Consider the following 43,816-nt stretch of genomic DNA (forward strand, 5'->3'; position numbering starts at 1 on the left):
AAAGCAGGCCCGATCCAAGTGCGGCCTTGATTTGCTCAGGGGTCATAACGTTGGTTTCCTCTTTGGTTGATGACTCCAAATAGCCGGCTCATCACACTAATGTCAATAGTTATCATACAAGTCATCATACAAGTTGACGGCTAACGTGCCAGCCAACCGCCATCAACATTCAAAACCGCACCATGGACGTAGTTTGCAGCCGCCGACGACAGGAACACCGTCGCGCCGGCAATGTCTTCGGCGCGGCCCCAGCGGCCTGCCGGAATCCGTTCGAGTATTGCCTTGTTGCGGTCGGGGTCTGCCCTCAAGGCCTCGGTGTTGTTCGTCTTGATGTAGCCGGGCGCAACCGCATTGACGTTGATGCCTTTTGACGCCCATTCGTTGGCGAGGAGCTTCGTGACGCCCACAACGCCATGCTTGGCGGCGGTGTAGGACGGCACGCGAATTCCGCCCTGGAAGGATAGCAGCGAAGCGATGTTGACCACCTTGCCGGGCATGCCCTTCGCAAGCAGCTCCCTGGCAAAAGCCTGCGCCGTGAAGAACAGTGCCTTGAGGTTCACATCCATAACCGCATCCCAATCGGCTTCGGTAAAGTCGACTGCGTCCGCGCGACGGATGATGCCGGCGTTGTTGACGAGAATGTCGAATCCCGCACCGGCAAAGATTCCGGCCGCTGCCATCGGATTGGCGAAATCAAGCGCAAGGGCAGTCGCCTTTCCCCCGGCCCTGTCGATGAGTGCCAGGGTCTCGTCGGGCGCCCTGCGCGCGGCACAGACGACCTCAGCGCCCGCCTGAGCCAGGCCAACCGCAATCGCTTGACCAAGACCGGTGTTCGCCCCCGTGACGAGAGCCTTATGTCCTTCAAGAGAAAAGAGATTTTTCATCGCAGATCCGCCGGTTGAATGAAATCCATGTCCGTGTAATCGACATTATCGCCGGCCATCGCCCAGATGAAGGTATAAGAGCCGATGCCCGCGCCCGAGTGGATCGACCATGGCGGCGAGATCGCGCCTTCCTCGTTGGCGATAAACAGATGCCTCGTCTGCTGTGGCTCACCCATCAGATGGAGCACGCGAGATTTTTCGTCCATACCGAAATAGAGATAGGCCTCCATGCGGCGATCATGCACGTGGGAGGGGATCGTGTTCCAAACGGAGCCGTCTTCGAGCGTTGTGTAGCCGAGCACGAGCTGGCAGCTCTCCATCACGAGCGGGTGGATGAACTGATTGATGGTCCGCTTGTTGGAGGTTTCCGTCGCGCCAAGCTTGACCTCCTTGCTTTCGCCGAGCGTCACAAGCCGAGCCGGCAGGGTGCGGTGCGCCGGGCAGGAGACGATGTAGAACCGCCCGTTCCCGGCAAACGTCACCGCACCGGAACCGGCTCCGAGATAGAGCACGTCGCCGCGGTTGAGTGCGTATATCTCATCACCGGCCGTCACCGTACCGGCCTCACCGATGTTCACGATGCCCATTTCGCGCCGGTCGAGGAAGGACGGCGTCTTCGTTTCCTCGACCCGATCGAGCGTCAACGTGGTGCCGTCTGGAACGGCACCTCCCATAACGAAGCGATCGTAATGCGTGTAGATCAGCCGGATCTCACCGGGACGGAACATATCCTGCGCCAGGAAATGCTTACGCAGGCCCTCCGTGTCGAGCGCTCGCGCGTAGTCCGGATTAACGGCCTGCCTGGTTTCGACGGTCAGCATTCGGTCCTCCATTGGGGTATTGCAGACAAGAGATAATACATGTTAGTCCGTATTGTATGATAACTTGTTCAAGGTCAAGACCCGAATGAAACGCCTCCTGATCACGGGCGCGGCTGGAGCGCTTGGTCGCGCCTTGCGAACGCGACTGGCGTCGCTTGCCGAAACGATCCGCCTTGCCGACATCGCACCAGCGCAGGACCCCGGCCCCAACGAGGAATGGATGCACTGCGATCTCGCAGAACCGGGGGCGGTCGATGCGATGGTCGCGGGCTGCGACGGTATCGTGCACCTCGGCGGGATCTCCGTCGAACGCCCGTTCGACGAGATAGTCACCGGCAATATCGTCGGCCTCTACAATCTCTACGAGGCCGCTCGCGCCCATGGCTTGCCCCGCATCGTCTTTGCAAGCTCAAACCACACGGTCGGCTACTATCCGCAGACGGATCGACTTGGGCCCGATGCCCCTTATCGGCCCGACGGGCTCTATGGTGTCTCCAAATGCCTCGGTGAATCCCTCGCCCGCCTGTACTTCGACAAGTTCGGACAGGAGACGGCACTCGTGCGCATTGGCTCCTGTACAGCTGAGCCGATGGACCACCGGATGCTGTCGACCTGGTTTTCCCATGGCGATTTCGTATCGCTGATCGAAGCCGCCTTCCGCGCACCAGTGCTTGGCTGCCCGGTCATTTGGGGCGCGTCGGCAAACGACGCCTGCTGGTGGGACAATTCGCATCTGGCTTGGCTCGGCTGGAGGGCGAAAGACAACGCCGAGGCCTGGCGCAAGCAAATCGAAACGAGCGTGGCGAAGCCCACCCCCGATAGTTCAATGGCGCGCTTTCAAGGCGGTGCCTTCACCGACAATCCCATCTTCAAGGAGTGACAATGACCTTCACCCCTCACGGCAAACACCTGGTTGCGGGCGAGTGGATCGCGACCGAGCAGACCTTCAGAAGCGAACCGGCCCATGGCGCCGCGTTAGAGTTTTCCGTCGGCACGCCGGATCTGGTCGACAGGGCTGCGAAAGCGGCCGAGGACGCCTTCTGGTCCTATGGCTATTCCAGCCGGAAAGAGCGCGCCGCCTTTCTCGAAGCCATTGCCGATGAGATCGAAAGCCGCGGGGCGGCGATTACCGAGATCGGCAGCTCAGAAACCGGTCTGCCGGCCGCCCGGCTGGAAGGAGAACGTGCACGCACCACCGGCCAGCTCCGGCTATTTGCAGCCCATGTCCGACAGGGCGACTATCTCGATAGGCGCCACGATGAGGCGCTTCCAGAAAGAAGGCCCCTGCCGCGCCCCGACATCCAACTGGTTCAGCGACCAGTCGGTCCCGTTGCGGTGTTCGGTGCCTCCAATTTTCCCTTGGCCTTCTCGACGATGGGCGGCGATACCGCGTCGGCCCTTGCCGCCGGATGCCCGGTCGTCGTGAAGGGCCATTCCGCCCATCCAGGGACGAGCGAGGTGGTTGCAGAGGCTGCCGATGCAGCGATCAGGACGCAAGGGCTTCACCCCGGCGTATTCTCCCTCATCCAGGGCGGCCGCCGGGACGTCGGCACCGGCCTGGTTACACATCCCCTGATCAAGGCCGTCGGCTTCACCGGCTCCCTTGCGGGTGGCCGCGCGCTTTTCGACCTGTGTGCCCAGCGCCCGGAACCGATCCCCTTCTTTGGCGAACTGGGTTCGGTCAACCCGATGTTCATCCTGCCCGAGGCCGGCACGGCCCGCTGTGAGGAAATCGCCAGGGGCTGGGCAAGCTCGCTGGCAATGGGCGCCGGACAATTCTGCACCAATCCGGGCATTGCCGTGATCGCAGCAGGGGAGGCGCCAGCGTTTGCGGAAAGCGCGCGTGCGGCGCTTTCACAGATCGGCGCGCAAGTGATGTTGACGGACGGAATTGCCAAAGCCTATCGCGATGGGCGCAATCGCATTGCCTCAGGCAATGGTGTTCGCGACGTCTTCACGTCCAGCTGCGATCGGCGCAACGCCACGCCCAATCTCTTCCTCGTTTCGGCACGGGACTGGCTCGCCAATCACACGCTTTCAGAAGAAGTATTCGGCCCGCTCGGCCTCATCGTCACGGTCGAAAGCATTGAAGAACTGATCGCCGTCGCCAGGCGTTTCGATGGCCAGTTGACCGCAACCCTTCATCTCAACGACGGGGACACCGATCTTGCGCGCCAACTTATGCCGATCCTGGAACGCAAGGCCGGCCGTCTTCTTGTCAACGGCTTTCCGACAGGCGTCGAAGTCTGCGACGCCATGGTTCATGGCGGGCCTTATCCGGCCTCTACGAATTTCGGCGCCACCTCGGTCGGGACAATGTCGATCCGCAGGTTCCTAAGGCCGGTATCCTATCAGAATGTACCAGACGGGCTTTTGCCTGCCGATTTGCGACCGGATTGAGGAGCAATTGCCTCGTCCGCCAACTTTGGCGTATCCAGAGATGAAGCGAGAAGCCGCCCTTCCCTCCGTCGAGATGCGGCGGCTCCTCGATGATCACGAGGCGATACTCGACGCGATCCAAAGCGGAGATGAGGAACAGGCTCGCGCGGCCATGCGCGATCACCTGAAGAACAGCCAGACGCGATATCGCTCCATGCTGCGCACCTTGCGCTAGCACTGGTTGAGAGGGTCGCACTTGCATTCGAACAGATAACGACTAACATGCCAGACAGGTTTAGGCATGTTGGGACGAAAATGGAAGCCGTAAACACTATCGAGCGTGGCACGTCGCTTGCGGCAAAAATCAGCGCCGCGCTGCGTCGCGATCTGGCGGAAGGCGTGTTTCGCCCTGGCGACCGGCTTCCGAGCGAAAGCGCTCTGACGCGCGAATATTCCGTCAGCCGTACAGTCGTGCGTGAAGCGATTGCCATCCTTCGCGCCGACGGGCTGGTCGAAGCGCGCAAGGGCGCCGGCATATTTGCCCTTGAGACACAGCCGGAAAAAAACCAGCCCTTCAAGGATTTGAAGACCGAGCGGATTTCCTCGGTCATCGAGCTTCTCGAACTTCGCACGGTTTTCGAGGTGGAATCGGCAGGACTGGCGGCCGCGCGCCGTTCACCCGCCCAGATCGAGACCATCCTGGAGGCCCATCATCGGGTAGGCGAGTGCCTTGCAACTGGCAACCCGACGCGCGATGCGGATTTTGAGCTTCACCTGGCGATTGCGGAAGCCACGCAAAACCGGCGCTTTCCGGAATTTCTCCAACTGATCCGGACTGGAATCATTCCACGCGGAGAGTTGCAGGGATCCGCGCCGGGGTCGCGCCCGAAGGACTATAACCTCCACCTTCAGGAGGAGCACGGCCAGATCGTTGAGGCAATCATCGAAGGCAATGCTGAAGCGGCGCGCGAACGCATGCGCGCCCACTTGCGAGGAAGCCTTGATCGGTACAACGCGCTTTTGCGTTCCCGCACCATGACCCCCGAAGCAATTTAACAAACGCGAATAGTTGTCATACAGGATAAGACATGTATGGTGATGTTGTCATACATCGCCAATGAGGTCCGCATGTCTCTTCCTATTTTCCCCACTGTTTCGACCGACGCCGGCGTTACCCGCCAGGTCCTTTCGCAATCGCCCGAGCTGATGGTTGTCTCCTTCCGGTTCGAAAACGGTGCGAAAGGCAAGCTCCACCGCCACCCGCACGTGCAATCCACCTATGTGGCGCGCGGTAAATTTCGCTTCTTTCGCAACGGCCAGGCTTACGAACTGAAAGCTGGCGACAGCCTCGTAATCCCCGGAAACACGGAACATGGCTGCGAATGCCTGGAGGCAGGAGAGCTTATCGACTGCTTCACGCCCCGCAGAGATGACTTCCTCTCCGTCAGCTCTGCTTGACACTCGATATAACCTGTGACAGGTTCAATGAAAGTTGTCATACAGGATTGGAGCCTGTAACGCCTCACCGAAGGCGACTGACAAACGGAGGAACCATGTCAATTCGTCGCCTACGATTCCACGGCGTGGCCGGGCAGGTCGGGACCATTGCGGTCACGTTGCTCGGCCTTCTGCTCCTGACGTTCTTCATCGGCCGCCTCATGCCTGCCGATCCGGTCCGCGCCATCGTTGGGGAGGACGCGACCCGTGAGACCTACGAGCAGGTCTATCGTTCGCTCGGGCTTGATCGACCACTTTGGGAACAATTCGCCTACTATCTTGGAGATGTTTTCACCGGCAACTTCGGAACCTCCATCCGCACCGGCCAGCCGGTCATCCAGGATATCCTGCATGTGATGCCGGCAACGATCGAGCTTGCGACCTTCGCAATCCTCATCGGGGCTGGCCTCGGTGTTCCGCTCGGGGTGCTTGCTGCCGTTAACAAGGATCGCTGGCCCGACCATGTCGTGCGCGTCTTCAGCCTGTTCGGGCACTCCATGCCGATCTTCTGGACCGGCATGATCGCGCTGATCGTCTTTTATGCTTATCTCGGCCTCGTCGGCGGCAGCGGACGCATGGACCAGTTCTACATTGGCCTTGTCGAGGAGCGGACCGGATTTCTGCTGATCGATAGCCTGATCGCCGGCGAAATGGATGTGTTTTGGTCAGCCGTCAACCACATTATCCTGCCGGCCTCGCTGCTTGGCTACTCCTCGTCCGCCTATATCACGCGCATGACCCGCAGCTTCATGCTGGATCAGCTCGGTCAGGAATATGTCACGACCGCACGTGTCAAAGGCCTATCTCGCAGTCAGACGATCTGGCAGCACGCCTTCATCAATATTCGGGTGCAGCTGGTCACCATCATCGCGCTTGCCTATGGCTCGCTGCTCGAAGGCGCCGTGCTGATCGAGACGGTCTTCGCGTGGCCGGGCTTTGGCCAATATCTCACCAATAACCTCATCACCGGCGACATGAACGCCGTCATGACCTGCGTCCTGATCGTCGGGATCATCTTTATCGCCCTCAATCTTCTGTCCGACGTTCTTTACCGCATCTTCGACCCGAGGACACGCTGATGACCACCCAAGCTGAAACTGCGTTCCGCTTGCCGGCTCCGCTTGCCGCACTCAACAACATCGTGCGCTTCCTTTTGAAAAGTCCGACCTCGACCTTCGGTCTTGCGGTCCTGGTCCTGCTCGTCCTTGTCGCGACCTTCGCGCCGCTGATTGCCACCCATGATCCCTATGCCCAGAACCTCGCAAACACCCTGCAGGCGCCCGGAAATGGGCATCTGTTCGGCACGGATGAGCTTGGTCGCGACATCTTCAGTCGCCTGGTCTGGGGCTCGCGTATCACGCTCACGATCATCTTCCTCGTCTCGATTGTCGTTGGCCCAATCGGGCTCGTCATCGGCACGACTGCGGGCTATCTCGGTGGGAAGGTCGATACCGTGATGATGCGCATCACGGACATCTTCCTGTCTTTCCCGAGCCTCATTCTCTCGCTCGCTTTCGTTGCGGCGCTCGGCCCGAGCCTGAACAACGCCATCATTGCGATTGCGCTGACGTCGTGGCCGCCGATCGCACGCCTCGCGCGCGCAGAGGCAATGACCTTTCGCAAGGCGGACTACATCTCCGCAGCCAGGCTCCAGGGTGCATCGGCCACACGCATCATCGTCAAGTCGATCATGCCCATGTGCCTGCCATCGGTGCTCATTCGCCTCACCCTGAACATGGCGACGGTTATCCTGACGGCTGCCGGTCTCGGTTTCCTGGGGCTCGGCGCTCAGCCGCCGCTGCCGGAATGGGGCGCGATGATCGCGACAGGTCGCAAGTACATGCTGGACAGCTGGTGGCTCGTCACTTTCCCGGGTGTCGCCATTCTTTCGGTCAGTCTCGCTTTCAACCTTCTCGGCGACGGGCTGCGCGATGCGCTCGATCCGAAGCAGATGAACCGGAGGTAGACCGATGAGCAAAGATATTCTCCAGGTCGAAAACCTCCGCATCCGCTACGGCGGCGCAGCGACCGATGCCGTGCGCAGCGTGTCCTTCACCCTCGGCCGCGAACGCCTTGGCATCGTCGGCGAATCCGGCTCCGGCAAATCGACGGTCGGACGCGCCCTGCTGCGACTTCTGCCGGGTGCCACGATCACCGCCGACACGTTACGCTTTGCCGAGCTCGATCTGACGGCGCTTTCGGAAAAAGAACTGCTCAAAGTGCGCGGCCGGCGTATGTCCATGATCCTTCAGGATCCGAAATTCTCTTTGAACCCAATTCGCCGAGTTGGTGACCAGGTGGCGGAAACCTATCTGCGGCACTTCAGGTGCAGCAAAACGGAAACCCGTCAGAAGGCGCTCGCCATGCTGGCGGCAGTCAAGATCCGCGATCCGGAACGCGTTTATGATCAGTATCCGCACGAGATATCGGGCGGCATGGGGCAACGCGTCATGATCGCGATGATGCTACTTGCCGATCCGGAGCTCGTCATCGCCGACGAACCGACCTCGGCACTCGACGTCACGGTGCGCCTTCAGGTGTTGAACATTCTCGATGGGCTGGTGCGGGATCGCGGCATTGGGCTCATCATGATCAGTCACGATTTGAACCTGGTACGCAATTTCTGCGATCGCGTGCTCATCATGTATGCCGGCCGTATCGTTGAAACGCTGGCCGCGCGGGATCTCGACAAGGCCCAACATCCCTACACGCGCGGCTTGCTGGCAGCCCAGCCCCGGATCGGCGGCCCACGGGCACCGCTCAGCGTGCTTGATCGCCGTCCCGAATGGCTGGAGGAGAAAGCCTGATGTCCGTCTCTGTCGAAGCTCGCGACGTCTCCATCACCTTTGGTAGCGGTCCCACCGCAGTCAAGGTGTTGCCACGCGTCACCTTCTCCGTGGCACCAGGCGAATGTTTCGGCCTCGTCGGCGAAAGCGGATCGGGCAAGTCCACGGTGCTGCGTTGCATCTCGATGCTGACCGACATCTGGACCGGCGACGTGCTGATCGGCGGCAGGTCGGTGCGTGACATGCCGTTGATCGAGCGTTGCCGCACCCTGCAGATGGTCTTTCAGGATCCCTACGGTTCGCTGCATCCACGACAATCGGTTCGCACGGTGCTGAACGAGCCTCTTGTCATCCACAAGCTCGGTGATCGAGAGGGGCGCATGCGCAAGGCAATCACGGACGTCGGCTTGCCGGTTTCCTTCCTCGATCGCTTTCCCCACCAGCTCTCGGGCGGCCAGCGTCAACGCGTTGCGATCGCGCGAGCGCTGATCCTCGAGCCGTCCTTGCTGCTCCTCGACGAGCCGACGTCGGCGCTCGATGTTTCTGTGCAGGCGGAAATCCTCAACCTGCTTCAGCGTCTGCGTGAGGAGCGCGGCTTCACCTACATCATGGTGACGCACGATCTGGCGGTGGTGGATCACATGTGCGACCGCTTTGCGGTCATGCTGCACGGAGAGATTACCGAAATTTTGCCACGCGAGGCGATCCCCGCCAACCAGGCAACCCACGCCTACGCACGTGAGCTGATCGGCGCCTCGCTGGAGTACGAAGGCTCGCACTGAGCAAGCCGCATCTCCTCCCAAAAAAACCTCCTTCTCCCCAACTCGCCCGGCTCAACGCCGGGCTTTTGTTTGCCCGACCGAACCTGGCCTGATGTGACAATTGCCCGTGATTTCAGCTTTTCCAATGACCCGGGTGTCCGCCTCGCGCTCTTGCAAGCGCAGCCCAAGCCCCCTGAACCTGCTGCGGCGCGATTGAATCCGCTGCCCTTCACTCCCTTCACCAGCCGTGCTGGCAATCAAGGTCTTCGCATCGCGAGGGCGATTGGTGGGCATCCACGCAAGCCGGCGAAGGAGAGGAATACTTAGGCTAACAGCGAGAGGAAGCGACCTCAGGCAGCCAAGGGGCCGTTGCCGATTGCGGGGGCCACGTGCGTTGGCGTCTGGTTCACGGCGCTTTTCGCAGTCGCCAAAGAAAGAAGGCGCATGGATCACATGCGCCTTCTTCACTTCATTTTCTCGAGTGTCTGGAAGCGACTACCGCTCCTTGGTCACGCCCTCGAAGCGCGAGAGCCAGGGGCTGACGATCATCCCCTTCACATCGCTTCGGTACGCTGCCGTGTCGATCACTTCCGAGAAGGGCTGGATCGACATGACGATCTCGTCCATGTACTGCTGCACGCCCTCGTAGAGCTTGGCCTGCTTGGCCGGGTCGCGCTCGACCAGGGCCTCCTCGATCATCTTGTTCAGCTTCTCGTCATGGAAGCTGGTGCGCCAGCTCTGATAATTGGTGAGCTTGGCGTCGTCCGAATTGTCGGGATTGTAGGCGATAGAGCGCAAGTTGTTGTCGGGATGCGGCTGCTGGCCGCCGCCGCCACGGCCGAGGAGCAGCTCGAAGTTCCGCTCGCGCATCGCGCCGTAGATCTGATCGCCCGAACCGCTGATGAGCTCCGCCTGAATGCCGGCCTGGGCAAGCGTGTTCTGGATGGCTGTCGCCGCCTTCATGAACGGATCTTCGGACAGGACCCGCAGCGTCGTCTTGAAACCGTCCGGATAGCCTGCCTCGGCAAGCAGTGCCTTTGCCTTGGCCACATCCAGCTTGTACCCCTCGTCCGGCAGCGCACCGAGAACGCCCGTCGACAACGGCCGCTGATGCAGCTTGCCGTAGTAGGGCATCACGGCCTTGTCGAGACCGTCATAGTCGATCAGATAACGCAGTGCTTCACGCACCTTCTTGTTGGCAAAGCGCTCGTCCTTCATCGAGACGCTGAGATAGTAAAAACCCGAGCCCGGTGTCGATGCGATCGCAATTGCCTCGTCGGCTTCGAGCGACTTCAGGTCCGGCGCCTGCAGGGAATAGGCAACATCGATGTCGCCTTTTTCCAGAAGCAGCCGCTGCGACTGGGATTCCGGCAGATGGCGCATCAGCACCCGCTTCATTGCGGCCTTTTCACCCCAGTAGTCGTCGTTGCGCGTGAGGATGATGTACTCGTTCGACTTCCACTGTGTGAGCGTGAAGGGACCGGAACCGGCGGAATTCAGGGTCAGCCAGGCGGCGCCAAGATCGCCGTCCTTGTCGTTCTCGAGAACCGTCTTGCTGTCGAAGATGGAGCCGGGCCCGTTCTGGGCAAGGATCATCAGCAGCAGGTTCGGGTCGTCGGGTTTCGGAAGATTGATAACGAAGGTGTGGTCGTCTTCGGCGACAAAGGCCTTGTCGGCCTCTTCGAGCGTAAAGCCTCGTGTCTTCAGGAAAGACGACTGCGCGAGATTACGCGCAAGCAGGCGCTTCAGGCTCCAGGCAACATCCTGAGCCGTGACGGGGTTGCCCGACGCAAATTTCGCATCGCTGCGCAGGTGAAAGCGGATTGAATTGCGATCGTCGGAAACCTCCCAGCGCTCGGCAAGGCGTGGTTGGACACTGCGGTCCTTCGGCGAAAGAATGACCAGCGTGTCGTAGATGTTGTTGAGGACCTGAACGGTCTCGCGGCCAGTGATGGCAGCGGGATCAAGCGTCAGGATGTTGCTCATCGTCGTTGCGACGACGAGTTGATCTTCCGGCGTTTCGGCGTAGACGCCGTGTGGCGTTGAAGCGATGAGAAGCGCGCCGAACGCGACCGTTGCTAGAAAGCGTTTCATGTTTCCTCCTATTGCGGCCGCCCATCAGGGAGTTCGGCCTTCCGGTTACACGTTCTGCCCCGCCCGTTCCTCCACAGGCACAGGGACAGATCACCCAAGAATTTCGGCAACGGGTGCTGCAAGCGCCCGGCCGATCGCCGCCGTGGCAGCGGCTTCGAGATGGACCCCATCGGCCTGCGAGGCGCGCGCGACGGAGCCGGCATCAAAGAAGGCGTGTCCAAGTTCATCTGCGAGCTTGCGGTAGAGCGGAGAAAGTCGCTCGGATTCAGCAACGCTGCGTCCAGCCGCTGGCACCCCGCCCGGACCGGCGCAACAGGGTGGAGGGGCAACGATCAGCATTTTCGGCTTCGCACCACTTGGCTTGTAAGGAAAAGTGTCGATGATCTGCGCCAGCCGGCGCACGCCGGAAACCGCTCCTTCCGCCCGTCCGCCATGCACGGGCTTGATGTCATTGGTACCGAGCATCACGATGACGAGATCGAGCGGCATGTGGCTTGCGAGCGCCACTTGCAGCGCTTTGGCACCATTGCGGCATGCCGGTCCACCGTGGTCGTCGTAGCAGGTCGTGCGGCCGCCGAGCCCTTCGGGAATGACCTTTGCCGTACCGTTGAGTTCACGCGAGAGCACCTCGGGCCAACGACCTTCAGGCGCATGGCGCAGACCGGTCTGCGGATCCGCTCCCCACGTCAGACTGTCTCCAAAAGCGAGAATGGTCTTCATGAAAGATGCCTTGCTTCTTACCGCACCCGGTTGTTTTCAATGAACTCGAAGTTGATGTCCTCGCCCAGCCCCGGCCGATCCGGGACATGCACATACCCCTGGCGATCCATCGGATCGGACAGCGATTTCAGGTAGTCGTGTCCGTCGTCGTATTCGAGGAACGGGTGAAGCAGCCCGCGTTCGTACCAGCGGCAATTCTTCGTCGCCGCGACGACATGCAGGTTCATCGCCGTGTTGCCGTGTACCTCGCACTCCATGCCGAAGGCCTCGGCGAGATGCATCGTTTTTAGTGCGGGCGTGATGCCGCCAACGTCATTCACCCCGGTTCGCAAGATGTCGCAGGCGCCCGCCTTGATCCATTCGGCACGGTGCCAATGTTTGCCGCCGGCGCTTTCCGGACCAACGACGGGGATATCGAGATTATCGGCCAGCCACTTGTAGGAAGACAGCGACTGCTCATCCATCGGCTCTTCGATCCAATCGAAGCCGAGCTTTTCCAGTCCCCGCCCCAACTCGAGCGCATCGGTGCGCGAGTACCAATGAAAGGCGTCTATCATCAGGCGGATGTTCGGCCCGACGGCTTCGCGCACGGCCGCACAGGCCTTGATGTCCATTTTCACGTCCGGCGCCCAGCTGACAGGCGGCATCCAGGTGTGCAACTTGATGCCTTTATAGCCGCGCTTGACGAGGGCTTCGGCAAAGCGACCGTAGTCTTCAGGTGTTGCGAGCCCGCCTTCCAGTTCATCGCCGCACATGATGGAACCGTAGGCTAACACCTTGTCGCGATAACCGCCGACCAACTTGTATACAGGTTGCTTCAAAGTCCGCCCGGCAAGGTCCCAAAGGGCGCAGTCGACCACCGCGAGCGTGCGATCCGTCAACTGCGCGGCCGATCCCCGTTGCCAATGGGCAAGGTCCTGCCAAAGCCGCTCGCGATCTCGGTGGTCCTGACCAATCAGGACCTTCTTGACGAATTTTTCGATCACATGCGACCGCACGATTTCTGGCGCCGTGAAGGAATGCCCTTCATGGCCGTCCTCGGTGCGAACAGTCAGCATCGCTTGCTCTACCTGGTGCGGCGGGCCGGGATGCGCGTGACCGGCGCTGTCCGAATGGCGGCGCGTGGTCGTGCGGAAAACCCGCACTTCGACGTCGGTGATGATCATTGGTCCTCCGGCATGTGAAAGGCGCGGCCTGGCCACACCAACTTGTCTAACGTTAGATTAGACAGATATCAGTCAACCTGTCAAACATGTATGACATCTTTTTAGAATATGCCTGATAAGAATATAGCCACCCTGCGTTCACAGATGCCGAGAATGAGTTTGTGTGGGCATCGAGAAGTTGAATGAAAAGAAGCTCGGTGCGCTCCACGCCCGTTGCGAAGAGGCCGCTCGACGACCGCAGTTCGGCGCCGCAACATTGTCCTCATCTTCTGGCGGACGCGCAGGTCGCTGCTATTGAACGGCTTCGTGACAGCGGCAGGCCGGGCCAGTCATCGCGCAGGAGCTCGGCATGGCCCGCTCAACGGTCGGGCTGGTCTTGCAGCGGCTCGGGCTTAATCGTCTGGCCTTGCTCCAGCCCAAGCTGCCGGTGGTCCGTTACGAACGGCATAGGCCAGGTGAGATGACCCATATGGACATCAAGAAGCTAGGTAAGATCAACGGTATCGGTCATCGGTTCCTGCGGGGGAGGCCCGGTATGCACACCAACAAAGGCCACGGCTGGGAGTTCCTGCACGTCGCCGTCGATGACGCCTCCCGTCTGGCCTATACCGAGACCCTGCCGTCCGACGGCCAGGCAGATACGACCGACTTTCTCAATCGAGCCTTGAGCTGGTTCGGCCGGCTTGACGTGAAAACCACGCGAGTGATGACCGACAATGGCTCGGCCTATCGCTCAAAGCTGTTTGCCACAGCCACCTAGGCTGCTCGAGCGGCAGAAAACGCTCGCTCCAAATCCGCCTTGAGGTCGTCTACATCTTCCAATCCGACTTGCAGGCGCAGGACTGGCCCTTCTGTCGGCACGGGCGTCACCTTGCGTTCGTCAAGATTGACATGAAGCGCGAGCGAGGCAAATCCGCCCCAGGAATAGCCCAGGCCGAATATGGATAACGCGTCCAAAAAGGCCTGCGCTTTCGTCTTGAACTGATCCTCACGCTCGACACGAAGGACAAACGAGAAGACACCGGTGGCCCCCTTGAAATCGCGCTTCCAGATGTCATGCCCCGGGAAAGTCGGCAGCGCGGGGTGCAGCACGCGTTCGACGTCGTCGCGACCTTCAAGCCACGTGGCGATCTCAAGCGCGCTTTTCTGATGGCGCTCAAGCCGGATTCCAAGTGTCCGCAGGCCGCGAAGTACCTGGTAGGCATCATCAGGTGCAGCGCAAAGGCCCAGCAACCCGTTCACTTCCTTCAACCGCGGCCAACGCTCAACGTTCGCTGAAACTGTTCCGAACAGGATATCCGCGTGGCCGGCCGGATATTTGGTGGACGCCTGGATGGAAATATCAGCGCCGAAGTCCAGTGGCCTGAAATAGAGCGGCGTCGCCCAGGTGTTGTCCATCATCACGATTGCACCATGACTGTGGGCAACCGCGACGATCGCGGGAATATCCTGGATCTCGAACGTGTTGGAACCGGGTGCCTCGGTGTGCACGAGCCGCGTATTCGGCTTGAAGAGGGTCTCGATTTCGGCCCCGAGCGAGGGAGCATAATAGTCCACTTCGATGCCAAGGCGCGCCAACATGACGTCGCAGAACTGGCGGACATTGCCATAGACGGAATCGACGATAAGCGCGTGGTCACGGGGAGCGAGATAGGCAAGCAATGGCACTGTGACCGCCGCAAGTCCGGAGGGCACAAGGATCGTGCCGGCTGCGCCCTCCAGTTCATTGATTGCGTCGCAAAGTGCATCCGTGGTCGGCGTCCCGCGCGTCCCGTAGGTATATTTCTGCCCGTGCGTTTCCATCGTCCGCGCGTCGGGAAAGAGCACTGTCGATCCGTGAACGACAGGGGGATTGATAAAGCCGCGCTGGCTGTCGGGATCATATCCCGCCTTGATCAGCTGTGTTTGCGGACCCGGTTCGACGGTGAGGTTTGCTTTGTCATTCATGGTCGCATTCTCATTTGAGGACAGAGGATCGCTTACGAACTATGGCCGATCACCGGCCAGATGGCGCTCCAGGAACGGCAAATTGTCCTGTCCCCAATAGAGTTCACCGTCATAGCGATAGGTCGGGAAACCAAAAACGCCGCTTGCTAAGGCATGTTCGCGATCTTTCCCCCATTTCGCCTTGACGTCGTCATCCGTTTCGCGCCGAACCAGCGCCGCGCCGTCGAGCCCCGTTTCGTGCGCAATCGCGCCACGGACATTTGGATTGCCGATATCCTTGGCCTCGGCCCAAAACGCATGCTGCAAGGCGCTCGTGAGGCCGGTCCAGTCCTTGCCATCGAGAAAAGCGGCGATCACGATCAGTGATGCTGGCGTCGGATCACCGAGCGCCGGCCGGTTTTCCAGAAGCAGTGATTTCCCTCGCACACCGGCCCAGCGTTTGAGGTCTCGTGCGCCATAGGCACGGCGTGCATCCGGCCGATTTCGCGAGAAGATGCCCCCGTTTTCTTCGACAACAGTGGTCAAATAGGGCCTGATCTCAGCACCATGACGGGTCGCAAGGTCGACCAGGCCATCGAAACCAATATGGGACCACGGCGAGCCGATCGAGAAGAAGTAATCGATTGTCTTTGTCACGTTGATTGTCCTGCTTGCAAGGCTTGATGCGCTCGGTGCCATTGTTCTCTAGGCCGCCCTTTGGTCGGCAGGCGACCACCCGAGCTCGGGAGCGATATGTGTTACAAAGTCACGGACAATCTGGCGGTAATCCTCATCCTCGAATTCGTACGGAAGCTCGAGCCTCAGTTCGTGGACATGCGGCAAAATCGGGTCTGCATGCAACCGTTCCAGGATCTCGTGCGAGGTGCCGACGAGGTCGCGGGCATAGAGCGTTCGTCGTTCCCCCTGCGGCGCCAGGGTTCGCTCTGTACGTCCGATCGCGTAGTCGAGATAGCGCTTGCGCGTCCTTGCATCCGCACTATCAACGGGAACGATGACCCGGCCAAGCGCCACGCGCCTGCCGTCGCCGCCCGAGGACCGATAGAGCGCAAGCTGGCGGGCCTGCGCCACGAAAAACGCGTCCGTCTCCTCGCCGGTCGTGACGTTGCCGATCAACAGATTGAAGCCGTGGCTTCCGGCCCAGGCGGCCGAACGCAGCGACCCGCCGCCATACCACAGCCGATCGGCGAGCCCCTTGGCATGCGGCTGCAGCCGCGGGCGTTTCGCGCCAAAGGGCGTCTTGATCAGCGTGTCGTCGTCGCCCAGCGCGCCGCCACGCAGGTTTTCCTGAAAACGCAGTACCCGCTGGTGCGAAAAGTCGTAGGCCGACCAGTCGCCGTCAAAGGCGAGAGGCCCGATAAGATCGAGATGCGGCGGCTTGCCGGCGCTCAGGCCGACATTCAGGCGACCGCGCGACAGCACGTCGACAGTCGAAAGGTCTTCCGCCAGTCGATAGGGGTTTTCGTAACCGATCGGAATGACCGCTGTACCGAGCTCGATGCGACTTGTCCTCTGGGTGGCGGCCGCGAGGAAGGCGGCGGCCGAGGAGATGCCGGGCTCCAGATGCCGCTGGCGCACCCAGGCGCTGGCAAACCCGAGCGCCTCGCCATATTCCAGGAGTGCCAAGGTCTTTTCGAGTCCATCCAACGGATCGTCCGCGGGGTAGTTGCCGGGGCTGAGGAAGCCGATATGGCTGATCGATATCTTGTTCCGCGTCACGCCATTGCTCCTTAGAACTTCGGAAGGCCGGGCGGATTGGTCTCCGACTTCGGCAATGCCTCTTCCTGCAGATGCCAGCGCGCGAGCACCTTGCCGTAGGTCCCGTTTTCGATCAGGCCGTTGGTGGCGATGGTCAGCGCATTGGCGAGCCCGCTGCCCTTGCGGGTGGTGATCGCCACGTCGGAGCGCTCCGGCCAGCCGGCGCTCAAGGTCCCGACCCGCTTGATGTTCTTGTCACGTGCGGCGATGAAGACGAGCTGCGCATGCGGCTGAACGATGACGTCGGCGCGACCGGATGAGAGCGCCACCAGGCTCGTCGCCTCGTCGTCGTAATATTGCAGCTCCAGCGGTTTCAGACCCGCAGCGACATTCTCCTCGCTCCATTTGAGCAGGATGCGCTCCTGATTGGTGCCGGCGCCGACGATGATCCTGAGGCCCGCCGCATCCTTCGGTTCCTTGATCGCCGCAATCCCGCTGTCCGCCCTGACGAAGAAGCCGTGCAGCCCCTGGCGATAGGTCGAGAAATCGAACTTCTCCTTACGCTGTTCCGTGACGCCGACATTGGAGATGACCGCGTCGTACTTGCCTGACGTCAACCCAAGTGGCCAGTCGATCCAGGCGGTCGGCACGAGCTCGAGCTCCAATCCCAGGCTGTTGGCGATGGCGCCGGCATATTCCGGATCGGCGCCGATGACCGTACGCGCATCGGTGGCGTAAGTGGCAAGTGGCGGCCCACCGGGGCTGACCCCGACGGTGAACTTGCCCGGCGTCACGAACTTGAAATCGACGGGGATTGCAGCGACAGCCGCCTCGTTGCGAACAGCCTGGATGCGCCCCGGCTGTTCCGGGCTGAGATCGAAGCCGGCATCGGCCGTCGCCGAAGCGACCTGTAGAAGGGTTGCCGCTGCTGCGGCGACAAGGATGCGAAAGGCGGACTTGCCAATCATGCTTTTGGTCTCCGGATGAATGCAGAAACCGGACCGGCGGCGGCACCGCCGATCCGTTGGGCTAGGATCAGGAACCGCTCTTCGGGAGGCCTGGCGGGTTGGTCTGGGCAGCATCGACGGCTTCCGCGCCGAGGCTCCAACGCTTCAGCACTTCACCGTATTTGCCGTTCTTGATCAGGTCGTTGAGTGCGATGGTGACGGCATCGGCCAGGCCACCGCTCTTACGGGTGGTGACGGCGATCTCGGCGGTTAGCGGCCAGCCGCCGCTGACGATGCCGACCACCTTGGTGTTGTTCTTGATCGATGCGGCATAGGCGCGGGTGGCATTGGGATTGAACTCCACATCGGCGCGGCCCGACTGCAAGGCGAGATCGCCGGCGGCGCGGTCGTCGTAGTATTGCACCTCGATCGGCTTCAGCCCGGCTGCGACGTTCTGCCGGTCCCATTCGAGAATGATCTTTTCCTGGTTGGTGCCGGCCCCGGTGATCACCTTCAGCCCGGCAATGTCCTTCGGCTCCTTGATCGCCTCGATCTTGCTGTCGGACTTGACGAAGAAGCCGAGCACGTCCTTGCGGTACGTAGAAAAGTCGAACTTCTCCTTGCGCTCCTCGGTGACCGTGACGTTGCTGATGACCGCGTCATATTTGCCTGAGGCAACGCCGAGCGGCCAATCGGCCCAGGCGACGGGAACCAGTTCGAGCTCGAGCCCGAAGCTGTCGGCGAGCAACGAAGCGACATCGGGGTCGGCGCCGACCACGGTCTTCGAATCCGAGGCGTAGGTCGCAATCGGCGGATCCCAGGGATTGATGGCGACGGTAAACTTGCCCGGATTGACGAACTTGAAGTCGCCAGCGATCGCCCTGATCGCCGCGTCGTTCTTTTCCGCGCGCACGCGGTTCGACGTGTCGGGGCTGAGGTCGAATTTCTCCTCGGCGTGGACGGAGCCAAGTCCGAGGGTCAGCGCCGTGGCGGCGCCGGCCAGAAGCAACTTTGCAGTGTCGAGAATAGTCATGTCAGTCTCCTTTTCAATCTTTGGTTGCCGACGATGGCAAAGCTCCGCCATCGGCACTGGACGGGAAGCTTTGTTAGAGAACGCGCGCCAAAAATTCGCGGGTGCGTGGATGCTTCGCCTCGGTAAAGACCTGGGCCGGGGGGCCTGCCTCCAACACGCGGCCCGCCTCCATGAAGACGACCGTATCGGCAACCTCTCGGGCAAAGCCGGTTTCGTGGGTGACGATCACAAGCGTCGTGCCGGTTCGGGCAAGCTCCTTGATAACATCGAGCACTTCGCCGACCAGTTCCGGGTCGAGCGCCGAGGTCGGCTCGTCGAACAGCAGCACCTTCGGGCGCAGCGCCAGCGCGCGGGCGATCGCGACGCGTTGCTGCTGCCCACCCGAGAGCTGGCGCGGATAGGCGTCGACCTTGTCGCTGAGGCCGATTCGGGCGAGCAGTTCCTGGGCAAGGCGCACCGCCTCCTCGCGCTCAAGGCCGCGCGCGTGAATGGGCGCCTCGATCAGGTTTTCGAGCACGGTCAGATGGGGGAAGAGGTTGAAGTTCTGGAACACCATGCCGATATCGGCGCGCCGTTTCAGGATGTCTTTTTCCTTGAGTTCATAGAGCGTGTCGCCCTTCCGGCTGTAGCCGACGAGTTCGCCGTCGATCGCGATGAAGCCGTCATCGACGCGCTCCAGATGGTTGATGGCCCTGAGCAACGTGGATTTGCCGGAGCCGGACGGTCCGAGGATCGCCGTGACGCTGCCCGCCGGCAAATTCAGCTCGACCCGGTCGAGGACTTTCAGCGACCCGAAGCTCTTCGAGATCCCGTGCACATGCACCGCGCCGCCGGCGCGAAGATCCCGGGCATCGCCGAAGCCGACCTTTGCGGTTGCGGCGGCCGGGCGGGCCACCTCCGGCAGCGGCCGCCGAAAGCGCGCGACGAGCGCCTGGAAAGGCAGCGGCGCCGGATTGCGCACCGCCCCGCGCGAATAATAGCGTTCGATGTAATGCTGGGCGATCGAGAGCCCTGTCATGATCACCAGGTACCAGACGGTCGCCACCATCAGCAGCGGAATGACCTCGAGATTGCGGCGATAGATGACCTGCACCGTGTAGAACAGCTCAGGCAGCGCCAGCACGTAGACCATCGAGGTGCCCTTGGCGAGACCGATGATCTCGTTGAAACCGGTCGGCAGGATCGAGCGCATGGCCTGCGGCAGCACGATACGGAACGCCTGGCGCCGACGCGGCAGACCGAGGGCTGCGGCCGCCTCGTGCTGGCCCTGGTCTACGGCGAGAATACCGCCGCGCACGATCTCCGCGAAAAAGGCCGACTGGTTGAGTGTGAGCCCAAGGAAGGCCGCAGCGAAAGGCGTCAGGAGCTGTGTCGTCGGATAGTTCAGCCAGACCGTGTCGGTGAAGGGCACGCCGATCGCGATGGTCTCGTAGAGGTAGCCGAGATTGTTGAGCACCAGCAAAAGCACGATCAGCGGGATCGAGCGCAGCAGCCAGATGTAGCCGAAGGACAGGCCGGCAAGCAGCGGCGACCTGGACACGCGGGCAAGCGCAAGGGCGGTCCCGAGCAACGAGCCGGAGACGGTCGCAAGCGCCGTCAGAAGCAGGGTGCGGCCAAGGCCCGCCAGCACCGGCTCGGCGAAGAACCATTCGGCAAAGACCTGCCAACCCCAGCGCGGATTGGTCAGCACCGAATAGAGCACGCCCGAAATGGCGAGCGCTGCAAACAGCGTGCCGAGCGCGCGGGCGGGATGGCGCGCCGGTACGATGCGGTAATGGGAATAGCCCGGGTTCGGCTCGCTCATCCGGCTGACACCGGGCGCGCCGGCAAGATCGCTCAAAACTGCCATGGTGGATCCTCTCTCAGAAATCGGTTGGCGGCCGGCGCAGCAGACGGCACGATCGGTCGGCGTCAGGGGTGGCTTGCCGCCTTGGGCTGTGGCGGCGGCACGTCGGCCAGAAACGCCAGCGTGGCTACCAGGTGGGAGATATTTTTCTCGAAGGGCAGCGTCTTGTAGATCTCCGGGTCGGCCTCGACATCGAAGAGTGCTGTGTATCCGTTGGCTAGATAGAGCCCGACCGCCTCCGGCTGGCGGAAGCCGGTCGTTAGATAGACGCGCGAATAGCCCTGACGCGCCGCCTGCGCTTCGAGTTCGAACAGCACCTTGCGCGCCAGACCCTGGCGCCTGAGGTTGGAGCGGGTCCAGATGCGCTTGAACTCGGCGGTCTGCTCGTCATAGGCCTTGAAGGCGCCGCCGCCGACGGCTTCGCCGTTGCGCATCAGGAGCACGAAATTTCCGGACGGCGGGGCGAAGGCTTCCGCCGGATAGCGGTTCATCTCGGCCGCGGCCCCCTCCTCGCTGAAATAATTGCCATAGCGGCTGTCATATTCGACGATCAGCTCGTCGATGAGCGGCTTGGCGCGGGGATCGAGGGGCGTGGTGTAGAGAAACGTGTCGCTCATGTCTTTCGCCATCCCTTGGGTGGTCACGCGAGAAAAGTTTCCACCAGCCGAACCCAGTAGCGGGCGGCCGGTGCGATGATCGCGTCGTTGAAATCGTATTCAGCGCTGTGGAGCGCCGCGCTGTCGCCGTTGCCGACGAAGGCGTAGTTGCCGGCTTTCTCCTCGAGGAAGAACGCGAAGTCCTCGCTGGCCGTGCGCGGCTTGAAATCTGCAATGATCGCGTCGGGGCCCAAGGCCTTGAGCGCGACATCGCGGGCAAAGTCCGTTTCGGCGGCGTGGTTGACCAGCGCCGGAAAGCCGAGCCGATAGTCGACCTCGGCCCTTGCGCCAAAACTCTCGGCCTGCGCCCGCGCCAGCGCCTGGACACGCTCGCCAAGCAGGCGGCGGACGTCGTTATTGAACGCCCGCAGGGTCAGTTTCACCGAGACGCTTTCGGGGATGACGTTCGACGCCTGGCCGCCGTGGATGGAGCCGACGGTGACGACAGCCATATGCTGCGGGTCGACATTGCGCGAAACGAGGCTCTGGAGCGCGGTAATCAGCGATGCTGTCGCCAGCACTGGGTCGACGGTCAGGTGCGGCTCGGCGCCATGGCCGCCCTTGCCGACGACCGTGATATTGGCCTGGTCGACGGACGCCATGGCCGGGCCCTCGACGAAGCCGAAACGGCCGGCGGGCACACCCGGCCAGTTGTGCAGGCCAAAGATCGCATCGACTGGGAAGCGCTCGAACAGCCCCTCCGACAGCATCTTGCGCGCCCCGGCGCCAATCTCTTCGGCCGGCTGGAAGATCAGTCGCAGCGTGCCGTCGAAACGCCCCTCCGAAGCCAGAAACCTGGCGGCGGCGAGCAGGATCGCCGTATGGCCGTCATGGCCGCAGGCATGCATCACGCCCTTGTGGCGGCTGGCATAGGCAAGCCCGGTCGCTTCCTCGATCGGCAAGGCGTCCATGTCGGCGCGAAGGCCGATGGCCCTGTTGCCGCTGCCGCGCTGCAACGTGGCGACGATGCCGGTGCCGGCGATGCCGCGGCTGACTTCGTAACCCCAGGAGACCAGCAGATCGGCAATCAGTCCGCTCGTGCGCTTCTCCTGAAAGGCAAGCTCGGGATGCTGGTGCAGGTCGCGCCGGATGGCGACGATCTCCTCTAGGAAGACCTGAAGGCCGCGCTCGACTGCGGCGGATCTCTGGGTGTCGGTGAGGATGAGGTTCATGGACGTAACTCCGCTGAAGCCGTCAGGCCCCGACGGCCCTTCCCCGCTCGCTTGCAACCGGCGGCTCCGCATAGCGGCTCTCGCGATAGGGGAGCCCCAGGTGATCGCGCAGCGTCTCTCCTTCAAGGTCGCGCTTGAAGTAGCCCTTGCCTTCGAGGATCGGCAGCACATGCGCGGCGAAATCGGCGAGCCCTTCGGCAATCACCGGGAAGCCGAGGATGAATCCGTCGGCGGCATCCTCCTCGATCCAGCGGATGATCTCGTCGGCGATATGTTCTGCCGTGCCGATGAAGGCGGTTCTCGGCGTTGCGGCATCGAGCGCGATCTCGCGCAGCGTCGCCCCGGTTTCGCGCGCCGTCTTCTTGATGCGGTCGGTCGTCGCGCGAAAGCTGTTCTTGCCGATATCGCCGATGTCGGGGAACGGCGCGTCCAGCGGGTAGGCGCTGAAATCGTGGTGGTCGAAGAAGCGGCCAAGATAGAGCAGCGCTTCCTCGATCGTCACCAGATCGCGGATGGCCCGGTATTTCGCCTCGGCCTCTTCGGCTGTGGCGCCGACGATCGGGCCGATGCCGGGAAAGATGCCGACCTCGCCAGCACGGCGTCCCTGCGCCACCGCACTTTGCTTGACTTGCTTGTAGAAGATCTTGGCGTCCTCGATCGGCCCGCCATTGGTAAACACCGCGTCGGCATGTTTTCCCGCAAGGCGGACACCGGAATCGGACGCGCCCGCCTGGAAGACGACCGGCTGACCCTGCCTGGAACGCTCGATGTTGAGCGGCCCTTCGATCCGGAAGAACCGTCCCTTGTGGTTGAGCCGGCGCAGCTTCGTCTTGTCGGCATAGACGCCGGTTGCCCGGTCGCGCACGAAGGCGTCGTCGTCCCAGCTGTCCCAGAGCCCCTTAATCGCATCGAGATATTCGTCGGCGATTTCGTAGCGCAGTTCGTGTTCCGGATGCTCGCGCCCGTAGTTGCGGCCAGACCCTTCGAGCGGCGAGGTTACCGCGTTCCAGCCAGCGCGGCCGCCGCTGATCAGATCGAGCGAGGCGAACTGGCGGGCGACCGTGAACGGGTCACTGTAGGAGGTCGAGACCGTGCCAACGAGGCCGATCTTCGAGGTCGAGGCGGCAAGCGCCGACAGGATCGTCAGCGGCTCGAAGCGGTTGAGGAAATGCGGGATCGACTGTTCGTTGATGTAGAGGCCATCGGCGACGAAGGCGAAGGCGATGCCGGCGGCCTCCGCCTTGCGCGCGGTGTCCACGAAGAACGAAAAGTTGACGCTCGCATCGGCCGGCCCGCTTGGATGTTTCCAGGCGTTCATGTGTCCGCCCGGTCCCTGCAGCATGATGCCGAAAGTGACGTTCTTCTTGCTCATGACAAATCCTTCCCGGAGTGATCAGGCGGCGAGCGACAGCCGCTCGCGTGCGATGAGTTCGACCGAAGCGAGGCGCTCGGCGGCGCCGACCGCGGGCGTTTCAATGACGAATTCCTCGACCCCGTAGCGGCGGTGCAGCGCGTCGAGTTCTTGGCGCACCTGCCGCGGCGTGCCGGTGAGCACGCTCGGTCTCTTTTCCTCGATGCGGTAATCGCTAAAGCCTGCCTGGCGGGCATAGTCGGCGGCCTGCTCCTCGCTGCCGACATTGACGCTCTGGCCGTTGCCGAAGAACACCTTGAAAATCTTCAGCTCGGCGACGCGCTGGCGCGCCCGTTCCTCGCTGTCGGCGGCGAAGGCCGCGAGCGCGAGCAGCGGTCGCTCACCGCCAGTCGCCCGCTCATAGGCATCAAACGTCTTTTGCAGATTGTCGGGATCGCCGTTGAGATGGCCGGCGAAAACCAGCTTCCAGCCCTTTTCGGCGGCAAGGAGGGCGCTGTCGACGCTTGCTCCAAGCAGGAAGCGTTCCGGCGCGACAGGCGGCAGCGGTGTGGCGAGCAGGTCGGAGTGTTGTGCCTCCTGCGGCAACAGATAACGATTGAGATCCGCCAGCTGCTCGGCGAAACTCGGTCGGAGCGCGGGATCTATCCCCGCCTGCAGCGCCCTGGTCGAAAGCGGAAATCCGCCCGGCGCCTTGCCGACGCCGAGGTCGACGCGCGATGGCGCAAGGCTGGCGAGAAGATTGAAGCTCTCGGCCACCTTGTAGGCGCTGTAGTGCTGCATCATGACGCCGCCGGATCCGATGCGGATCTTCGACGTTTTCGCCAGCAGATAGGCGATCAGGGTTTCCGGCGCCGAACTCGCTAGCCCCTGAATGTTGTGGTGTTCTGCGACCCAGAAGCGATGATAGCGCCATTCCTCCGCCTTCGCGGCGAGCTGGGCGGTCGCGTGAAGGGCCTCCGTTGGCGTCCTCCCCGGATCGACGGGGCTCTTGTCGAGAAGGCTAAGCAGATAGGACATGGTTCGGAGCTTTCATCGCCATTTACGATAGAAAATTATTAAATACATATTTTTTATAGATTATAGGAATGACGTTCTCTTTCGCTGCGCGAAACAAGAAAAGTTGCCGCTTTCGCTCTGCCCAAGAGACGATACCTTTCTTCGCGGTTGAAGTCCGCGGAAGGGGAAGGTCGGTACCGAGGCAGGAGGCGGGCGCAAAGCCGTCGCCGCGAGCGATCCCGTGTGTGGGTGACTGCCAGCCCCCGCTCTGCAGTCGGGGCCGTCTATGAGCTTAAGCCGGACGATCTGGCGAGCGACAGGACGCGGTAGGCGTGGCTGTTGTTGGCGGTCCTGTGCGCTATAAAGGTCGCTTGCTTGAACGGCGGCTGAGCTGGCCTTGAAGCGGAAGCTGTCGTTTCCTGTTTCCAAGATATGACAACGGTGGGTCAAGCGGTCGAGCGGAGCGGTCGTCATCTTGGCGTCACCGAAGACCGTGGCCCACGTAGACGCCGAAACGCCAACGGCAACTCCAGGAAGGGCGCGCCATTGCGGAGAGCACCAGGCTTAGGTTGGATAGCCGCAAGATAATGCCGCCAGTCGTGAATCGTTCGCGGTGGTTTGTCGTGACTGCGTTCTAAGATCCGCGGATGTTCGCAGAGGATGTTCCCCTCGGCTGCAAAGACCAGCCGCTCGGGATAAATCCACAGGCTGACGGGTCGGCTCGCAAAGGATGCCAGCACGCTGCAACGATTACGCTCGAAGGTGATCAGGCGTCGGCGAGACCCGCTTTTAGCTTCGACCCAAATTGCACAGATTGGTCGAAAGCTCCGTACGCGCCGTCAGAAAACGGCGTCGATCTGGCTGTCACGTTTCGACGATCGCTGAATCGGTGAGACATCAAGTGATGTCATGGCGTCGCGAGGACAGCCGCCGCGGTCGATGAGCCCTACCCGCGCTAAAAAAGACAAAAGTATTTCTGCTCGAACAAAACGGGCCTGAAGTGAGTTTCTACCAGCGAATTTAGATCAATTCTGACAAAATCCAAAAATATCAGAATCTTGGCGGGGGGATATTCGCTGCAATAGAGCATCAGTTTATATGTATGCTCGAACATCAGCCGGGAGACGATTCGGGAAATTACGCCGAAATGCTTGATCTGAAGACGGTTCTGGTTGTCTCGCTGGCGACCGCAAGCCTCCAAGCGGTCGCCTGGATCTTCATATGGCGGGCGTGGCGTCATCTCTACGAGCTCAAGTTCCTCGCCGCAGGGTTTGGGGCTATCGCCCTTGGCCTCCTCCTGATGATTGTGCGCGGCCCGGAACCTTCGGCCCTGGCGATCGTGGTGCACAATATAGTCATCAAGCTGGGTCTCGTCCTGCTTGCCGAAGGGCTTGCCCGCTTCCTGGGGCAGCCCCGTTACACCTGGATCGGCGTGTCGCTTCTTTTCTGCCAGATCGTGATCTGGAGCGCGGCTGTAGCGGTCGATACCGACAACATCGCGATCCGCATTCACAGCTCGACCGTCTTCACGGTCATCATGATGTCGGTGATGTGCCTGGGTCTCCTGCGAGACAGGACGCAGCCGTCGCTCCTGCGCTGGATCACCATCGGCCTTCTCGCCGAGTATATGGTGGCAAGTATCGTGCAGAGCGTCGCCGAATATCGCCTGTCCGCTGATTTCGACGGCGGCCCGATCCTGGCCGATCGCAACGCCTGGTACCTGCTGCAAGGCACACTCTTCCTGATCGCTTTTTTCGCTTGCCTCCTCTTCATGGTGAGTGCGAGGCTCTCCGCCGATCTGCGCGGGAAGCACGATGCCCTGTTGCGGGAAGTCGAAGAGCGGCGGAAACTCGAGGGTAAACTGAATGCCAGCCTCGAGACCGAGCGTGCCTTGCGTGACGAGCAGGCGGATTTCATGCGCGTGGTCAGTCACGAGTTTCGTACGCCCTTGGCGATTATTCGCAACGCTGCCGACATGATCGGCCTTGTCGGAGAAACATCACCCGCTGCAACCCGAGAACGGCTCGCCGGCATCGAAGAGGCGCTCAATAGACTCTTCTCCCTCATCGACAGGTTCATGGCGGATGACCGGGAAAATGGCTTCCAACCCGAGCCATTGCAGCTCGGCTCCCTAATCGGGGATGCACGACTGCATTTTGAGATGACGGAACGCGGCGATCGTCTGCATTTCAGTCCGATCGACGAAACAATCTCACTCCACGGCGACCCGGACATGCTTGGAACAGTGATCATCAATCTAATCGACAACGCCCTGAAATACGCGCCGGACGACCCTTCAATCCGCATTGAAGCCTGGGAAGAAGCGGATTTCGTCATAATCCAGGTCCGCGACCGGGGCATCGGAATTCCCAGCGCCGAAATCAGCAAGATCGGGCGCCGCTTCTTTCGGGCCTCCAACGCCAAGGCGAGCACGGGTACCGGCCTCGGGCTCTACGCGGCTCGCAAGTTTCTCGCCTATCACGGCGGAACGTTGCAGCTCGTCACGAACGGGGAAGCCGGAACGACAGCCATCGTGCGCGTGCCATCGTCGCACGAGGTGCGCACCGATCTACGAGAGGAGATGAGAGCGTGACGCACATTCTGATCGTGGAGGACGAAATCAGGTTGCGCAAGGATCTGGTCGATTTCCTCGGACTATGCGGATTTTCGGCCAGCGGAGTTGCGACAGCCCATGAGCTGCAGCAGGCCTTGCAAGAGGGACGTGCGCCTGATGTCGTCATCCTCGATGTAGGACTGCCGGATGGAAACGGCTTCGAGCTCGCAAGCCAGCTTCGCAAAACCCATCGCTGCGGCATCATCATGCTGACAGCGCTCAGTGACAGCGACGACCGCATCCGAGGCTTCGAGAGCGGCGCCGATATTTATCTCGTCAAGCACAGCACGCTGCGCGAGATCGAGGCTGCGACCCGCAGCCTGCTACGACGCAACGGTCCCCTGTCCGCTTCCACGAACGGCGACGGCGATCGATGGGTGCTGGATGGCACCAACTGGCTTTTGACCGCCCCCAACCACCGTTCGCTCAAGTTGACGGCGACCGAGTTCGCCTTCATGCGTGCACTGTGCAGCCGCGGCGGCACCTGCCAGCGCGAAGACCTGCTGGAGATCCTCGCCCGTCCCAGGTCGAATTTCGGCAACGGCCATCTCGATGCCATTGTCAGCCGACTGCGTCGAAAAATCGAGGAAAGCACCAACCTCACGGCTCCGATCAAGGTCGTTTACGGCGTTGGATATACCTTCACAGCGACGGCAATCGTTGAATGAGTATCTTCAAAACGGTGGCGCCGGATGTTCGTATCGGTCATTCGGTTGATTCACGCCTGGAACGCCATCGTCGATGCGAGCAGCCACGTTTTGCGCACCACCCGCGCGTATTGCTGCAGAGAATAGATCGTTGACGTCGGGGTGCGACAAAGTTCTCCCTGAGCGGAAATTTCGAATAGAAGTCATGACTGCCACAGTCGGACCTATGATGACAGGCCACCACGATACCTCTTCCTCAGAACTTGTAGCCAATCCGCAGTGTGCCGCCATGGCTGGAATAGGTGTCGGAAAATGAACCCTGGTAGCCGACGCGTAAACTGAAGCCGTCGGCGTTGGCGATGTCGACGCCCGCGCTTAGTCGGCCCGCCACATCGGCTAGCGGCACCGTGCTGTCGAAAGCGCCGACGCCGACTGGTGCATTGGCCAGCCGCGCTGACGTATCCCAGCTGTCAGCACTGCTGAAGCTCACCCCGGCGGCAGCATAGGCCCGCATGACCGTCGCTTCGTTCAGATCCACGCGCGTGCCAATCTCGATCGCCGGGGTGGTGGTGACGCTCCATTGGCGGGTGTCGTCAATCAGGAGGTCTAGCGGACCGGCGCCCGACTCGCGATAGCCACTGGCGTGCGAATAGATCAAATCAAGGTCCACTAGCGGCCGCACATAGTAGGCGTCCTGTGCGAAGGTGTAAGCGGCGCGCAATCGGGCGCTGACATTGTAGACCTCCGGATCGCCCTCCGCCTGGCCGGCAAAGCCCGGAATCCGGATCGTGCGCTCGCTGTCGTACCAGCCATAGCTGCCGGAAACAGCGCCCGACAGAAGCCACGGACCGGTCTCGTGCTTCAGCGAGACGCCGGCATAAAGGACGTCACCGTCGGCGTTGACGCGACCGTCGTCACCACGAATGGCGTTGCGGTCGTAGCCCCCGGCAAAACCGACGAACCAGTCGGGTGACAGTTCGACCTGAGCGCCCGCCTGCAGCGCATAGGTCGTGGTGTCGAAACCCGAGACGCCGCCGCTGGCTTTCTGGTCAAGCTTCTGTGCACCTGCCTGGCTCCACACGCACTCCGTCTCCGTCAGGAACGAGGTGCCCGCGGCAAACATCGGGCAGCTCAGCAGCAGATCGAGATGTTGCCGTGTCGTGGCGATGCTGCCGGCAGCGGCCGCTCCCGCGACACCAGGCGACAGATCGGACAGGGCCGACCCGTAGTCGCCAGCATTGCCGTCGGCAAGCGAGCCGAGTGTGCCAAACAGCGTGCCGAAGGGACCGCCGCCGGCATCCCAGATCTCCTGCAGGTGGTCGGCGACGTTGTCCTGGTCTTCGTTCAGTGCAAATCCCGGCTCGGCAAAGTGGGCTGCCCCCGTCGCGACCGACAGCTCGTTTCCGGTTTGGGTGAGCACGAAGTCGAAGATCGCGGATCGCGCGCTCAGCGAGTGATCCAGGGTGCCGCCCGCAGTGAGGAACGACAATGTGATATCCGGCAAGACGCTTTCGGCACTCACCATGAACTCGCCGGCAAGCGTGGCGTCTCCGTCGACCGCCAGTCGATCGATGCGCAACCCTGCGAAATCGGCGTTGATCGCCAGCACGCCGCCCACGCTCTGCGCGAAGTTGCCTGCTATGCTCGTGGCGTCGACGGCCCCCGAATTCCCGACCGCCAGCCGGCCACGATTGAACACATCAGCCTCGTAGACCTCCGCACCCGTCAGCAACCCGCCCGCCTTGTTGACAACGGAGACCACCGGATCGCTTCCGACGCGGGCCGTCTTCGATATTTTGGCGTCGACGCTGCTTGCCCCTTTGACACTGCCGTCGATGACACCGGCGTTGTTCACCACCATCAGCGTGCCGTCTGGGGACGTGTTTATTCCGCCGGTGTATTGCACGGCTACGCCCGAAGCTGCCGAGATCGCACCTCCAGAATTGACGGTCACTCCATTGTTCTGCCCGCCCGAGATCCAGACCCCGGCGCCATTGTCGCCCGAACCTCCAGTCACCGAACCATCCACCGTCACGCTGACCGTGCCGTTGTTTGCCGTGCCCGCGTCGCTTTGCGCAAATATGCCGATCGAGTCCTTGCCGGTCGTTCGGATTTCATTGCCGGCATCAAGCTTGATCGTTACGTCCCCGCTTTTTCCGGCCGAAGATAGATTGCCGTTCGAGCCGATGAAGGCACTGTTTGCATTGCCGCCGAAACCGCCGCCGCCGCCGATGGATTGTGCCAGCACGCCGAAGGAATAGTCGCCATCGGTGAAAATGCCACCGTCTATGATGACGGAGACATCGTCGCCGTCACCATAGCTGCCGGGACTGTTGCCTTTGAAGGAGAGCGGCGCGCCCGAAGCGCTGCCGCCAATGCCGCCGCCGCCGCCAATCGATTGGGCAACGATGCCGTGTGCGCCGATGCCGCGCGTGTGGACCGTGCTCTCGCTCGTCAGATCAACCGTGACGGCGCCGCCGTTTGTGTCGCTGCCGCCCGACCCCCCGACCACGATCGAGGTTATGCTGTCGGCTTCACCGGCACCGCCTATTCCGCCGCCGCCGCCGATTGATTGTGCGACGAGGCCGAACGCGCGGTCGCCAGAGGTGCTGAGCGCGGTGCCGATCGTCAGATCGACCTCGCCGCCACGACCGCCGACCCCTCCGCTACCGCCGACAATGAGGTCGATCGCGTGGCTGTCTTCGTCCTTGGCAGCCTTGCTGCTTCCGGCACCGCCGACGCCACCGCCACCCCCGATAGACTGCGCGGCGATACCATGCGCATCGTCGCCGCTGGTCGATAGATTGATCCAGCCCTGCGCCTCAACCAGGCCACCCGAGCCGCCTGAGCCGCCCGAGCCGCCGAAACCGCCACCGACGGTGATCTTGCCCGCCGCCTGATCAGAACCGTCGCCGCCCTGGCCGCCGCCGCCGCCGATCGACTGCAGCAACACGCCATAGGCGCTGTATCCGGAAGTGTTGATACTGTTGCCGTGGTTGTCGTCGAAGGTGATGTCGACCTTGCCGCCATTTCCCCCCGCACCGCCGCGACCGCCGACGCCGACAGTTATGTTGGCTGTTGCCTGGCTGCCAGCCGCGGTGGAGCTACCGCCGGCGCCGCCACCGCCACCGATCGATTGGGCAATGATGCCGTCGGCCCAATCGCCTGTCGTGTTTATACCGCCGGCATGCGTCAACGTGACGGTGTTGCCGTTTGCGGCCGTGCCACCGGTCCCGCCGTCGTCGATCGCGGCACCGACATTGACGTCGAAGCAGTAGCCGGATTTGCCGTCGCCGTCGTCGCTCAGGCAATCACTGCCGCCTTGGTCATCGAGCGGCTCCGTATCGCCGGAACTCGCCTGCCCCACGGAGCCGCCCAGCCCGCCACCGCCACCGATCGACTGCGCAAGCACTCCGTCCGCATCCGCGCCGGAGGTAGCAATATTCCCTGAAGTGGTGACGTTTACCGTTCCGGCCGAACCACCACTGCCGCCGGTCCGGCCAACGGAAACGCCGACCGAAGCGGAAAAATCGCCACTACTCCCTTTGGTTTCCTCGCCTCCGGGCAGGCTGGCGCTGGCCGACAGCCCGACGCTGACGCCCTGCGAAGTGCCGCCGCCTCCGCCGATCGACTGGACGAGCAAGCCGCGCGCACCCGTCCCGTTGGTCTTTAGGGCCGTGCCTGCGTCAAGATCGACTGTCGCCGCCCCGCCGCTGGCACCCCCGCTGCCCGAGCCGCCGACCCCGACATTTGCCGTCAGGTTGAAGCCACTACCGATCTGCTTGCTGTTGACGCTTCCGACACCGCCATTGCCGCCGCCGCCACCGATCGACTGCACCACGATCGCGTTGGCATAGTCGTTGGCCGTCGTCACCGAGGCGCTGTCTTCAAGCGTGACCGTGACAGAACCACCATTGCCGCCGCCGCCGCCCGAGCCCCCGACCGAGACACCGATATCGGCGCTGACGGTATCCACTGTGCCGGCGGTCGCAGCCATCGACGACGCGCTTCCGCCATTGCCGCCGCCGCCGCCGATCGATTGTGCCACGAGACCATGCGAGGAAGCGCCTTTCGTCGAAACCGCGGTGCTGCCGTCCAGGATCAACGACACGTCACCGGCGGAATGGGTCGACCCACCGCTGCCGCCGACGGCCGTGGAAACGCTCATAGCCAGGGAGACGTCTTCGCCGGTTGGCACCGCCACCGTGAGCGCTTCGTCAATCGAGGAGCCGCCGGAGCCGCCGCCGCCACTGATCGACTGTGCAAGCACGCCGATGGCGTCGGTCACATCCCCGCCGTCCTGGCCGGTGCGAACAATGCTGTCGGTCAGGCCCACGGAGACCGCGCCGCCGGCACCTCCGGAACCGCCGGTGCCACCGACAGCCACCGACGCCGTGAATCCGAGACCTGCGGAATAGGAGCTTGCCGAACCGCCGGTGCCGCCGCCGCCACCTATCGACTGAGCCACGATCCCCGCGGCGTGCGAGCCCTGGGTTGTCAGCGTCAGCCCCTGGAAGCCGACATTCGCGGTGTTCGCGTAGCCGCCGCCACCGCCGCCACCACCAACCTGAAAGCTGCCGAGTCCGGCATCGCCACCCGTGGCATTGCCGCCATTGCCCCCACCACCACCGATCGACTGCGCCAGTACGCCGACTGCACCTGACCCTGCGGTGGCGATGGAAACCACCTGCGGGGCACCGGAGCCCGTGGAACATTCGTCGCCGGTATTTTCATTGGTGACGCAAACTTTCCCGCCGTTGCCGCCGCCCGAGGCGCTGCCACCGACCCCCAGTGCCGGGATCCCGACCGACAGGTCGATCGCATTGCCGCCGTTGCCGCCACCGCCGCCGATCGACTGTGCCATGATCGCATGCGCCATCTCGCCCCGTGTGGTGACCGAGCCGCCGGTCAAAAATATGCCAGCCTCGCTGCCGTTGCCGCCGGCGCTGCCCGATCCTCCGACGGTGGCGATGCCCGCTGCCCCTCCACCCGAACCGCCGCCGCCGCCAATCGATTGCGCCAGGATGCCGATGGCGGCATCCCCGCCGGTACCGATGACGCCAGAATTCTGAACCTGCGCATTGCCGCCATAGTTACCGGAGCCGCCGGAGCCACCGATCGACAGAATTCCGCCAGCCATGCCCGCCGCGCCGCCGCCGCCGCTGATCGACTGGGCGAGAATGCCGTGCGCCGAATAGCCGGAGGTGGTGATCATGCCGGCATTGAGGACGCTTGCCGTCTCCGCCGCCCCGCCACTGCCGCCATCGCCGCCCAGCTCGAGCGTGAGCCCGGCGGCAATGCCGCCCGTGCCGCCACTGCCGCCGATCGACTGGACCAGGATACCGTAGGAATGCGCGCCCGCGGTCGCGATCGCTGCGTTGTTGTTGATGATCGCCGTGTTGCCAGTGCCGCCATTGCCGCCATTGCCCGCTCCGCCACCGAGCACGTCGGTGAAGTCGCCGCCGGCGCCGCCACCGCCGCCGATGGAATGCAGGGTGACGGCGGCGGAGTAGTCCCCGGTTGTCGAAATCCTGGAGGCGGCGCTTGTAAAGGCGCCCACGCTACCGGCGTCTCCTCCATAGCCGCCCCCTCCACTCGTGCCGACAATGGCAGTGTCGTCGCCGCCATTGCCTCCCTGGCCGCCAATGCTCTGGCCCAACAGGCCGTAAGCGTAGCGGCCATCCGTCTGAACGCTGCCCCCGGACAGGTTCAACTGGATCTGCCCCCCGTTCCCCCCTCGCCCGCCGGAACTGTTCTTCTCGCCGTCCTGGCCATTGCCGCCGCGTCCGCCCTGGCTCAACGCGATTACGCCGCCAAGATAATCGCCTTTCGTCGAAATGGTGCCCGAATGGACCGTCACGGTCGTTGCGGCGATCCCACTGCCGGGCCTGCCGCCCTCGCCGCCGGCACCGGCGACATTCGAACTCCAGCCGTCGCCACCATCTCCACCCCGCGTGACTGCAACGACGCCGCCCGAAAGCTCGCCCACTTCGCCGGTGGCAACGATCGTCATGTCTGCGTAGGTGTCGACATTTACGACCGAGCCGCCTCCGCCAACGCCGCCTTCATCGGAGCTGTCGCGCGAAGCCGTACCGTCGCTGCCCTGGCTCTGCGCATGGATGCCGCGCACGCTGTCGGTATCGTTGGCGTAGATGCCGATCGCGCCAACGGTTGTATTGCCGGAAGAACCGTTCGCGATATCGATAAAGCCACCCGCACCGCCCGCGCCGTTGTCGTGGCCGCCCTGCTGGCCGATGGATTCAGCAGCAAGACCCCACGCATAGTTGAGGCCGCTCAGCGAACTCGTCGGGCTGCCGAGAGTAATCTGCCCGGTGTTGACGATGCCGATGGTGCCGCCGTTGCCCCCGCTGCCCCCCACCTGGTCGCCGGTCGCGCCGCTGTTTTGTTCGCCACCGCTGCCTCCCTTGCTCACGGCGAAGATCCCAGCCATGCCTCTGGCCGTGGTCGACTTGAGCGATTCCACGGCCAGCATCCCATAGTTGGTGATCGTTATCGCGCCTCCGGCGCCGCCAGCGCCACCGTTCGATTTGTAATTGTCATTGTCTCCGTCTCCCGAGCCGCCGAAACTCGTTGCCGAAATCAAACTGCCGATGGACCCCGGATCTGCGGATTGAGACAGGGTTATGGGGCCGTAATTGGTGATCGTCACGGTCCCGCCGACACCAGCGCGTCCCTCGTCGACACCGGCGCCACCCATCGTGTAGGTCATGATGACGCCGCCGGCGGAGTCCGTCGGCATGACATAAGGAAGGCCTTCGCCGGCGGTATACGTCGCACTCGTATTGATCGTTATGTTGGCTCCGGCTTCTCCGTCCTTTTCATCGTCGTGATCGACACCGCTGTCGCCCCAACAGGCCGACCAGGTGTATCCGTAGTTACCCTGGCCAATTGTCTGGTTGGGATCGCCACTGCAGCCTGCATAGGCGTCGCCTGCAATGCCCGCTCCACCCATGCCAAGCGCCAACACGATCAAAATGTGCGGCACGTGAACGCCATGACCGTTGACCGGGTAACCATTATTGCTGGGCGCGCGGGTGGTTAATCCACGCTGGACGCCGGCATCCGCGAGAGAAACTCGAGGAAGGGAAGTTTGAAGGAATGGCGATTGCTGCGGGACCCGGGACGAAGCGGCGCGCGACCGACGCCGAAATGCTTGCAAGACTGTCCCCGTGCGTTCGGCATACTTCATGCGACGAGCCCCCTAAAAAAAAATGGAGCAAGCGAGGTCGGCTCCGGCGCATACGCAAGATGCGCGCGAAGGGCTCGACTCCAACCAAGAAAATGCAAAGTCACTGTGACGGGACGGTATGCCAAACTCGGGAAAGGAATCTACAGAACAAAACTATCGAATTCTGATGAAAACTTGCATGGGAGAGCTTGAGCCCCGTCCGAGGGCATGCTGAATAACGACAACCCACCGACGGTTGGGACGCGCAGTTCCCCGCCCTCAAAAGCCACGTCGCGCCCAAAGGGCGGCTTTGGGTGTCCTGGCCAAAGGGTGGGAAGAAGGGCACAGATCTGAACATCCGCGAAGTGATACGGATTGGATATCAGCACGGTCTGGTCGAGAGCACCGCCCTCAGCGTCAACGAGGTTTGGTCGGCTCTTAAGTTCACGTTTCCCGTCCCAGGCAGGAAATACAACAACAGCTACGGCACGCTGCCCGATCTCGAAGACTGACTCGGCGCACATTCGCGCGAGTGGAAAGTGGGCTATCAAATATCGTTAACCCGAAGCGCCCGGCGGAGCACGGCGTCAAGGTTCGGGCGGTTTAGCCGTGAGAACCGCTTGAGGGATGCAATTGGCGTGATGAACCGCGCTGGCTCCTCACCTGCCTGGCCGCGCCAGCGACCGGGCAATATCTATGATGTCATTCCGCGACGCAGTCGGGTCGTCCTTGTTCCAGGCAACCCAAGCCCGATCTTGAGATCAACGCCACGCACCGGCCGAAGCTCGAAACCTCGGTTCGGCAGATCCTTCGTCCATTCCGGCGCAAAACCGATGCCGAGGCCCGCGGAGATCAGCGACACAAGCGAGAAGGTGTCATCACAGCTATAGGCGATGTTGCCGGTCAGACCATGGGTCTCGAACATCGCGGAGAAATACCGCTCGGAGTAGACAGTTCGATACCTCCGGCGAAATGAAACCCCAACGCATGAACCACGTGAATGGGCAGTTCCATGCCTGCGTCGCGCGCCTTTGACCGTAACCGCCGCAAGACAGCATCAATGCTGCGGCTCTCCAAACTCGTGTCTTGATATCCCATGGCATGCGCAAGCGCTGTACGCGAGACGACCTTTCCGTGCTCCTCAGCCAGCTTTAGGAGCAACCTTGCCTCTCGTCCCGACAGGGTGACCGCCGTTCCTTGCGGCGACACCAAGCGCTGCGCAACACGGTCATAAGCCCAATTTGGGCCATGCTCGCGTTGCACAGGCGACGTAACCGACTGTTTGATCCGGCCTGCAAGGTTCTTGATTGCATAGACGAGCTCGTCACCATCGACCGGCTTGGTCAAATACAGATTGGCTCCCTCGGCATAACCTCTGAGCCTGTCATCTCGCATGGTGCGCGCAGTTAACATGATGATACCGACGTTCGTCGTCTCGGAAATGACCCGCGCAAGCTCAAAGCCATTGATGTCCGGCAAGTTTACATCGACGACGGCGACATCGAAGGTTTCAGTCCCAAACGCCTGATCGAACTCCTTGCCATTTCCAACCGCCGTCACGGCAAACGCGTTGAGACGGAGAAAATCCGTAAGGCCCTGGCGCATGTCGAAATCATCTTCGATCAGGATCACCCTGACAGGATCTGTTACGGGCCTAGAGTTCTTGACTGCCATGGATAGCTTATTCATCGATTTGAATGCAGGAGTGCTCCGCAAAGCGCTCCCCAGATCCCTAGCCTGCTGTTCGATCGACCGCAATTGGATGCAGAGCACAAGGCATTAAAACTGCAAAAGCCTTGGCTGGATGTGACATCGCCGGCCTAAGTTTGCCTACTCTGGAGCCTTCCGCTCGCCAGCCTATGTTAGGAACGGCAGAGCGATCGTCGCTTCGGTTCCGCCTCCCTGCCTGGTCGAGAGTATGAAACGGCCTCCATGCGCATCGGTGGCCCGTTTGACGAGTGATAAGCCCACGCCGCTTCCGATGATGTGAGCGGCATTGGCCCCGCGCACCGTATGGCCGGTGAGATGCATTGGTGGTTCGTCGCCTATGCCTATACCTTGGTCACTGATCCGCAGGTGAACCTCGCCCGCCTCGCAGAAGACATCCAGCCAAATCGTCGTCGAACCGACGGGCGCAGAGTACTTGAACGCATTTTCAAGGAGATTGATGACGGCCAGCCGGATCATCTCCCCGTCTGCCGAAATTCGTACATCCTCCGCCTCCTTTGTCATGGAGACGATAAGGCTCGCCCCATGGAGGAGATCGCGTGCGCTGCGGGAAATGGCCGCAACGAACTCTGCCACGCTGATGTCCAGGAATGTTGGCTGATATGCTGCGCCTTGCACCTTGCTTCGCGTCAAATTGACTTCTAGCACCTCGACCAATCGAGCGACCCCTCGATGCGCCCGATCCAGTCTTTGACGATTGGGATCATCATCCTTCCGCAAGGTAAGCCCGATGCTTTCCAGATTGGTTCGTATAACGCCGAGAGGCGTCCGATATTGATGCGAGATCACTTCCATGAAGCGCACCTGTCGATCCTGTGCCTGCAACTCCGCAGACAGGGCGTTCTCCGCCACTCGTCTAGCCGCTTCGAGCTCCCTTGTCCTTTCTCGAACCAGGGTGTTGGCGTGTTCCTCTGCAACCGTTGCCGCCACAAGCGCTCGGCGATCCGCCTCCCTTGCTGCAGCCTCCGCATTGCGAAGCCTGACGGCCAACGATCCCGTCAACAGAGTGAAATGGATGATGCTTGTTGCGGCATAGGAACTCGCGACCCAGCTCGGCAGGGGAAATACACCGTAGCGCTGGCCATTGGTTGCGATCAAACCGGCCCATAATAGACCAAATGCTGCCAGATTGAGGCCGTGTTGTGCGTCGCGCGAACGGAGGAAATCCAGAAGCGCCACAATCATTGCCAGCGTGGTGAGCACCAGAATGACCGGGCCCGCCAAAATCACGAAGTAGCGATTGACACCTGCAAACACGCAGATGACGCCAATGGCCCCAGCGGCTGCCGCAAACCAGAAGTAAAGAGCGACAAGAGGATAACGGCGCCTGAGCTCCAGGATGCCGGCAATCGACAGCGCGCCGGCAGTCAGGCCAAACCATGACGAGGCGCTGGTCAAGTAGTCGTTGCCCAAACCACCTTCGCTAAAAAACAACAGCCTCGCCAGACCGAGGCTGCCGAAATACGTCGAACTGACGGCCAGGATGTCCATCGCAAGGATGATGTAGAACTTTTTTCTATCGAAATAGAAGAAGAAGAACTGGATGACGAGGAGGATGCCCATACCTCCGAACCATGCTCCTCGCATGAGGTTCTGGACGATCGCGCCATATTCGTAGTCGCTTGGATAAAGCAGTACCGTGGAGACGTTGAGGCTGGCATCCACATTGCGCGCCCTGATGTAGACGACGGTAGGCTGTCCCGGAACGAGTTCGAGACCAAGTATGTTCGCCGACGCGCTGAGGTTTGCGCGCGAGCGCGGCGCGTGATCGCCCATCTGGTGGCGCTCAAAATCTCGCGCTTTCAGGTCCCGGGTCCGCGGCGCGACATACGCTTCCAGCTCGTCGGTGAAGTTCGGCGTGATCGATAAGAAGACTGTCTGCTGCCGCTGAGCCTCAGGCGACAAAACCAGAGCGAATCTCATCCAGGCAGTCGTGCGAACGAAACCAAGATTGATGTCGTGGCCGACGATCGGTGTGAACAAGGATTGCTGTCTCAGCATATCCTCGAGCGTCGTTTGTTCATTCTGGACCAGGGCTGCCTCGACGAAACCGTCGAGCGACAACGGCTCGGATTGATCGACAGGCACTTCCAGGGTCCGGATGCTGTCGCCACCGTCGCGCGCTGGCAGGGCGGCAGTGCTCAAGACCAATACTGCTAGAGCGGACAAGAAGACCCGCAGAACAAACATCAACTTCGCCTACCTCATCGCTGCCCGTTCAATCGCTCCTCAGATGGAGGGTGGGCAGATGGCCGGGTTGCACTCGCTTCCGATGATCGTCTTGTCAAGGTTTGAGGACCCTGCGCTGGCAATTACTCCGGAACATCGCGCGGATGCACCCAATACATGGGCGATGCAGGCGTCGCGGATGGGTCGAAGGTTGCAGTCAAAAGGGTCGCGCAACCATCTCAGTGCTCATTCGCGCTGAGTGTTGCCCTGCCTGCACATTTTTCGTTCCAAACCGTTCCAAACCGTTCCAACCGCTTCCTGTTCGGGAAACCGGAACGAAACTATGATCGTTCGCGATTGCCGCAGGCATGCCGCTCACAGCACTGGTTCGACGGAATATTTAGAGACATGATTGGTACCAAAGCCAAATCCTTCCTGCAAAAACTCCCTTCATTTTCAAGAATTTGGCAATCATGGCATTCGAAGGCATCGGCTCTTTCAGCTCTGTCGGCCGTAGCAGTTATGATGACGGCTTCGCAGGCATATGCCCTGTCTTCAGCCTGCATGGCCTTGAACAGCAAGAGTGGCACCACCTCCTACTCTCAGACATTCGCCGCTTCGGAATTTGACGCCGGAGAAACGCTGACCATATCGTTTACCGATAATGGCGGGGATCCGAAAACCGTGCCTGAGATCAACTCGGCGCAGATCAGGCTCAACAACGCCAACAGCAGCACCGTATATTACAGGTATTCAAGCTTCACCGGCTCGGCGGGAGCCCACTCCGGCAGCCACACGGCACTAAATACTGCTGGCCTTAGCATCCAAATCAAAGCCTTGACGTATCTGAGCACTGTATCGATCGTCTGCTCGGGTCCGGCGCTACCTCCGACCTTGAGCGGCATCTCACCCGCGTCCGGCCCGACGGCCGGTGGAACTTCCGTCACGCTGACCGGCACCAACTTCACCGGCGCCACCGCGGTCACCATCGGTGGAACTGCTGTAACAGGCGTCACCGTCAACAGCGCGACCTCCATCACCGCGACAACCCCCGCCCATACTTCTGGCACCGTTGACGTCGTCGTCACCACACCCCGCGGCACGGCGACCCTTACCAACGCATTCTCCTACGCCGCACCGACACCGCCGGTCGCCAAAGCGGTCTCTGCCGCCGTGGCCGCCAACTCGGCCAACAATCCGATCACCCTGAGCATCACCGGTGGCACGCCAACATCCGTTGCGGTTGCAACGCAAGCCGCCCATGGCACTGCGACTGCATCGGGCGCGTCGATCGCCTATTCACCCGCCGCTGGATACTACGGAACTGACAGCTTCACCTATACGGCAACCAACGCCGATGGCACGTCAGCCCCGGCGACGGTCAGCATTACGATTGCGGCGCCCCTGCCGACCTTGAGCAATATTTCGCCCGCCTCTGGCCCGACGGCTGGCGGAACTTCCGTCACACTGACCGGCACCAACTTCTCCGGCGCGAGTGACGTCATCTTCGGTGGTGTCCCGGCAACCAGCGTCACTGTCAACAACGCGACCTCGATCACCGCGACAACGCCGGCCCATGCCACCGGATCCGTCGACGTCGTCGTTTCGACACCGGGTGGAACGGCGACGCTTACCGGTGGCTTCAGCTATTTGGCACCGGTGCTGCCGGTCGCCAATCAAGTCTCGGCAACGGTCGCCGCCAATTCGGCCAACAATGCCGTCACTCTGAGCATCACGGGCGGCGTGGCAACGTCCGTTGCGGTTGCATCACAAGCCGCCCATGGCACGGCGACCGCATCGGGTACGTCGATCGTCTATTCGCCCGACAGCGGCTACTATGGGGCTGACAGCTTCACCTATACAGCCACCAATGCCGACGGCACGTCCGCACCTGCAATCGTCAGCATCACCGTCCAAGCGCCTGCTCCGACCTTGAGCGGCATTTCACCCGCCTCCGGCCCGACGGCCGGTGGAACCTCCGTTACGCTGACCGGCACCAACCTGACAGGTGCGACCGGCGTCACCATCGGCGGGATTGGCGCAACCGGCGTCACCATCAACAGCGCGACCTCAATCACCGTAACAACGCCCGCCCATGCCGCCGGATCTGCCGACATTACAGTGACTACACCGGGCGGCACGGCTGCGCTTCCCGGTGGCTACACGTATCAGGCCGAGCCCGTCGTCATAACGCCCGCAAGCGGAGCCCTGCCCGACGCCAGGATCGGCGTTTCCTACAACCAGCTTCTGTCGCTGACCGGCGGAACAGCGCCGTTCGCGTTCAGCCTGTCCGGGCCACTCCCCGCCGGTCTCGTTCTCGATCCGACGACAGGCGCGATTTCCGGAACTCCTACCACGTCTGGGCAGTACAGCTTCACAGTCGCTGTAACCGATGCAACCAACGTCAGAACGTCGGTGAACTATGCCATGACGATCACCGCACCTCCGGTCGATTTTGCGTTCACACCAAGCGAGGGGGCGGCGCTAAAGCAAGCCATGGTCGGCGAGGATTACAGCCAACCGATCAGTGCACGTGGCGGAACCGGCTTGCTGACCTACAGCCTCGCTTCTGGAAGCCTGCCGAAGGGAATGGTGCTCAACATCACGACGGGGGAACTGACTGGTCCTTTGGCTCCCGACGCTGAAGACAAGGAATACGTCTTTTCCATTGAGGTGCGGGATGGCGACGGCGCTGCGGGTTCGGTGCGCTACACTCTGGCGGTAAGGCCTCGATCCGTCACCGTCACCGACAAAGTTATCGATGTCGAACCTGGTACCTCGCCTGCGGACACCTATCTGAACCGTGGCGCCACCGGCGGCCCATTTGTGGCGGCCGACACCACCTTCGTCGAACCCTCGAATGCGGGGACTGCCCGCATCATTCAAGGTCAGTTGGCCCAGGTGGGTCCTGCTGCACCCGTCGGCTGGTATCTTCAGTTCACCCCCAATCCTGCCTATTCCGGAAAAGTCCGCGTCGGTTTCAGGCTGACCAACGCCCAGGGTATTTCCGACACAGGCACCGTGACCTACAACGTCGCCTACAATGTTGAACAGGTGGCTGAAGACACCAATCAACTGGTGCGGAGCTTCGTAGAGAGGCGGCAAGACCTGATCGCGTCCACCATTCACGTCCCCGGACTGATGGACCGCCGGAGGATGGGCACGGGCACCGATCCCGTGACCGCGCGCGTGACGCCATCAAAGGACGGCTTGAACGTCAGCTTCTCCTCCAGCCTCGCGCAGATAGAGTCGGCACGCGACAGCGCGGATCACCTTCGTGGCAGTGCTGCATCGCCGTTCAACGTCTGGATCGACGGGGTCATCCTCGCCCACAACGACAGGGACACCAACGGTGGCAAATGGGGCAATTTTGCCATGCTTAATCTGGGGGCGGATTACCTGCTCAACGAGCGGGCCCTGCTCGGGCTGTCTTTCCACTATGACCATATGACCGACCCAACCGACGAGAACGCCGAACTGAAGGGCAATGGCTGGCTTTTCGGGCCTTATACCTCGCTAGAGATCGGCTCGGGTGTTTTCTGGAATGCCAATCTGCTCTATGGCGGTTCCTCCAACACCGTCGACATGCCACTGTGGGAAGGGACATTCGACACGCAGCGCTGGCTGGCTGACACCTCGCTCGAAGGGCAGTGGAACCTCGGCAACGACACCGTCCTGACGCCGAAGATGAGAGCTGTTTACTTTATCGAGAAGGTCGAGGACTACACCATCAGCAATGATGCAGGCGATGCAATTGGTATCAGCGGATTTGACGAGGAACAGCTGCGTATCAGCCTCGGCGCGGAGATCGCCCGATCTTTCACACTTGAGAACGGTTCGACGATGACGCCGGCGCTCGGCTTGACGGGAGGTTTCTCGGGCCTCGATGGCGCAGGCGCCTTCGGCACTGTGAGGACCGGCCTGTCGATACAAACTGCCGACCTTTGGGCACTGGACGCGGGCCTCCTTCTCAACTTCGAAGGCGACGGTAGCCGATCGATTGGTGGAAAAATCGGAGCTGCTCGACAATTCTAGTTCATCCAGAGCGAGCGCTTTCTCATATAATCACCCCCAATGCTGTGCCCCCTCCGGCACAGCATTGCCGCCGATCTGCACAACCATCACACATCGAAGGGATGCCTGATGCGCTCCACCAGCCGAGGCACAGGCCTGGCTGCAAAGTCGTGGTCGTGAACCCAGCCTAAGCACCTGCGTGGCTGCTCGTTTTGACAACATCGCGCATGGCTTGCGCAATATGGTGGAATCTGAAGGGTGCTCCCTCACCTGCTCGGTCGCGCCAGCGACCGGGCAATATCGATGATGTCGTCGCGCGAGGCCGTTGGGTCTTCCTTGTTCCAGGCGACCCCAAGCCCGATCTTCAGATCGACGCCGCGCACGGGCCGAAGCTCGAACCCCGGTTCGGCAGATCCTTCGTCCATTCCGGCGCAAAGCCGATGCCAAGGCCCGCGGAGACCAGCGACACAAGCGAGAAGGTGTCATCACAGCTATGTTGCCGGTCAGACCATGGGTCTCGAACATCTCGGAAAAATAGCGCTCCGAATAGGAGAGGTTCTGGCGGGAAAAGGCGATGATCTTCTCTCCTCTCAAATCCTCGATGTCGATCTCGCTTCGAAGCGCAAGCGGGCTCCTTTTTTCGACCGCCAGCAGATAGCGCTCATGCGCGATCGAGAAGAAGC

31 protein-coding genes and 4 pseudogenes are annotated in these 43,816 nt (G+C 61.7%); 13 read left to right on the top strand and 22 right to left on the bottom strand.

Annotation, left to right across the window (positions count from 1 at the left end; all coding sequences use genetic code 11):
• Nucleotides 1-140: 140 nt before the first annotated feature.
• Both kduD and kduI read right to left on the bottom strand, forming a co-directional pair.
• Nucleotides 141-884 (bottom strand): 2-dehydro-3-deoxy-D-gluconate 5-dehydrogenase KduD, encoded by a 744-nt coding sequence (gene kduD, locus L981_RS18890; RefSeq protein ID WP_043619640.1) that lies wholly within the window; start codon nucleotides 882-884, stop codon nucleotides 141-143.
• Complete coding sequence (kduI, locus tag L981_RS18895) at nucleotides 881-1,705, bottom strand: 5-dehydro-4-deoxy-D-glucuronate isomerase (RefSeq protein ID WP_043619641.1); 825 nt, start codon at nucleotides 1,703-1,705, stop codon at nucleotides 881-883. The genes kduD and kduI overlap by 4 nt, the downstream gene beginning before the upstream one ends.
• An 85-nt stretch (nucleotides 1,706-1,790) precedes the next feature.
• On the opposite strand from kduI, the gene L981_RS18900 reads away from it, so the two are divergent.
• From L981_RS18900 to L981_RS18935, 9 genes are all read left to right on the top strand, one after another.
• Nucleotides 1,791-2,585: an NAD(P)-dependent oxidoreductase gene (locus L981_RS18900; protein WP_043619642.1), complete on the top strand. Its 795-nt coding sequence runs from the start codon at nucleotides 1,791-1,793 to the stop codon at nucleotides 2,583-2,585.
• Between the two features lie 2 nt (nucleotides 2,586-2,587).
• On the top strand, nucleotides 2,588-4,105 hold the full coding sequence (locus tag L981_RS18905; RefSeq protein WP_043619643.1) for an aldehyde dehydrogenase (NADP(+)): 1,518 nt from the start codon (nucleotides 2,588-2,590) through the stop codon (nucleotides 4,103-4,105).
• Nucleotides 4,106-4,145: 40 nt separating this feature from the next.
• A complete protein-coding gene (locus L981_RS33935) occupies nucleotides 4,146-4,319 on the top strand; it encodes an FCD domain-containing protein (protein WP_245281663.1) in 174 nt (57 codons plus the stop codon).
• Between the two features lie 80 nt (nucleotides 4,320-4,399).
• The gene (locus L981_RS18910) at nucleotides 4,400-5,140 is read left to right on the top strand and encodes a FadR/GntR family transcriptional regulator (RefSeq protein ID WP_043619644.1); all 741 of its coding nucleotides are present in this window, start codon (nucleotides 4,400-4,402) and stop codon (nucleotides 5,138-5,140) included.
• A 36-nt stretch (nucleotides 5,141-5,176) separates the two neighbouring features.
• Nucleotides 5,177-5,542: a cupin domain-containing protein gene (locus tag L981_RS18915; RefSeq protein ID WP_245281664.1), complete on the top strand. Its 366-nt coding sequence runs from the start codon at nucleotides 5,177-5,179 to the stop codon at nucleotides 5,540-5,542.
• Nucleotides 5,543-5,637: 95 nt separating this feature from the next.
• A complete protein-coding gene (locus tag L981_RS18920) occupies nucleotides 5,638-6,660 on the top strand; it encodes an ABC transporter permease (RefSeq protein WP_043619645.1) in 1,023 nt (340 codons plus the stop codon).
• Entirely contained in the window at nucleotides 6,660-7,547 is an 888-nt protein-coding gene (locus L981_RS18925) for an ABC transporter permease (RefSeq protein WP_043619646.1), read from the top strand. Before L981_RS18920 ends, L981_RS18925 begins: the two co-directional genes overlap by 1 nt.
• Nucleotides 7,548-7,551: 4 nt before the next feature.
• Nucleotides 7,552-8,388, top strand: coding sequence for an ABC transporter ATP-binding protein (locus tag L981_RS18930; RefSeq protein WP_043619647.1), 837 nt, complete (start codon nucleotides 7,552-7,554; stop codon nucleotides 8,386-8,388).
• A complete protein-coding gene (locus tag L981_RS18935; protein ID WP_043619648.1) occupies nucleotides 8,388-9,149 on the top strand; it encodes an ABC transporter ATP-binding protein in 762 nt (253 codons plus the stop codon). The genes L981_RS18930 and L981_RS18935 overlap by 1 nt, the downstream gene beginning before the upstream one ends.
• Before the next feature lie 474 nt (nucleotides 9,150-9,623).
• Here the strand turns inward: L981_RS18935 and L981_RS18940 are convergent, their stop codons facing one another.
• The 3 genes from L981_RS18940 to L981_RS18950 form a co-directional block, all read right to left on the bottom strand.
• Nucleotides 9,624-11,222: an ABC transporter substrate-binding protein gene (locus tag L981_RS18940; RefSeq protein ID WP_043619650.1), complete on the bottom strand. Its 1,599-nt coding sequence runs from the start codon at nucleotides 11,220-11,222 to the stop codon at nucleotides 9,624-9,626.
• Nucleotides 11,223-11,312: 90 nt separating this feature from the next.
• Complete coding sequence (locus L981_RS18945; RefSeq protein ID WP_043619651.1) at nucleotides 11,313-11,942, bottom strand: SGNH/GDSL hydrolase family protein; 630 nt, start codon at nucleotides 11,940-11,942, stop codon at nucleotides 11,313-11,315.
• A 17-nt stretch (nucleotides 11,943-11,959) separates the two neighbouring features.
• On the bottom strand, nucleotides 11,960-13,108 hold the full coding sequence (locus L981_RS18950) for a mandelate racemase family protein (protein ID WP_043619653.1): 1,149 nt from the start codon (nucleotides 13,106-13,108) through the stop codon (nucleotides 11,960-11,962).
• A 349-nt stretch (nucleotides 13,109-13,457) separates the two neighbouring features.
• Here L981_RS18950 and L981_RS33345 point away from each other — a divergent pair, with 349 nt between their 5' ends.
• Entirely contained in the window at nucleotides 13,458-13,868 is a 411-nt protein-coding gene (locus L981_RS33345; RefSeq protein ID WP_082006085.1) for a DDE-type integrase/transposase/recombinase, read from the top strand.
• Here L981_RS33345 and L981_RS18960 read toward each other — a convergent pair.
• The 12 genes and pseudogenes from L981_RS18960 to L981_RS33950 all read right to left on the bottom strand — a co-directional run.
• Nucleotides 13,865-15,055 (bottom strand): cystathionine beta-lyase, encoded by a 1,191-nt coding sequence (locus L981_RS18960; RefSeq protein ID WP_043619655.1) that lies wholly within the window; start codon nucleotides 15,053-15,055, stop codon nucleotides 13,865-13,867. The two genes, L981_RS33345 and L981_RS18960, sit on opposite strands and share 4 nt — an antisense overlap.
• A 39-nt stretch (nucleotides 15,056-15,094) precedes the next feature.
• Nucleotides 15,095-15,691, bottom strand: coding sequence for a 2-hydroxychromene-2-carboxylate isomerase (locus tag L981_RS18965; RefSeq protein WP_043619657.1), 597 nt, complete (start codon nucleotides 15,689-15,691; stop codon nucleotides 15,095-15,097).
• Between the two features lie 48 nt (nucleotides 15,692-15,739).
• The gene (locus L981_RS18970) at nucleotides 15,740-16,771 is read right to left on the bottom strand and encodes an LLM class flavin-dependent oxidoreductase (RefSeq protein ID WP_043619659.1); all 1,032 of its coding nucleotides are present in this window, start codon (nucleotides 16,769-16,771) and stop codon (nucleotides 15,740-15,742) included.
• Nucleotides 16,772-16,782: 11 nt separating this feature from the next.
• A complete protein-coding gene (locus L981_RS18975) occupies nucleotides 16,783-17,718 on the bottom strand; it encodes an ABC transporter substrate-binding protein (RefSeq protein ID WP_043619661.1) in 936 nt (311 codons plus the stop codon).
• A gap of 67 nt (nucleotides 17,719-17,785) precedes the next feature.
• Complete coding sequence (locus L981_RS18980) at nucleotides 17,786-18,730, bottom strand: ABC transporter substrate-binding protein (protein ID WP_043619663.1); 945 nt, start codon at nucleotides 18,728-18,730, stop codon at nucleotides 17,786-17,788.
• 73 nt (nucleotides 18,731-18,803) lie between these two features.
• Nucleotides 18,804-20,579 carry an amino acid ABC transporter permease/ATP-binding protein gene (locus tag L981_RS35910; RefSeq protein ID WP_082006086.1) on the bottom strand — a complete coding sequence of 592 codons (1,776 nt, stop codon included), beginning with the start codon at nucleotides 20,577-20,579 and terminating at the stop codon, nucleotides 18,804-18,806.
• Between the two features lie 62 nt (nucleotides 20,580-20,641).
• Nucleotides 20,642-21,205, bottom strand: coding sequence for a GNAT family N-acetyltransferase (locus L981_RS18995; RefSeq protein WP_043619664.1), 564 nt, complete (start codon nucleotides 21,203-21,205; stop codon nucleotides 20,642-20,644).
• A gap of 11 nt (nucleotides 21,206-21,216) precedes the next feature.
• Nucleotides 21,217-22,404, bottom strand: coding sequence for a M20 aminoacylase family protein (locus L981_RS19000; RefSeq protein WP_043619666.1), 1,188 nt, complete (start codon nucleotides 22,402-22,404; stop codon nucleotides 21,217-21,219).
• Between the two features lie 22 nt (nucleotides 22,405-22,426).
• A complete protein-coding gene (locus L981_RS19005; RefSeq protein WP_043619668.1) occupies nucleotides 22,427-23,776 on the bottom strand; it encodes an LLM class flavin-dependent oxidoreductase in 1,350 nt (449 codons plus the stop codon).
• Nucleotides 23,777-23,797: 21 nt separating this feature from the next.
• Nucleotides 23,798-24,793, bottom strand: coding sequence for an MsnO8 family LLM class oxidoreductase (locus L981_RS19010; protein ID WP_043619670.1), 996 nt, complete (start codon nucleotides 24,791-24,793; stop codon nucleotides 23,798-23,800).
• Nucleotides 24,794-25,156: 363 nt separating this feature from the next.
• Nucleotides 25,157-25,285, bottom strand: a pseudogene (locus L981_RS34600) (ATP-binding protein); the annotation flags it as partial.
• Nucleotides 25,273-25,561: pseudogene (locus L981_RS33950) on the bottom strand (IS21 family transposase); the annotation flags it as partial. The pseudogenes L981_RS34600 and L981_RS33950, both read right to left, overlap by 13 nt.
• Nucleotides 25,562-25,919: 358 nt before the next feature.
• Between L981_RS33950 and L981_RS19015 the strand changes: the two are divergent.
• Together L981_RS19015 and L981_RS19020 are read left to right on the top strand one after the other, a co-directional pair.
• Complete coding sequence (locus L981_RS19015; RefSeq protein ID WP_156134153.1) at nucleotides 25,920-27,365, top strand: ATP-binding protein; 1,446 nt, start codon at nucleotides 25,920-25,922, stop codon at nucleotides 27,363-27,365.
• A complete protein-coding gene (locus L981_RS19020; protein WP_043619671.1) occupies nucleotides 27,362-28,054 on the top strand; it encodes a response regulator transcription factor in 693 nt (230 codons plus the stop codon). Before L981_RS19015 ends, L981_RS19020 begins: the two co-directional genes overlap by 4 nt.
• Before the next feature lie 235 nt (nucleotides 28,055-28,289).
• Here the strand turns inward: L981_RS19020 and L981_RS19025 are convergent, their stop codons facing one another.
• The 4 genes and pseudogenes from L981_RS19025 to L981_RS19045 form a co-directional block, all read right to left on the bottom strand.
• Nucleotides 28,290-35,006: an autotransporter outer membrane beta-barrel domain-containing protein gene (locus tag L981_RS19025; RefSeq protein ID WP_371258895.1), complete on the bottom strand. Its 6,717-nt coding sequence runs from the start codon at nucleotides 35,004-35,006 to the stop codon at nucleotides 28,290-28,292.
• A gap of 875 nt (nucleotides 35,007-35,881) precedes the next feature.
• Nucleotides 35,882-36,171: pseudogene (locus L981_RS19035) on the bottom strand (LysR substrate-binding domain-containing protein); the annotation flags it as partial.
• Entirely contained in the window at nucleotides 36,126-36,911 is a 786-nt protein-coding gene (locus L981_RS19040; RefSeq protein ID WP_043619673.1) for a response regulator transcription factor, read from the bottom strand. The pseudogene L981_RS19035 and the gene L981_RS19040, both read right to left, overlap by 46 nt.
• 168 nt (nucleotides 36,912-37,079) lie before the next feature.
• Complete coding sequence (locus tag L981_RS19045) at nucleotides 37,080-39,140, bottom strand: sensor histidine kinase (protein ID WP_043619675.1); 2,061 nt, start codon at nucleotides 39,138-39,140, stop codon at nucleotides 37,080-37,082.
• Between the two features lie 387 nt (nucleotides 39,141-39,527).
• Here L981_RS19045 and L981_RS35915 point away from each other — a divergent pair, with 387 nt between their 5' ends.
• Nucleotides 39,528-43,154: an IPT/TIG domain-containing protein gene (locus tag L981_RS35915; RefSeq protein WP_197067165.1), complete on the top strand. Its 3,627-nt coding sequence runs from the start codon at nucleotides 39,528-39,530 to the stop codon at nucleotides 43,152-43,154.
• A 245-nt stretch (nucleotides 43,155-43,399) separates the two neighbouring features.
• Here the strand turns inward: L981_RS35915 and L981_RS35625 are convergent.
• A pseudogene (locus tag L981_RS35625) lies at nucleotides 43,400-43,816 on the bottom strand (LysR family substrate-binding domain-containing protein); the annotation flags it as partial.

Origin of the sequence: Ensifer sp. ZNC0028 (genome assembly GCF_000799055.1) — a bacterium.
GTDB lineage: Bacteria > Pseudomonadota > Alphaproteobacteria > Rhizobiales > Rhizobiaceae > Ensifer.

Coding starts and splice junctions, on each gene's coding strand:
- L981_RS33935 (WP_245281663.1), top strand. CDS start 4,146: ATGAAGCGAGAAGCCGCCCTTCCCTCCGTCGAGATGCGGCGGCTCCTC.
- L981_RS19045 (WP_043619675.1), bottom strand. CDS start 39,140: ATGTTTGTTCTGCGGGTCTTCTTGTCCGCTCTAGCAGTATTGGTCTTG.
- L981_RS18905 (WP_043619643.1), top strand. CDS start 2,588: ATGACCTTCACCCCTCACGGCAAACACCTGGTTGCGGGCGAGTGGATC.
- L981_RS18900 (WP_043619642.1), top strand. CDS start 1,791: ATGAAACGCCTCCTGATCACGGGCGCGGCTGGAGCGCTTGGTCGCGCC.
- L981_RS19025 (WP_371258895.1), bottom strand. CDS start 35,006: ATGGGTGGAGCGGGCATTGCAGGCGACGCCTATGCAGGCTGCAGTGGC.
- L981_RS19000 (WP_043619666.1), bottom strand. CDS start 22,404: ATGAACCTCATCCTCACCGACACCCAGAGATCCGCCGCAGTCGAGCGC.
- L981_RS19010 (WP_043619670.1), bottom strand. CDS start 24,793: ATGTCCTATCTGCTTAGCCTTCTCGACAAGAGCCCCGTCGATCCGGGG.
- L981_RS18945 (WP_043619651.1), bottom strand. CDS start 11,942: ATGAAGACCATTCTCGCTTTTGGAGACAGTCTGACGTGGGGAGCGGAT.
- L981_RS18960 (WP_043619655.1), bottom strand. CDS start 15,055: ATGAATGACAAAGCAAACCTCACCGTCGAACCGGGTCCGCAAACACAG.
- L981_RS18925 (WP_043619646.1), top strand. CDS start 6,660: ATGACCACCCAAGCTGAAACTGCGTTCCGCTTGCCGGCTCCGCTTGCC.
- L981_RS18950 (WP_043619653.1), bottom strand. CDS start 13,108: ATGATCATCACCGACGTCGAAGTGCGGGTTTTCCGCACGACCACGCGC.
- L981_RS19040 (WP_043619673.1), bottom strand. CDS start 36,911: ATGAATAAGCTATCCATGGCAGTCAAGAACTCTAGGCCCGTAACAGAT.
- L981_RS18915 (WP_245281664.1), top strand. CDS start 5,177: ATGGTGATGTTGTCATACATCGCCAATGAGGTCCGCATGTCTCTTCCT.
- L981_RS18980 (WP_043619663.1), bottom strand. CDS start 18,730: ATGACTATTCTCGACACTGCAAAGTTGCTTCTGGCCGGCGCCGCCACG.
- L981_RS18930 (WP_043619647.1), top strand. CDS start 7,552: ATGAGCAAAGATATTCTCCAGGTCGAAAACCTCCGCATCCGCTACGGC.
- L981_RS18940 (WP_043619650.1), bottom strand. CDS start 11,222: ATGAAACGCTTTCTAGCAACGGTCGCGTTCGGCGCGCTTCTCATCGCT.
- L981_RS18910 (WP_043619644.1), top strand. CDS start 4,400: ATGGAAGCCGTAAACACTATCGAGCGTGGCACGTCGCTTGCGGCAAAA.
- L981_RS18995 (WP_043619664.1), bottom strand. CDS start 21,205: ATGGCGAAAGACATGAGCGACACGTTTCTCTACACCACGCCCCTCGAT.
- L981_RS33345 (WP_082006085.1), top strand. CDS start 13,458: ATGGCCCGCTCAACGGTCGGGCTGGTCTTGCAGCGGCTCGGGCTTAAT.
- L981_RS35915 (WP_197067165.1), top strand. CDS start 39,528: ATGATTGGTACCAAAGCCAAATCCTTCCTGCAAAAACTCCCTTCATTT.
- L981_RS18920 (WP_043619645.1), top strand. CDS start 5,638: ATGTCAATTCGTCGCCTACGATTCCACGGCGTGGCCGGGCAGGTCGGG.
- kduI (WP_043619641.1), bottom strand. CDS start 1,705: ATGCTGACCGTCGAAACCAGGCAGGCCGTTAATCCGGACTACGCGCGA.
- kduD (WP_043619640.1), bottom strand. CDS start 884: ATGAAAAATCTCTTTTCTCTTGAAGGACATAAGGCTCTCGTCACGGGG.
- L981_RS19005 (WP_043619668.1), bottom strand. CDS start 23,776: ATGAGCAAGAAGAACGTCACTTTCGGCATCATGCTGCAGGGACCGGGC.
- L981_RS18975 (WP_043619661.1), bottom strand. CDS start 17,718: ATGATTGGCAAGTCCGCCTTTCGCATCCTTGTCGCCGCAGCAGCGGCA.
- L981_RS19015 (WP_156134153.1), top strand. CDS start 25,920: ATGCTTGATCTGAAGACGGTTCTGGTTGTCTCGCTGGCGACCGCAAGC.
- L981_RS35910 (WP_082006086.1), bottom strand. CDS start 20,579: ATGGCAGTTTTGAGCGATCTTGCCGGCGCGCCCGGTGTCAGCCGGATG.
- L981_RS18935 (WP_043619648.1), top strand. CDS start 8,388: ATGTCCGTCTCTGTCGAAGCTCGCGACGTCTCCATCACCTTTGGTAGC.